55 protein-coding genes, 1 tRNA gene and 1 pseudogene (2 of these 57 running past the window's edge) are annotated in these 57,233 nt (G+C 52.2%); 28 read left to right on the plus strand and 29 right to left on the minus strand.

Annotated features, from left to right (window positions below):
* Window positions 1-224 carry the 3' portion of an accessory factor UbiK family protein gene (locus tag ACHZCJ_RS14405; protein ID WP_321327211.1) on the plus strand. The gene continues 136 nt to the left of window position 1, outside the view, so only the last 224 of its 360 coding nucleotides appear in the window; its start codon lies off the left edge, out of view; its stop codon occupies window positions 222-224.
* Window positions 225-364: 140 nt separating this feature from the next.
* Complete coding sequence (locus tag ACHZCJ_RS14410) at window positions 365-871, plus strand: YbjN domain-containing protein (protein ID WP_321327213.1); 507 nt, start codon at window positions 365-367, stop codon at window positions 869-871.
* A 72-nt stretch (window positions 872-943) separates the two neighbouring features.
* Here the strand turns inward: ACHZCJ_RS14410 and ACHZCJ_RS14415 are convergent, their stop codons facing one another.
* Window positions 944-1,456 carry a MarR family winged helix-turn-helix transcriptional regulator gene (locus tag ACHZCJ_RS14415; RefSeq protein WP_159645601.1) on the minus strand — a complete coding sequence of 171 codons (513 nt, stop codon included), beginning with the start codon at window positions 1,454-1,456 and terminating at the stop codon, window positions 944-946.
* A 101-nt stretch (window positions 1,457-1,557) separates the two neighbouring features.
* Here ACHZCJ_RS14415 and ACHZCJ_RS14420 point away from each other — a divergent pair, with 101 nt between their 5' ends.
* The 7 genes and pseudogenes from ACHZCJ_RS14420 (at window position 1,558) to ACHZCJ_RS14450 (ending at window position 10,023) form a co-directional block, all read left to right on the plus strand.
* The gene (locus ACHZCJ_RS14420; RefSeq protein WP_321327215.1) at window positions 1,558-2,661 is read left to right on the plus strand and encodes a branched-chain amino acid aminotransferase; all 1,104 of its coding nucleotides are present in this window, start codon (window positions 1,558-1,560) and stop codon (window positions 2,659-2,661) included.
* Window positions 2,662-2,746: 85 nt separating this feature from the next.
* A tRNA-Gln gene (locus tag ACHZCJ_RS14425) sits at window positions 2,747-2,821 on the plus strand.
* A gap of 682 nt (window positions 2,822-3,503) precedes the next feature.
* A complete protein-coding gene (locus ACHZCJ_RS14430; protein WP_100093760.1) occupies window positions 3,504-4,259 on the plus strand; it encodes a helix-turn-helix transcriptional regulator in 756 nt (251 codons plus the stop codon).
* A complete protein-coding gene (locus ACHZCJ_RS14435) occupies window positions 4,260-6,506 on the plus strand; it encodes an AAA family ATPase (protein ID WP_100093761.1) in 2,247 nt (748 codons plus the stop codon). It begins immediately after the preceding gene.
* A gap of 147 nt (window positions 6,507-6,653) precedes the next feature.
* Window positions 6,654-7,283: pseudogene (locus ACHZCJ_RS14440) on the plus strand (type IIL restriction-modification enzyme MmeI); the annotation flags it as partial.
* Between the two features lie 257 nt (window positions 7,284-7,540).
* Window positions 7,541-8,116 (plus strand): hypothetical protein, encoded by a 576-nt coding sequence (locus ACHZCJ_RS14445; RefSeq protein WP_123906289.1) that lies wholly within the window; start codon window positions 7,541-7,543, stop codon window positions 8,114-8,116.
* A gap of 962 nt (window positions 8,117-9,078) precedes the next feature.
* Window positions 9,079-10,023, plus strand: coding sequence for a LysR family transcriptional regulator (locus ACHZCJ_RS14450; protein ID WP_159645595.1), 945 nt, complete (start codon window positions 9,079-9,081; stop codon window positions 10,021-10,023).
* Between the two features lie 21 nt (window positions 10,024-10,044).
* On the opposite strand, the gene ACHZCJ_RS14455 is transcribed toward ACHZCJ_RS14450, so the two are convergent.
* Window positions 10,045-10,416 carry a DUF983 domain-containing protein gene (locus ACHZCJ_RS14455; protein WP_159645592.1) on the minus strand — a complete coding sequence of 124 codons (372 nt, stop codon included), beginning with the start codon at window positions 10,414-10,416 and terminating at the stop codon, window positions 10,045-10,047.
* A 344-nt stretch (window positions 10,417-10,760) separates the two neighbouring features.
* Between ACHZCJ_RS14455 and ACHZCJ_RS14460 the strand changes: the two genes are divergently transcribed.
* Complete coding sequence (locus tag ACHZCJ_RS14460; protein ID WP_201295655.1) at window positions 10,761-11,690, plus strand: DMT family transporter; 930 nt, start codon at window positions 10,761-10,763, stop codon at window positions 11,688-11,690.
* A gap of 620 nt (window positions 11,691-12,310) precedes the next feature.
* On the opposite strand, the gene ACHZCJ_RS14465 is transcribed toward ACHZCJ_RS14460, so the two are convergent.
* The 11 genes from ACHZCJ_RS14465 to ACHZCJ_RS14515 all read right to left on the minus strand — a co-directional run bounded on the left by ACHZCJ_RS14465 (window position 12,311) and on the right by ACHZCJ_RS14515 (window position 25,744).
* Entirely contained in the window at window positions 12,311-13,678 is a 1,368-nt protein-coding gene (locus ACHZCJ_RS14465) for an APC family permease (RefSeq protein ID WP_100093766.1), read from the minus strand.
* Window positions 13,675-14,022 carry a hypothetical protein gene (locus ACHZCJ_RS14470; RefSeq protein ID WP_100093767.1) on the minus strand — a complete coding sequence of 116 codons (348 nt, stop codon included), beginning with the start codon at window positions 14,020-14,022 and terminating at the stop codon, window positions 13,675-13,677. The genes ACHZCJ_RS14465 and ACHZCJ_RS14470 overlap by 4 nt, the downstream gene beginning before the upstream one ends.
* Complete coding sequence (locus tag ACHZCJ_RS14475; RefSeq protein ID WP_100093768.1) at window positions 14,019-14,480, minus strand: hypothetical protein; 462 nt, start codon at window positions 14,478-14,480, stop codon at window positions 14,019-14,021. Before ACHZCJ_RS14475 ends, ACHZCJ_RS14470 begins: the two co-directional genes overlap by 4 nt.
* 82 nt (window positions 14,481-14,562) lie before the next feature.
* The gene (locus ACHZCJ_RS14480) at window positions 14,563-17,691 is read right to left on the minus strand and encodes an efflux RND transporter permease subunit (RefSeq protein WP_100093769.1); all 3,129 of its coding nucleotides are present in this window, start codon (window positions 17,689-17,691) and stop codon (window positions 14,563-14,565) included.
* Window positions 17,688-19,178 carry an efflux RND transporter periplasmic adaptor subunit gene (locus tag ACHZCJ_RS14485; RefSeq protein WP_100093770.1) on the minus strand — a complete coding sequence of 497 codons (1,491 nt, stop codon included), beginning with the start codon at window positions 19,176-19,178 and terminating at the stop codon, window positions 17,688-17,690. Before ACHZCJ_RS14485 ends, ACHZCJ_RS14480 begins: the two co-directional genes overlap by 4 nt.
* Complete coding sequence (locus ACHZCJ_RS14490) at window positions 19,175-20,452, minus strand: TolC family protein (RefSeq protein WP_100093771.1); 1,278 nt, start codon at window positions 20,450-20,452, stop codon at window positions 19,175-19,177. The genes ACHZCJ_RS14485 and ACHZCJ_RS14490 overlap by 4 nt, the downstream gene beginning before the upstream one ends.
* A 771-nt stretch (window positions 20,453-21,223) precedes the next feature.
* On the minus strand, window positions 21,224-21,913 hold the full coding sequence (locus ACHZCJ_RS14495) for a DsbA family protein (protein ID WP_100093773.1): 690 nt from the start codon (window positions 21,911-21,913) through the stop codon (window positions 21,224-21,226).
* A gap of 169 nt (window positions 21,914-22,082) precedes the next feature.
* Window positions 22,083-22,448, minus strand: a complete 366-nt coding sequence (locus ACHZCJ_RS14500; protein ID WP_394700133.1) for a hypothetical protein — start codon at window positions 22,446-22,448, stop codon at window positions 22,083-22,085.
* Between the two features lie 286 nt (window positions 22,449-22,734).
* On the minus strand, window positions 22,735-22,992 hold the full coding sequence (locus ACHZCJ_RS14505; protein ID WP_100093775.1) for a DUF5676 family membrane protein: 258 nt from the start codon (window positions 22,990-22,992) through the stop codon (window positions 22,735-22,737).
* Window positions 22,993-23,097: 105 nt separating this feature from the next.
* Window positions 23,098-25,464, minus strand: a complete 2,367-nt coding sequence (locus ACHZCJ_RS14510; protein WP_100095515.1) for a heavy metal translocating P-type ATPase — start codon at window positions 25,462-25,464, stop codon at window positions 23,098-23,100.
* The gene (locus tag ACHZCJ_RS14515) at window positions 25,457-25,744 is read right to left on the minus strand and encodes a hypothetical protein (RefSeq protein ID WP_100093776.1); all 288 of its coding nucleotides are present in this window, start codon (window positions 25,742-25,744) and stop codon (window positions 25,457-25,459) included. Before ACHZCJ_RS14515 ends, ACHZCJ_RS14510 begins: the two co-directional genes overlap by 8 nt.
* A 128-nt stretch (window positions 25,745-25,872) precedes the next feature.
* Between ACHZCJ_RS14515 and ACHZCJ_RS14520 the strand changes: the two genes are divergently transcribed.
* Window positions 25,873-26,145, plus strand: coding sequence for a metal-sensitive transcriptional regulator (locus ACHZCJ_RS14520; protein ID WP_100093777.1), 273 nt, complete (start codon window positions 25,873-25,875; stop codon window positions 26,143-26,145).
* Window positions 26,146-26,191: 46 nt separating this feature from the next.
* Here the strand turns inward: ACHZCJ_RS14520 and ACHZCJ_RS14525 are convergent, their stop codons facing one another.
* From ACHZCJ_RS14525 to ACHZCJ_RS14535, 3 genes are read right to left on the minus strand one after another with little or no spacing between them, the layout of a single operon-like run.
* The gene (locus tag ACHZCJ_RS14525) at window positions 26,192-26,533 is read right to left on the minus strand and encodes a hypothetical protein (protein ID WP_201295654.1); all 342 of its coding nucleotides are present in this window, start codon (window positions 26,531-26,533) and stop codon (window positions 26,192-26,194) included.
* A gap of 25 nt (window positions 26,534-26,558) precedes the next feature.
* A complete protein-coding gene (locus ACHZCJ_RS14530; RefSeq protein WP_100093778.1) occupies window positions 26,559-27,026 on the minus strand; it encodes a DUF411 domain-containing protein in 468 nt (155 codons plus the stop codon).
* A 55-nt stretch (window positions 27,027-27,081) separates the two neighbouring features.
* Window positions 27,082-27,879 (minus strand): DUF2231 domain-containing protein, encoded by a 798-nt coding sequence (locus ACHZCJ_RS14535; RefSeq protein WP_236553976.1) that lies wholly within the window; start codon window positions 27,877-27,879, stop codon window positions 27,082-27,084.
* 128 nt (window positions 27,880-28,007) lie between these two features.
* On the opposite strand from ACHZCJ_RS14535, the gene ACHZCJ_RS14540 reads away from it, so the two are divergent.
* Genes ACHZCJ_RS14540 through ACHZCJ_RS14575 form a run of 8 tightly spaced genes read left to right on the plus strand, consistent with a single transcriptional unit; the run spans window position 28,008 to window position 34,210 of the window.
* The gene (locus ACHZCJ_RS14540; RefSeq protein WP_100093779.1) at window positions 28,008-28,304 is read left to right on the plus strand and encodes a hypothetical protein; all 297 of its coding nucleotides are present in this window, start codon (window positions 28,008-28,010) and stop codon (window positions 28,302-28,304) included.
* A gap of 13 nt (window positions 28,305-28,317) precedes the next feature.
* On the plus strand, window positions 28,318-28,755 hold the full coding sequence (locus tag ACHZCJ_RS14545) for a periplasmic heavy metal sensor (protein WP_100093780.1): 438 nt from the start codon (window positions 28,318-28,320) through the stop codon (window positions 28,753-28,755).
* Window positions 28,756-29,334 (plus strand): RNA polymerase sigma factor, encoded by a 579-nt coding sequence (locus ACHZCJ_RS14550; RefSeq protein WP_236553974.1) that lies wholly within the window; start codon window positions 28,756-28,758, stop codon window positions 29,332-29,334.
* A 52-nt stretch (window positions 29,335-29,386) separates the two neighbouring features.
* Entirely contained in the window at window positions 29,387-31,210 is a 1,824-nt protein-coding gene (locus ACHZCJ_RS14555) for a copper resistance system multicopper oxidase (RefSeq protein WP_100093781.1), read from the plus strand.
* Window positions 31,207-32,364: a copper resistance protein B gene (locus ACHZCJ_RS14560; protein ID WP_100093782.1), complete on the plus strand. Its 1,158-nt coding sequence runs from the start codon at window positions 31,207-31,209 to the stop codon at window positions 32,362-32,364. Before ACHZCJ_RS14555 ends, ACHZCJ_RS14560 begins: the two co-directional genes overlap by 4 nt.
* Window positions 32,365-32,384: 20 nt before the next feature.
* Entirely contained in the window at window positions 32,385-32,858 is a 474-nt protein-coding gene (locus ACHZCJ_RS14565; protein WP_100093783.1) for a nuclear transport factor 2 family protein, read from the plus strand.
* A 47-nt stretch (window positions 32,859-32,905) separates the two neighbouring features.
* The gene (locus tag ACHZCJ_RS14570; RefSeq protein WP_159645589.1) at window positions 32,906-33,634 is read left to right on the plus strand and encodes a PepSY domain-containing protein; all 729 of its coding nucleotides are present in this window, start codon (window positions 32,906-32,908) and stop codon (window positions 33,632-33,634) included.
* 51 nt (window positions 33,635-33,685) lie between these two features.
* The gene (locus ACHZCJ_RS14575) at window positions 33,686-34,210 is read left to right on the plus strand and encodes a DUF305 domain-containing protein (protein ID WP_100093785.1); all 525 of its coding nucleotides are present in this window, start codon (window positions 33,686-33,688) and stop codon (window positions 34,208-34,210) included.
* Window positions 34,211-34,519: 309 nt separating this feature from the next.
* Here the strand turns inward: ACHZCJ_RS14575 and ACHZCJ_RS14580 are convergent, their stop codons facing one another.
* Window positions 34,520-34,918, minus strand: coding sequence for a helix-turn-helix domain-containing protein (locus ACHZCJ_RS14580; RefSeq protein WP_100093786.1), 399 nt, complete (start codon window positions 34,916-34,918; stop codon window positions 34,520-34,522).
* A 103-nt stretch (window positions 34,919-35,021) separates the two neighbouring features.
* On the opposite strand from ACHZCJ_RS14580, the gene ACHZCJ_RS14585 reads away from it, so the two are divergent.
* The 4 genes from ACHZCJ_RS14585 to ACHZCJ_RS14600 are packed head-to-tail and all read left to right on the plus strand — an operon-like array spanning window position 35,022 to window position 37,337.
* The gene (locus ACHZCJ_RS14585; RefSeq protein WP_100093787.1) at window positions 35,022-35,381 is read left to right on the plus strand and encodes a mercuric transporter MerT family protein; all 360 of its coding nucleotides are present in this window, start codon (window positions 35,022-35,024) and stop codon (window positions 35,379-35,381) included.
* A 10-nt stretch (window positions 35,382-35,391) separates the two neighbouring features.
* On the plus strand, window positions 35,392-35,745 hold the full coding sequence (locus tag ACHZCJ_RS14590; RefSeq protein ID WP_100093788.1) for a cation transporter: 354 nt from the start codon (window positions 35,392-35,394) through the stop codon (window positions 35,743-35,745).
* Window positions 35,745-35,963, plus strand: coding sequence for a GDCCVxC domain-containing (seleno)protein (locus ACHZCJ_RS14595; protein ID WP_100093789.1), 219 nt, complete (start codon window positions 35,745-35,747; stop codon window positions 35,961-35,963). Before ACHZCJ_RS14590 ends, ACHZCJ_RS14595 begins: the two co-directional genes overlap by 1 nt.
* 15 nt (window positions 35,964-35,978) lie before the next feature.
* Entirely contained in the window at window positions 35,979-37,337 is a 1,359-nt protein-coding gene (locus ACHZCJ_RS14600; protein WP_100093790.1) for an NAD(P)/FAD-dependent oxidoreductase, read from the plus strand.
* A gap of 246 nt (window positions 37,338-37,583) precedes the next feature.
* Here the strand turns inward: ACHZCJ_RS14600 and ACHZCJ_RS14605 are convergent, their stop codons facing one another.
* From ACHZCJ_RS14605 to ACHZCJ_RS14660, 12 genes are all read right to left on the minus strand, one after another.
* The gene (locus ACHZCJ_RS14605) at window positions 37,584-38,132 is read right to left on the minus strand and encodes a manganese efflux pump MntP family protein (RefSeq protein WP_100093791.1); all 549 of its coding nucleotides are present in this window, start codon (window positions 38,130-38,132) and stop codon (window positions 37,584-37,586) included.
* A gap of 21 nt (window positions 38,133-38,153) precedes the next feature.
* On the minus strand, window positions 38,154-39,113 hold the full coding sequence (gene dmeF / locus ACHZCJ_RS14610) for a CDF family Co(II)/Ni(II) efflux transporter DmeF (protein WP_159645586.1): 960 nt from the start codon (window positions 39,111-39,113) through the stop codon (window positions 38,154-38,156).
* Window positions 39,110-39,385 carry a metal/formaldehyde-sensitive transcriptional repressor gene (locus ACHZCJ_RS14615; RefSeq protein WP_159645583.1) on the minus strand — a complete coding sequence of 92 codons (276 nt, stop codon included), beginning with the start codon at window positions 39,383-39,385 and terminating at the stop codon, window positions 39,110-39,112. Before ACHZCJ_RS14615 ends, dmeF begins: the two co-directional genes overlap by 4 nt.
* Before the next feature lie 120 nt (window positions 39,386-39,505).
* Entirely contained in the window at window positions 39,506-40,174 is a 669-nt protein-coding gene (locus tag ACHZCJ_RS14620) for a phosphatase PAP2 family protein (protein ID WP_100093794.1), read from the minus strand.
* A gap of 126 nt (window positions 40,175-40,300) precedes the next feature.
* A complete protein-coding gene (locus tag ACHZCJ_RS14625; protein ID WP_321327240.1) occupies window positions 40,301-42,292 on the minus strand; it encodes a heavy metal translocating P-type ATPase in 1,992 nt (663 codons plus the stop codon).
* Complete coding sequence (locus tag ACHZCJ_RS14630; RefSeq protein ID WP_100093796.1) at window positions 42,289-42,627, minus strand: DUF190 domain-containing protein; 339 nt, start codon at window positions 42,625-42,627, stop codon at window positions 42,289-42,291. The genes ACHZCJ_RS14625 and ACHZCJ_RS14630 overlap by 4 nt, the downstream gene beginning before the upstream one ends.
* A gap of 13 nt (window positions 42,628-42,640) precedes the next feature.
* Entirely contained in the window at window positions 42,641-45,910 is a 3,270-nt protein-coding gene (locus ACHZCJ_RS14635; protein ID WP_100093797.1) for an efflux RND transporter permease subunit, read from the minus strand.
* 28 nt (window positions 45,911-45,938) lie between these two features.
* Complete coding sequence (locus ACHZCJ_RS14640) at window positions 45,939-47,090, minus strand: efflux RND transporter periplasmic adaptor subunit (protein ID WP_100093798.1); 1,152 nt, start codon at window positions 47,088-47,090, stop codon at window positions 45,939-45,941.
* A 211-nt stretch (window positions 47,091-47,301) separates the two neighbouring features.
* Window positions 47,302-48,531 carry a TolC family protein gene (locus tag ACHZCJ_RS14645; protein WP_236553972.1) on the minus strand — a complete coding sequence of 410 codons (1,230 nt, stop codon included), beginning with the start codon at window positions 48,529-48,531 and terminating at the stop codon, window positions 47,302-47,304.
* Window positions 48,532-48,596: 65 nt separating this feature from the next.
* A complete protein-coding gene (locus tag ACHZCJ_RS14650; protein ID WP_159645580.1) occupies window positions 48,597-48,962 on the minus strand; it encodes a hypothetical protein in 366 nt (121 codons plus the stop codon).
* 140 nt (window positions 48,963-49,102) lie between these two features.
* Window positions 49,103-51,019, minus strand: a complete 1,917-nt coding sequence (locus ACHZCJ_RS14655; protein ID WP_236553971.1) for a cytochrome c/FTR1 family iron permease — start codon at window positions 51,017-51,019, stop codon at window positions 49,103-49,105.
* Window positions 51,020-51,035: 16 nt separating this feature from the next.
* Complete coding sequence (locus ACHZCJ_RS14660) at window positions 51,036-51,671, minus strand: cation transporter (protein WP_100093802.1); 636 nt, start codon at window positions 51,669-51,671, stop codon at window positions 51,036-51,038.
* An 82-nt stretch (window positions 51,672-51,753) separates the two neighbouring features.
* Here ACHZCJ_RS14660 and ACHZCJ_RS14665 point away from each other — a divergent pair, with 82 nt between their 5' ends.
* From ACHZCJ_RS14665 to ACHZCJ_RS14685, 5 genes are all read left to right on the plus strand, one after another.
* Window positions 51,754-52,209, plus strand: coding sequence for a helix-turn-helix domain-containing protein (locus ACHZCJ_RS14665; RefSeq protein ID WP_100093803.1), 456 nt, complete (start codon window positions 51,754-51,756; stop codon window positions 52,207-52,209).
* 55 nt (window positions 52,210-52,264) lie between these two features.
* Entirely contained in the window at window positions 52,265-52,657 is a 393-nt protein-coding gene (locus ACHZCJ_RS14670; protein WP_100093804.1) for a helix-turn-helix domain-containing protein, read from the plus strand.
* Window positions 52,658-52,996: 339 nt separating this feature from the next.
* Window positions 52,997-54,004 (plus strand): hypothetical protein, encoded by a 1,008-nt coding sequence (locus ACHZCJ_RS14675; protein ID WP_123906290.1) that lies wholly within the window; start codon window positions 52,997-52,999, stop codon window positions 54,002-54,004.
* A 139-nt stretch (window positions 54,005-54,143) separates the two neighbouring features.
* A complete protein-coding gene (locus ACHZCJ_RS14680) occupies window positions 54,144-54,647 on the plus strand; it encodes a hypothetical protein (protein WP_100093806.1) in 504 nt (167 codons plus the stop codon).
* On the plus strand, window positions 54,644-57,233 hold the 5' portion of the coding sequence (locus ACHZCJ_RS14685; RefSeq protein WP_100093807.1) for a relaxase/mobilization nuclease domain-containing protein. It continues 29 nt past the right edge of the window; only the first 2,590 of its 2,619 coding nucleotides appear in the window; it begins with the start codon at window positions 54,644-54,646; the stop codon falls past the right edge of the window. The genes ACHZCJ_RS14680 and ACHZCJ_RS14685 overlap by 4 nt, the downstream gene beginning before the upstream one ends.

Consider the following 57,233-nt stretch of genomic DNA (forward strand, 5'->3'; position numbering starts at 1 on the left):
TCGTCTCGCGCGAGGAATTCGAGGCAGTAAAGGAAATGGCGGCAAAGGCGCGCGCTGAAGCCGACGCGTTGAAGAAGCGCCTCGATGCGCTGGAAAAGGGGGCCTCTGGCCCTGCCAAGAAACCGGCGGCTAAACGCGTAACTACCCGCAAGCCTGCCACCAGAAAAGCGGCAGCGCCAAAAGCGGCCGCCAGCAAGACTGCGGCACCCAAGACCGACAGTTGAGCCCGGCCTGATCCGCTTTCGAAGGCGGTTCATTATCCACAGCGTTCCCACAATCAATGTGAAGGCGAGCCTCCGCTTGCCTTGCCCTGATCCCGCGAGTGGGCCACTAGACTTTTATCTGAAAAGGATCTGGAACCGCGATGCTAGACGACCAATGGGAAGAGCTTGATCAAGATGAAGCGCCACCCGTGGACATGCTGGCGGCCTTTTTCGAGGCCCGCGGCTGGGCGGTGGACCATGTCGGCGATGACGAACTGTCCGTCGAGATAAAGGGCAACTGGACGAGCTACCAGATGCGCGCGATCTGGCGAAACGAAGATCATGTCCTGCAAATTCTGCTGCTACCGGAAATCCGGGTGCCGCAAGAAAAAACAACCGTCATTTACGAAACGCTCGGGCTGATCAACGAACAGCTCTGGCTCGGCCATTTCGATCTCTGGTCGAACAATAATGTTCTGCTGTTCCGCCACGCGACCTTGCTGGGTGGTAGCGGCATGCTGGGGCTCGATCAGGCTCAGACGATTGTCGATCTGGCGATTGAGGAGTGGGAACGCTTCTATCCTGTCTTCCAGTTCGTCCTGTGGAGCGACAAAAGCCCCAGAGATGCAATCGAGCATGCGATGGTCGATACGATTGGCGAAGCCTGAGAACGGCTCGGATCAGGCGTATCCGAAAGCTGTGCGGGGGATGGTCGCCAGGCTGACCCGTCCGGTCACTGGTCAGCCATTGTCTCTGCGCAGATCGAACACCATCTTGCGGTCGGTCTCGGGTATCAGGCCTTCCAGAACATGCCAGAATCCGGTTACCGATTCCTGACCGGCGGAAACATAGGCGGACGACAGCTTCTCGCGCAATTGCCGAAACAATTCCGCCTCCAGTGCTGCCCCCTTATCGGTAAGGCGCAGCAATTTCTGCCGCCGGTCAATGATGCCGGGCGAGGTAAGAATAAAGCCCCGGTCCTGCAATTCCTTCAGCACCCGGCCGAGCGACTGTTTGGTGATCGCGAGCAGTTTCAGCAGCTCGCCCACGGTCAGTTCGGGCTGCCGCGCGATGAAATATAGCGCCCGGTGGTGGGCTCGGCCGAGACCCTGTTTTTCCAGCTCCTGATCGATCGCGTTTGTCAGTCTTGTATAGCCGAAATACAACAGCTCGACACCGCGTCGGACCTCGTCTTCGCGCAGGAAAAGCGGCGAAGCTCCGGGGGATGTGCTGGGGCGAGATACGTCAGTCATGTTGACGTATCTTGACAGGCTGATTAGGGGATTGCAAGGCAATTGAAACCTGCTTCCAATTCCTCCAATGGCAGCATGAACAACAGCGAAGGCGGCAGTAAATGGCAGATAAAAACAGCCTCGAATTCAAACTCGAGCCCAGCGCGACTCCGCTGCACGCCAGCGAGCGGACGAAGCTTCTGGAGAACCCGGGTTTCGGGACTTTGTTCACCGATCATATGGCGATGATCCGCTATAGCGAAACCGATGGCTGGCATGATGCGCGGATTACCAAGCGCGAGCCGATCCTGATGGACCCCGCCTCCTCGGTGCTGCATTATGCCCAGGAAATATTCGAGGGCATGAAGGCCTATCGCCTCGCCGATGGCGCGACGGCGCTGTTCCGCCCCGAGGAAAACGCCCGGCGCTTTCAGGCGTCGGCCCGGCGGATGGCGATGCCCGAACTGCCGGAAAAGCTGTTCCTCGATTCGGTCGAGGCGCTGGTCGATATTGACCGCGAATGGTTCCCCTCGGTTGAAGGTGGCTCGATGTATCTGCGCCCGTTCATGTTCGCCAGCGAAGTGTTTCTCGGCGTGCGCCCGGCGAAGGAATATCTCTATCTGGTGATCGCGTCACCGGCGGGTGGCTATTTCAAAAGCGGCGCGTCGGCGATCAGCATCTGGGTTTCCGAACAATATAGCCGCGCCGCACCGGGCGGCACCGGGGCGGCCAAGTGCGGCGGCAATTACGCCGCCAGCCTGGTCGCTCAGGCCGAAGCGATCGAGAAACAGTGCGACCAGGTGGTGTTCCTCGATGCAGCCGAGCATAAATGGGTGGAAGAGTTGGGCGGCATGAATCTATTCTTCGTCATGGACGACGGTACGCTGGTCACGCCGCCGCTGGGCGGAACGATTCTACCGGGCATCACCCGGGAATCGATCATCACCCTTGCCCGTGAAGAAGGGCTGACGGTGGTCGAAGAGCCTTATTCCATTGACCAATGGGAAGCCGACGCAGCCAGCGGCAAGCTGGTCGAAACCTTTGCCTGCGGTACCGCAGCGGTCGTCACGGCGGTCGGCACCGTCAAGTCCGCCGAAGGGGAATTCAGCATCGGCAGCGGCGGTCCGGGGCAGCTGACCGAAAAATTGCGCCGGCGGCTTGTCGATATCCAGCGCGGCGTCGCCCCCGACCAGCATGGCTGGGTAAAAAGATTGTTTGACGCATAGTTGTAACTGCCTCTTGCCCCCTGCGGGCAAACTGGATAATAGGCCCGTTCACCAGCGTGGCCCGACAGCAAGGGGCCGGCAATATTGGGGTGTCGCCAAGTGGTAAGGCAGCGGCTTTTGATGCCGCCATGCGCAGGTTCGAATCCTGCCACCCCAACCAACTTTTGTTTAACAGCTAAGCGCCTGAAAAACCTTTGGTTTCTCTGCGAGTCAAAACCCCGTGGCACCCTGCCGTGGCACCCTCTCGTGGCTCTGATTTTGCACCATGACTCGCGCGCCGTTTCGAATCAAGTCGGCAACCGCGATTTTGCGTTTTTCCACTGATTTATCCACATAATTTATGGGACATACTGCAAAGGCCTAGTCGTGCTCCGCAAGGTGGCGAATGGAGCCCTTCGCAGGTTCGGACCGTGATAAGGAAATTTGAAAAATAATTTACTGGTCAATAGCCGGCCAAGCGCTGAGAGTAGAACAGCTCACCATGGATTTGGTTTGGATGATGTCTAATTTGGATATCAAATAAGTTTCGAGTTTTTCATATTATAATCATATAATTCAGCTCGGTTATAGGTTGGGAAAAGATCAAAATTTGGCAGTCGGTGGAATGACTGTTCGAGATTGCGCGATTAATCAACAATTGCCGTTAGAGTGAAGTTGCTGCCACCTGATAAAACCCATCATGTTTCGACCGTCAGAACGCATGTCGTTCAGGAGGTCACAAACACATGGTGGTCACCGATCAAGCCGTTGCCGGTTACATGCCGGTCTTTGCCGATGGTATGCCGACTATACACCCAAATAGCTTGCTATTGCGCTTTTAGACGAACTAAAAGGAAATGTGCATGAAACAAGTTACACCAAATGGTCATCTTATTAAAGAGTTGCGCTCCAACTTGGAGAAGAACTCGACACAAAAAGAACTGTCATACGCAATTTGCATCAGTGAGCGGAAGTTGCGTCAAATTGAAAATGAAAACGCACCGATATCAGTAAAAACGCTCGATCGATTGGCGAAAGAGCTGGGTGTAAGGCGCGAACAGATTTCGATGAGCCAACCCGTTACAAACATTCTACCAGCTTCCGAGCACAATATATTTGAGGCCGTCCTTAACGACTTTCGTAAAGAGAAGCTTGTCCCTCGTTTCGATTACGACCTTGCAACCGTGACAATGGATGAGGGTTTGCTAATCAAGTCGGCGAACCAATCCAACGACTTCGTCTGTGAAATCATGGTTCCACTCACCGATATGACGGCTCAATACGCCGAGGATTTGATTGCGGCCCTCACTTCATTGACTTGGAGTGAGCGCAGCATCTTGGATACGATAACGTCCACAGAGGAAATCATCCTGCGTCGCCGTGTAAAGCAGCTCATGGTGCTATTGCGTGGCAACGATATCTGGATTTATCACACGACCCTTTTCCGCAGATTGCCAGAGCGCCACACCCTTCCGCCGGAAAACGAGCCAAGTGAGTTATCGTCGCGGTTCATTGTTGCACTCGCGGCCCCAGGAGAATACGGCGAGACTAGCATCGAGGTGCAAGTCGATCACGGCCAGCCTTTCATCATTCCGGCGTTAGACGGGAAGGTAAGTTAGATGCTAAAATCCATCAAAAAAATCACGAAGCTCGGTATTTTTGATAGCTTCATCGCTGCGAACGATCTTCCCGATTTTGCGCGTTACAATTGTATTTACGGCGACAATGCTTCGGGGAAAACTACGCTGACACGGCTACTGGGAGCCCTGAATCAAGCCCACCACCCCGATTATCCGGAACTAACATACGAGATCAAGGTCGAGACGGGAAAACTTAATCAAGGGACTGCATACAACCGCAAGATCCGCGTCTTCAATGCCGATTTCATTGAAGCAAACATCGGTCAGTTTAAAGGCCCACTCCGGCCCATTCTGATAGTAGGAGAGGAAAACAAGGTTCTGGCGGAGGAAGCCTTAGCTGAACAAGCGATATTTGATGCGCGCCAACTGAAAATCAAGGAATTCAAAGAAACTATCCAAAGGGATGAAGTTTCCAAAGGAAAACTATTTTCCGAGGTCGCAAAAACAATTAGTGAGGCCACGAGCGGAACAGCATTGCGGAACTATCGTAAGCAAAATTCAGAAAAGGCATTTGATAAAATTACAGAGCCAATAACGCTGTCAAAGAGAGAGCTGGAGCTTCATCGCACGAGCGTCCGTCAAGAACAACAGGACTTGATCAAACCCTTTAGGCAACCAGTGGTTGCATTACTCTCTGATAATAGTGCCCGGCCTTTATCGGAATGGGTAGAGATTGCCGTCGAGCAGACACGATCCCTTACGATGCGCTCCGCGCAAGGCAGCGCTCTTGCGCGTTTGAGTGAACAGCCCGCTATCGCTAAATGGGTGGAAGAAGGCTTGTCTATCCACCGCGAGCATGCGTCGACTTCGTGCGAGTTCTGCTCACAGCAGCTTCCACCGGATCGTTTAAGCCAGCTTGCAAAGCATTTCGGAGTCGAGGACCAGCGACTAAAAGCCGATGTAATGGCGATACGTGCTCTTACCGGACATATTCTGCGCGCCATCGATGACATGAACCCCCCGCCAAAACCGGCGTTTTATTCGGAACTTCGCGATCAAGTAGATAGTGCCGCTGCAATGTTTGAGGCTGCTGCAAACGAAGCTCGCGCACAGCTTATTCAATTGACGAACATTTTGGTTGAGAAGCTAGATCGTCGCGCTGTCTCTTACGAGGTCGATATTTGTATAGATTGCTCGAAATTATTCACCGCGATCGATGCGTTATGCTCCCTTGTTGACCAAAACAACGCCAAGACCAACGCCTTCGCCGAAACCTTGGCTGCGGCACGTGAGCGCATCGAAGCACATTATATCTCAAGCATAAAAGTGCCAGTGAAGGATCTGCAAGACAAGATCGATATCGTGACAAATGAGATCACGAAGCTAGTCGATGGTTCAATAGGCTTTGCCGATCCCCGAAGTCTGAGCGACCTCAAAGACTCATTCGAAGAAAAGCGCGCTAAGGTTTCTAGTTCTCACGCAGCAAGCGCCGAGCTGACCAGCAATGTCCGCACATTCTTGGGCCGCAGTGACCTTAAGTTCGAGTCCGATGTTGAAGGTTACCGGGTCGAGCGCAGCGGCAAGCCCGCTAAACGATTGAGCGAGGGAGAAAAAACTGCAATCGCGTTCGTGTATTTTCTTGTGCAACTCGGCGATCAGGATTTCAACTTGAGCGAAGGCGTCGTGGTAATAGACGATCCAATTTCCAGTCTGGACGCATCGGCCATCTATCAGGCATTTTCGTTCCTGAAAAACGGCGTAAAGAATGCCAAACAAGTATTCATTCTCACTCATAACTTTGAGTTTCTTCGGCTACTGCTGAATTGGCACAATCAAAACAAAAAGGCTGCTCGGCACTATATGATCCGTTGCAACGATAACACCGACGCCCGCAACGCGATTATCATCCCGCTCGACCCTCTGCTTCGCGACTATTCTACTGAGTATCACTACTTATTTAAGCAGTTATACAGCTACACGTGCGATGGCACTATCGCTAATGCATACCATCTGCCCAATATCGCTCGCAAAGTGCTAGAGACGTTTCTCGAATTCTACACACCCTCCTCAAAAAGCTCGTATCGGAAGCTTGAGGGGGTGCATTTTGATGAACACAAAAAAACAGCAATTTACAAGTTTGTGAACGACCAGTCCCACCCAACCGGGAAAAGCTTCGACCCTTCTCTTGTAGCGGAAACCAAAAAGAATATTAGCTTTTTGTTAGAGATGATAGATACGTTGGCGCCCGTTCACTATCAGGGACTCAAGGCCCTGTGCACAACTTGATATCCTCAAATTCGCACGATGACATTTTGCATTCGCCCGAAATAAAACTGTTGTTTTCGATAATCACGACCCAGCAACGTATGAATAATTGAATGCTCTAGCCGTTCTTTCTTGCCAGCCGTTGCCGTTCCAAGTTAGCGCTGCAATATGAATGCAGTTGAAATCGAACAAGCCATATCGGAATTGGCCGAACAGCCCTTTGATGCTGCTGAATTTTCCTATCAATTTCTGGCTGCGTTCGGGAATAAAGCCACCACGATCAAGCAGCTGAAAAGCGGTAACAGCGACCAGAGCAATATGGATGGCGCGGTCTTACAGCGCAATCATATCCATATTGCAACTTGCGACACAGGCACGGTCGACGGCACGCTGAAAGCCCTGCGGGAAAGCCCGAAGACGCAATCTGCCAAGGCCAAATTCATTCTCGCCACAGATGGCGAGACTTTGCATGCCGAGGACTTGACCGGTGGCGAAACCGTGGACTGCGACTATGTTGATTTCCCGAACCATTTCGGCTTTTTCCTGCCGCTCGCGGGTATCACTACGGTCAAGCAGATCCGCGAAAGTTCCTTCGACATTTGAGCGACCAGCCGGCTCAATCGGCTGTATTTGACGCTGCTACAAGACAATCCAAATTGGGCCACCGCCGAGCGGCGCGTCAATATGAATCATTTCATGGCGCGGCTGATCTTCTGCTTTTTTGCCGAGGATATCCAAAAGGCGGCATTCGTGGATTTGGCAATGGCCGAGATGGTCTATCCATCGGCTAGTCGACATCCGTTAACTTGGATTCGATGTTGGCCCAGAGAATGCGGGGCAACTAGCATTTTTGGCTCGAGGCGAGGGTAGGGGGTTAGGGCCTGCTATCGGGTCAGACGTAAGATGCGGGGCAGCACAGCATCGGGATAGGTAATTCAGAAGAGAGTAATTCTTTCAGAACAGCAGAAAATTTGAATCATGAAGTTGAAAGGAAAAATTCCAGCTTCGTGGTTCGAAACCACTCAGCGCGGCAAAGCCGCAAAGGAAAGAATCTTATGAACTATACCATTCCAGTTAACCCATCCGACTACCAATGCGGTGTAAATGATATCTTGCTCGCAGTTGAAAACGAATTCTGTGCCTCCATTGCTACGCCATGCCCGGGGTTGAATACACTGGTTATGGGAGGCAGCAGACTGACCAAAGAAGCGGAATTCGACATTGCCGAATACTCTTTTGAACAGGACTGGAACATAATCTATGTCGCTATAGATAAGTCAAAATACAATTCCAAGCATCGGCTGGACGACATGAAAATCAGCTTTTTCGACGCAAGCGGATGGGGCGAAGCCACAGTGTATGATGACTGCAGAATTTGGAAAGAAGGAGCCTTGGCCCGTCTCGTGCTTCAAACTAGCGAACCGCTTGAGATGAATGTAAGAATAAACGGAGATGTCGAAATACGCGATGGCGAATGTTCCTACCACGAGCACGGGTTCGACCTCGCCCGCAAGGATCTAGGAAAGCGAACGACGCGGAAGCAGTTGTCGGTCCCGGTCATCGGCACGATCGGAGATGCCAATGTAATTTTTGATATACAGACCTTGCCTAAAGCCTGGGTCACCGATTGATCGGTTAAAACCGAAGCGGCAATCACAATAGTTCGCAAGACGCGAACACCTACAAATCAATACCCGAGTAATGAAAGGGTTATTGAATTAGGGGGTAGAGGGGAAAAGCGGAGGCCGAGCCCGGCCCCGTGGCTTCGCCATAACTGGGAGACAATTAAGAAACTGTAAAGAGCATGCAAGATAATTGCTGACAAGCTGCTCAGCAGCCACTGGGGGACGCAGAAAAAGGTCTGCGTCCCCCAGAGCGCCTGAGAGGCGCCTTTGTCCGCTTACGGCGGACGTGCCCGAAGTTCTATATATCGGGATTTTCCACTCTCCTCTTCATAATCATTTATTGGCTTAGGCATCGTGATCGACTGCAAGTCGTTTATAAATTTTACTATTTTCATTTTTCAGGACTCCATATGCCGACGCATGCGGCTATATTCTTTTTTCCCTTCAACCCGGGAATTTCAAATTTCCCGTTCTTCAATCAGTTCTTTTTGAAACTGCCGCTATCGCGCCGCAGAAAAGCGGACCTCAGTGAATGGTGCTCTTGGTGTCGGCATGGTATACTGACCGATTGTTGCCATTAATTCCCGGACGCGTTGAGTTCAGGCGATGGTAGCTTCTAGGAACGAGCGTCGACCTTGGGAATGACGTCATTTGGGCGCATTTCGCTCCGTCTGTAGTTGGGCCGATTGCGGACTGTCCGGTTCTGGATAGCCAGCCCAACTAGCGGACATTAAACGCGGAGCGATTGTAATGTCAGCTTCCGCCGCAATCCCGGCCACTCCTGAGGTGTTTGCGTCCGCTCGAAAGTGGACGCGATCTTCGTGCGTTCAAAGTGAGAAAAGTCCAAGACCCGCTACGATTTCATCCTTAGTCTGCTCGCTGATCTCCCGGCCCCGCTAGCCCAAACTTGATTGTTGACTTAATATCATCAAACGTAAACATGCTATTGTATGGATTCCATTGGAGAAATGTCGGTTTTCGCTGAGGTCGTGCTAACAGGAAGCTTCGTTGGCGCAGCGCGGCGGTTTGGACTTACCGCTTCTGGTGTAAGCAGAAAGATTAGCCGATTTGAGGAACGGCTTGGTGTCCGATTGTTTAACCGGACAACGAGAGCCTTGTCTCTAACTGAGGCCGGTGAGGCATTGTTCGAGCGCTGTGAGGGGATACTCCAATCTATCGATGACGCTGAGAGCGCAGTCCGCGACTTAAGTGGCAATCCAAGAGGAATATTGCGGGTCGCTGCATCCGATGCATTCTCAATGCACGTTATTGTCCCGTTCTTGAAAACCTTTTCTCAAAACTTTCCAGACCTTTCCATTACCCTGATGCAGGCTGATGGTGGGATTAATTTACTCGGCGAACGAATTGATGTCGCTATTCTTTTTGCGAAGCCTGACGAAAATTCATTCATTATCCGCAAGCTTATCGATGATCCTTGGGTCGTCTGCGCGTCTCCTGACTACCTAGAGCAACATGGCACGCCAGCTTTGCCCAGCGAGCTGTCTGAGCATCGCTGCCTAACCATACACGCAAGAGGCACCACAAATGACCAATGGAAATTTGGAACTGATGGCAAAATTGAGACGATATTTATCGAGAGCAATTTTTCAGGAATAGGCCTCACAGTTAAGAAAGCGGCATTGCAAGGAATGGGCGTCGCGCGTTTGGCGCATTTCCTGGTTAGCGATGATTTAGCCGCAGGACGGCTCAAGCCGCTGCTCATGAACAATGTCATTCAGGACGACCGTGCTATATTTGCTGTCTATCCAAACCGCCAACATTTACCTTCGAAATCACGGGTTTTTATCGATGGATTGTCGAACTATATCGAAAAAACATTGATTGTGCCTGCTCCCACAATGAAAACCGATGATACTAAATTGTGTCCGCAACCCGATAGCGCGACAAAATAAGCTTGTCGTAAAACCCGTCCGTCAGCTTGCTACAGATCCTTCACCCGAATTATGTTCAATCTGTAAATTCAGCAATATTGCCTTAACTGGTGGAAGAAGAAGTAAGCAAACTATGACCCCTGTTAAAATACCGATTATGAATGCGATTGCTTTGGCGATCCAGCTATCGAATGACAGGATTGCAACAAGGATTAACGGTGTGATCACAATCATTGTAAAGAAACCAACGAAAAAAGCTGGGCCGTCGGCGGTATCGGCAACTGTTAAATCTAATCCGCAGTTTGGGCAGCTATCGTAGAATTTTAGATAGGATCTGAATAAGCTTCCTTTTTCACATGCCCCGCACTTGAGCCTAATTCCTGATTTGATAAGCTCGCTAGTCTCATGTTGCATGCTTGTATCCTTATGAAATAACATATTTGCTGACGCCCCGTCATCGATCTGAGCATATTTGTAGGTCGCGGGATATCTCCAGCCGGTGGTAATATAGAGATGGAATTGGCCTGCACCTATATTGCAAGCAGCATGACATTAGTGACAAATAGTCATTAATATCCTGTCCAATAGCTTATGCCGCTACACTGGCCATCGAGCCCATAACTGGATAACAGATGAATCATTAGTGGGCATAGACTGTGATTGGATCAGGAAGCTTAGCCATCGAGAAACAGGCGGAAATCGGCCAATTGGCAATCGTCGATCCTGTCATCAAATCGAAATATTAAATTGGGCAAACTGTGACCATCAAAAACGTAAGCGATCATAATGAAAACTTGTTTGGTAGCATTTGGATGGTCGTTGGCATGGCCATTTTTGCGATAGAGGATGCATTTGTCAAAGCGGCGGCTGTTACACTACCGGTCGGTCAGATTCTCATCATGTTTGGCTTAGGCGGGGCGTTCATATTTGCCTGTGTGATCAAGCTCAACGATGATCCTCTCTTTGTCCGGGAAGTCGTTTCACGCTCTATGCTCGTCCGCGTTTTCTTTGAGGTCGTCGGGCGATTGTTCTACGTGCTAGCCATTGCTTTGATCCCACTGTCGGCCGCTACCGTGATCCTTCAGGCAACGCCGCTTGTTGTCGTGGCAGGGGCGGCATTGATCTTTGGTGAAAAGGTAGGATGGCGAAGATGGACGGCAATCATCCTTGGATTGATCGGGATCGTGATTATCGTCCAGCCAGGGACCGATAGCTTTTCCATGCTTTCAATTTTGGCTGTCGTGGGAATGATAGGGTTCGCGGGTCGCGATTTGGCTAGCCGCGCCGCGCCGGCATCGCTGAGCACGTGGATTCTCGGATTATACGGGTTTTTGTCGATCATTCTTGCCGGGGTTTTGGTGTCCGTTTGGCAAGCGACTTTATATGTCCAGCCTAACTTCGAAATGTCTCTCTATATATTGGGGGCAGTCCTCGCGGGCGTTTGTGCTTATTCGTGTCTGATGAAAGCAATGCGAACGGGTGAGGTCTCAGCCGTTACCCCGTTCAGATATACGCGGCTCCTTTTTGGTATTGCCCTTGGCATTGCGCTCTTTGGTGAACAGTTAAGCCATTCAATGATGGTTGGATCAGCATTGATTGTGATTTCGGGTCTGTTCATTCTCTGGCGAGGAAAACACGCTAAAAAATATGAAATTGATATCAACGGGCAACGAATTTCAGACCAATAACAAAAGGTGCCTAGGCCCGTTAGTATTTGGCGCAAACAGTCACCTTCGACCGATAAAGGAGCATCTGCCTTCACGCATTGTGGCTCTTAAAACAGACAGTCCGCTTTCCACCCAGAAGCGGACATCTCCATTATAGAAAAAACCCCGACGACCGGGGAGGTCGACGGGGCGTTGGAACGGCGGGTCGCGAATGTCGTTCCATCGTTGATACTAGCGCGCAGGCATCTGGTTGAATTGTATAAAATGGACTCGCGGGTCACCACCCAGTTATTGCCATTATGGTGCGACTGCATCGACTTCAGGCAATGACAGCTTCCAGGAACCAGCGTCAGCCTTCGGAATGACGACAATTGGGCGCGAAGCGGACATAAAGCCGGGCAGCTGCGAATGTCTCCAAAAAGGGGCGTTTGCCGACCAGCCGCTTTTATGTTCCATCCAATCAATTCTAATGACCGAAACTGGTGCGGAAGCTGACATTGCAATCGCTCTGCGTTTTTGTCCGCTAGTCGGACCAGCTGCACAGAACCGGACCGTCGGCAATCGGCCCAATCGCAGACGATCTGAAATGCGCCCAAGAACAGACCATTACTCAAAAATTGATTTTGACCAAAAGCCGACATTCAATTGCCATGCCCTCCATGCGTGTTGGCGTCGGTTAAACTTCGCTTGTTTGACAAATAATATTTCTCGAACCCGACGATGATAACGATGCCGACAAATGCGATGACTATAATCCACGGATCACTGTTGGCTTTCATCATCAGGAAAGCGCCGAGCACAACGACATCGAAAAATATCGCGCTCAGCAATACCCATCCTTGGGCTCCTACATCCTTACGTAAATATCTGAACACACCCCAGTGGATGACGATGTCCATCACCAGATAGAAAATCGCGCCAAGCGATGCGATACGGCCCAGATCAAAAAATGCGGCCAGCAAGCCTGCTGCTATGACGGTATAAACCAATGTATGCGTCTGAATGCCGCCAGGCATGCCAAAGTGACGGTGCGGAATAAGCTCCATATCGGTCAGCATCGCAAGCATGCGGGAGACCGCAAACACACTGGCAAGAAGTCCCGATGCCGTTGCAATAATGGCAATGGCAACGGTAAACCAAACACCATAGTCACCAAAGGCCGGGCGGGCCGCTTCAGCGAGCGCATAGTCCTTCGCCGCGGCAATTTCATCAATGCCAAGCGTCGAGCCGACCGCAAAGGCCACCGCCATATAGACGAGCAGACAGATCGCCAGCGAGATCATGATCGCACGACCTACGTTCTTTTCAGGATGGACAACTTCTCCGCCGCTGTTGGTAATTGTCGTAAAGCCCTTGAACGCAAGAATGGCGAGGGCAATCCCGGCGATAAATCCGGTCGGAGAGGCCGCGCTTTCTGGCGCACTTTGCGCAGATTCAAAGGTGAAACCAGCGGCCCAAAGTATCGCGAGAGAGAATATCAATATGCCGCCGATTTTGAGTATTGCAGTGACCGATGAAATCGACCCGATAATCTTGTTGCTTGCGATATTGACGAGAAAGGCAAAAATGATCAGGCCGATAGCGAGTATCGGCACCAAGATGGAATCGCGGCCAACGTCGAAGAGTTGCAATGTGTAAGTCCCGAACGTCCGGGCAACGAGGCTTTCATTGATGATCATCGAGAAGGCCATCATTAGCGCAGCGGCTCCCGTCACTGTCGCGGGTCCATAGGCCTTTTGCAGGATCATGGCGATGCCGCCAGCGGAAGGATATTTATTGGACACCTTGATATAGGTATAAGCGCTAAATCCGCTGATCACGGCGGCAATAAGGAAAGCCAGCGGGAATAATGGGCCGGATAATTCCGCAACCTGCCCGGTCAGAGCAAATATCCCCGCACCGATCATAACACCGGTGCCCATTGCCACTGTTCCCGCCAATGTCAGGCTGCCCGCTTTGTAGGACGAGGTTTTTTTACCGGTTTTCACAGCGCTCCCGTGGTCGTTCATCGCCATTCACTTCTAAATCGCGCTGCCCGGTCCGCAAAGCGGTTCATATGCGATACCGCTTCCGTTGTCAGAGGATGTTGTGTCGCATCCTCCCTGGGTGAAATAAGTTCTGCCAATGCACGAACTTTTTCATGGGTTTTATCTGGGCTTTCCGAAAGCAGAGCCAACACGATATTCTCCAGTGCAATAACGCGAACTCTAAGCTGGACGAGTTCGGCGTTACCTATGTGCGGATATTCCGATGTCCGGTTATCCTCTTCGGTTTGTGCGCCACCTTCATTGTCCCAGCGGGAAAGCGCACGATAAGGGTCCCGATATAGCTCGGCGTCTTTTTTATCAGTCATGGATCTTTCCTGTCTACTTGGGGCTGCCTTCTCGCGAACCAGAGTGTGATCGAAGGTATAACGATCCACATCACAATAGGGATCAGGCCGACATCTACAAACGGTATGACCGGCATAAGGTCGCTATAGCGCCAACCCCAATCCCAGTCGCGCGGCACCTTCGTCGCGAATATTTCGATGACTAGCGTGATTGTCAGACCCGTTCCCAAATAGACCCCCAACATCCAGATCTTTGGATCGAACATCCAGTATCTATTTCGTTTGAGCAAAGAGACGAGCGAATAGGCGACGAGCAGGATCCCGGCATCGCCGAAACTTGCTTGCGTGCAGCCCAATGTCCTCTCCCAATAGGTTGCCTGTCCGACATCAAAAAAGGGCATCTGCAGAAACTCCCAGATGAAGGAGGTCATAAAGCCGAAAATCGCGACGTGCACTTCAGGTTGCTTGTCAAAGTTCATGATACGACAACTCCGGTTTTGAATAGCGAAACAGGACCCGCTGCGGTCGGGAAACTGTGCAATGTAGGAAGTTGGGTCAAAATCATTTCAGCTTTTCCGCCTCGCGTCTGCGAAGCAGATAATATGCTGCGGGCACAACAAATAGCGAAAGCAAAGGCGCGCTCAGCATGCCGCCGACCATCGGAGCGGCAATCCGGCGCATCACTTCCGACCCGGCGCCTTCGCCGATGAGGATCGGGAAAAGGCCTGCCAAGATCACCGCTACGGTCATCGCCTTTGGCCGTATTCGCAGCAATGCGCCTTCACGCACTGCCTGTTTCACCTGCTCTGCGTCCGGCTTTTCGCCGCGCGCTTCCAGTGCCTGTTTCAGATAGATCAGCATCACCACGCCAAACTCTGCTGACACGCCGGCAAGCGCGATAAAACCAACCGCAGTTGCAATCGACTGGTTGAGGCCCATCGCATAGAGCAGCCATAATCCGCCGGTGAATGCGAATGGCAATGTTGCCATGATCAGCAACGCTTCATCAAAACGGCGGAAGGTCAGATAGAGCAGAAAGAAGATGATCGCCAAAGTGGCGGGCACGACCACCATCAGCCGATTGGTTGCGCGTTGCAGATACTCGAACTGCCCGGTATAAGCCACGCTAACACCCGGTGGCAGATCAACCTCCTTGCCAATGGCCGCTTGCAAATCTGCAACCACCGACACCAGATCGCGTCCCCTGGTATCGACGTATATCCAGGTTGATGGCCGCCCATTTTCACTGCGCAGCATCGGCGGACCGGAACTGATGTCAATGTCGGCGACCGTGCCCAAGGTAATCTGCTGCAAGGATGGCGTGAGAACCGGAAGATTTCGCAGGTTTTCCAGGCTATCACGTATCTCCCGCGGATAGCGGACGCTTATCGGATAGCGGGCGAGCCCTTCGACGGTTTCGCCAACATTCTTGCCCCCGATTGCGCTCGATACGACAGACTGGACATCGGAAATATTGAGTCCGTAACGGGCGGCAGCCGCGCGGTCGATATCAATGTCGATATAGCTTCCGCCGGTCAGTCTTTCCGCCAGGGCCGAACTGACACCTTCAACCTTTTTGGCAGCAGCCTCGATTTTCTGGGCGACCTTGTCAATTGCATCGAGATTATCACCCGACACCTTGATCCCGATCGGGCTTTTAATTCCCGTCGAGAGCATTTCGATACGGTTGCGGATCGGCGGAATCCAGAAATTGGCCAGTCCGGGAACCCTGACCGCTTTGTCGAGCTCCTCAATCAGCTTGTCCGACGTCATGCCCGCGCGCCATTCTTCCTTCGGCTTGAAATGGATGGTCGTCTCGAACATGGTTAGCGGAGCAGGATCAGTTGCTGTATCGGCGCGCCCAGCCTTACCGAACACTGTTTCCACTTCAGGCACCGATTTTATCAATCGGTTGGTCTGTTGAAGCAGTTCTGAGGCTTTCGCCGGAGATAGCCCCGGCAGGGCATTGGGCATGTAAAGCAAATCGCCTTCATCCATTTGCGGCATGAACTCGCCGCCAAGCTGGCTGATCGGCCAAGCGCTGGTAGCAAAGATGAGCAGCGCGATCACGAGCAGTTTTTTCGGGCTTTTGAGCGACCAGTCGAGTGCTGGCCTATAGATTTTCATGAGGAAGCGACTGATCGGATTTTTCTCTTCGGACGGTATTTTTCCGCGAATGAAATAGCCCATCAAAACCGGTATCAAGGTGATCGAGAGAATGGCAGCCCCCGCCATCGCGTAGGTTTTTGTGAATGCCAGTGGGGAGAATAGCCGTCCTTCTTGCCCTTCCAGGGTAAAGATCGGCAGGAATGAAAAGGTGATGATGAGCAGGCTGAGGAAAAGCGCCGGGCCAACTTCAACCGCTGCATCGACGATCAGCTGCCATCGCTTTTCGCCCGGCATTTCGGCGTCCGGGTTGTCATTCTGCCATTTTTCAAGATGCTTGTGCGCATTCTCAATCATGACAATGGCGGCATCGACCATCGCGCCAATGGCAATGGCAATTCCGCCAAGCGACATGATATTAGCGTTAATCCCCTGAAAGCGCATGACCAGAAATGCGATCAATATACCAAGCGGTAGGGTTAGAATAGCCACGAGCGCAGAGCGCGCGTGCCAAAGGAACAATGCGCACACAATTGCAACGACGATAAATTCTTCGAGCAATTTCGTGGTGAGATTATCGACCGCCTTGTCGATCAGTTCGGAACGGTCATAGGTCGTCACAACCTCGACTCCGGGCGGCAGGCTCTGCTTGAGCGTCGCAAGCTTCGCTTTCACCCCGGCAATAGTCTCGCGGGCGTTTTTACCGGAGCGCAAGATGATGACGCCGCCAGCCACTTCGCCTTCACCGTTCAGTTCTGCTATCCCGCGTCTGATTTCGGGGCCTATTTGAATCCGCGCAATATCACCCAAGGTGACGGGAATACCGCCGCGCGCGGTTTTTAAGGGAATGGCCCGGAAATCATTTAGATTTTCCAGATAGCCGTTGGCCCTCACGATATATTCGCGTTCGGCCAGTTCCACGATCGAACCGCCGACTTCCTGATTTGCGTTCTGGATCGCCTTGATCACGCTGTCTTGGTCAATCCCCAGAGACACCATCCGGTCAGGATCAAGCACAACCTGATATTGTTTCACCATACCGCCAATGGACGCGACTTCCGCAACGCCGGGAATGGTCTGCAATTCATAGCGGAGGAACCAGTCCTGCAACGAGCGAAGCTGGGACAGGTCATTGCGCCCGGTTCGGTCGACAAGGGCATATTCATAGATCCAGCCGACACCGGTTGCGTCTGGCCCCAGCGTCGGGACAACGCCGGTCGGCAGATCGGCTTGAACCTGATTGAGATATTCCAGAACCCGCGAACGTGCCCAATAGAGATCGGTGCTGTCATCAAACAGCACATAGACATAGCTGTCTCCATTGAATGAATAGCCGCGCACCGCGCGTGACCCCGGAACCGACAGCATTGTGGTTGTGATGGGATAGGTAACCTGATTTTCGACGATCTGCGGAGCCTGTCCGGGATAGGGGGTGCGAATAATGACCTGCACATCGGAAAGGTCCGGCAGGGCATCGACCGGCATGGTTCTGACGGCCCAGATACCCGACGCCAGCAATGCCGCCATTATGAGCAGGACAAATATGCGCGCATTTACGCTGAGCCGTATGACCTTTTCGATCATTGGTTGGCCTCTGCGCGGCTAATGCTGGTGATGGTTGATCCGGTTTCCATTTGCATGAAGCGGAAGGTCACGCGGTCGCCTTTTTTAAAGCCGCGCAACAAACCCGGTTTGGCGAGTTTGAAGTCCATCGTCATGGCTGGCCATTTGAGGGCAGGCACGGGTTCGTGCGACAAGGTGACCGCGCCGCTTGTGATCGCTTCAATTCTGCCGGATGTTTGATAGCCGGACATTTTCTTGGGCGCGCTTTTCTGCTCACCCTCAATCGGACGCACTTTGATCCCTGAAAGGCTCGCTTCTGAATCGACCAGAAACTGGCCAGAAACAATTACTTTTTCACCTGGTAATAGGCCGGCCAATATTTCCGTCTGTCCGCCGCCTTCGCGGCCTATTTTGACCTCTGCCGGGCGATAGCGACCCTTGCCATTCGCTAGCATTACCAAGTTGCGCGTTCCGGTTGCGATAATCGCTTCGGTGGGGACCAGAATAGCAGGACTGCCCGTGTCACCCATATCTACGGTAGCGAACATGCCGGGACGAAGTCGTCCGCCTTTATTGGCTAGTTCGATCCGTCCGGTGAGCGTTCTGCTGCCGCTTTCGACGGAAGGCAAAATCGCAATGACTTTGCCCGCAAACTCCATATCGGGGAAGCTTTGCAGTTCAGCAACGGCGCGCTGCCCTACCCGTATTTCCGAGGCCCTTGCTTCGGGAATGGCAACATTCAGCCATACGGTATTCAGTCCGTTAATCTGTGCCAGCGGCTGGCCTTCAGCCAAGGTCATACCTTCTCTTACGCTCAGGCTTTCGATCACCCCGCCGATGGGCGCGGACACCGTGTAAACGCTTTGCTGCCTTCCACTTCGCTCTACCCGGCGGATCAGATCGTCTGGCATGCCCAGCAGCCGCATCCGTTCCTTTGCCGCTGTGGCAAAGTGGTCATTGCCGCTTCGTGCTAGCGCAAGATATTCTGCCTGTGCGCCGCCCCAGTCGGGCACCAATATGTCAGCCAAGGGAGCTCCAGCGGGCACAATGTCGCTGGGAGCACGGCGATAGGTGCGCTGGACAAATCCGCCCGACCTGGCCTGAACAATGGCGATATCGCGTTCGTTAAACTCGATTGTTCCCGTTACACGGAGCTTGGACTCAATTTTTCCAACCAACGCCTCAGCGGTGCGGATACCCAGATTTTGCGCAATATCCGGAGAAATGGTGATCCCCGGCTCGCTGGCATTCCCATCACTGGCTTCGCCAGCATATTTGGGAACAAGCTGCATATCCATGAACGGAGACTTGCCCGGTGCGTCAAATTTTTGCTGGGGAAACATCGGATCATAATAATAGAGGATATCCCCGTCGCCCTGCGTAGTCGCGGTTTTACTGCTATCGCCCGCCCCGCCAGTGCCGAGCCAATATCCGCCACCGCCCGCGGCCAGAACCGTAGCAAGAACAAGCACGCGCCATTTATTGTCTTGGATGGATGTCAGCGTCATGGCTGGTTCCTCTCATAAGTATATTTGATGCGAACTGTGTCGCGAACCAACGTGGCTTCCCGGTCGAGCAGATCGATTTCCGCCTCTGCGAAGGTCACGGCTGCATTGAGCGCCGTGTCCAGATCAACGCGGCCGGCGCCGTAGCTAACCCGTTCCAGTTCAGCCTGTTTTTTGGCCAAGGGTAAAAGTGTGTTTTTGGACCGTTCCCAGTTTTCCCGGTAAGACCGGTTTGCAGCGAGATCGCTGGAGAGCTCTGCGTGCAATTGCCTTTCCAGATCATTGGCTTCCAGCCGGGCTGCGCTGGCTTCCAAAATTCGCGCGTCGATGATCGGGTTTTGCCGCTTTTTTGCAAATAACGGTAGATCGATCGTTACACCAACCGAGACATATTCGCCATATTCCGGCCGGCGATGCACATAAGAGGCATTCACACTGAAGTCGGGTCGCTTGTTCGCCCGCGCCAGTTCCACGTCGGCGTCGGCCCGTTCGACTTTCGCATCCTGAATGTCCAGAATGGGTAGCTCCTTGATCGTGCTGACAAGAGCATCCCGGTCAATGGTGAATTCAGGGAGCGTCCCTTCGGTTTCGGGGCTTTCGACGCCGGTCCACCGAGCGAGCATTGCCCGTGCCTTTTCAATATCAGCGGCACGCAGCGAGCGCCGGTCAGCTAGTTTCGCGATCAGCCGTTCCGGCTCGAACGCTTGAGCTGGACGTGTGGTCCCTGATTCAAGGCGCGCGCCAACCGTTGCCGACACTTCATTGAGGCTTTGCTGCAAAACTTCCAGTATTTGGAGCCGCCGCTGGGCGTAATAGAGATCGATCCAGGAAAGCGCAGAATAAAGCTGCACATCCTGAACCAAAGTTTCCTTATTGGCTCTAGCCACTGTTATGTCCGCCATCGCCTGACCTGCCCGGGCGCGTCTTTTTGCGCCATTGGGAATATCCTGGCTGATACCGATCCTTTGCCTGGGAAATCCGTCACGACCCGGCCGCGGAGAAATCTCGAATGGGCCAGCAATTCTCCGATCCATTATGTCGACGCTGAGTTTCGGATCTGGAAGTTGATCGGCCGCAATCGCGGCGCTCTGCGCCGCTTCAACAACGAGCGACCGGGCCTCTATTGCTGGCGTCGCTGTCTCTGCCAGTTCGACCGCTTCTGCGAACGTGAGTGGTTCGGCTTGAAGGGAAAAGACGGGGACATATAGCGCTAAGGCCGGCAATGCCAACAATGGGCGCCGGGATCTTGCCTGGCGGGTTTTCGGTCGATATTTCATTATGCTTGCTCACTAAAATAGTAGGGCGAACATGCCGTCATCGGTGGCGGCAATTTTTAACCTTGGAGGTTAGATGTTCGAAAGTTTGCGGGCTTGCTTCTCGCCGGTATGCCAGAGCAATTTCACAGAAATCGGACAGAGATCGCAAGAATATCGTCACCCTAAAAAAGGCGGTATTCGCGATCTGCGTTCAAGCAATAATGGGAGGCTTTATCTCGGGAATGCTATGCATGCCAGTTGGGTTTCCAAACAGACGGCGCGTGTGGGACATAGCTTTAACGGCGATTGTTTCGGCGAAAGCTGGGCTAGCTAGAAAAGTCGTAGTTGTCTGAGAACATTGCAGCATCGCCGCGCAATCTGACCCACAACAATCCTTGGATTCATTGCCGTTTGTGGACGTTTCATTCATACCCGGTTCGCTGCAATGGGACATTTCCACACTACCAGCATCGCTTTTCGCTAGGGATAGGCAGGACATCGGACTGGCGATTCCCTGTCCAGCTAAGGCAAGTCCAAGAAGAACGAATAGAAAGAGCTGTTTAAACACGAACCGAGTGTCCGGTGTTTTCCGATCCCCGTCAACCCAATCTTTGACCGAGATGATGGCGGTGAGGCAAGTCTTTGCGCCACTGTCCCACGGTAATGTGAATTGCCCACTTTCGCGATACTGAAGCCACATTGACAATGCCCTTTCTAGGCGAATAACCGGAATAACCTATTACCTTACAGAACCTTGTTGTTCGCGGACCTACGCCAACCTCGTGCGGTTCATCAGCACAGGCTCGCTGCATCCACACCTTGACTGGCCAACATTTCGTTCACATTTGCTGCAATCACACCGTAACTGACATTTCCGAACAGCTTCTGGCGGCCTTCGTTGATCACATATGTTGGACTGCCCTCGATCCCGTGTAGCTGAGCAAGGTCATAATCCTTTGTGAGCTTTGCAATGGCTTCACCGGTTTTGAATTTATTCAATATATTGTCAAAATCGACATGCAAGAGCCCTGCTATTTCTCGTTGCACATCCCAATCCGAGACATCCTCTGCTCTTGTAAAAAAGGCAGAGCGCAGTTCCCGCGCGGCGAGGATGGATGGTCGTTCAGCAACAGGGGCTTTGGATATGAAGCCCTCTTGCTCGATCAATTCCACCGCCTTGATGAACAGATGTGGGCTCGCCGATGAGCGCGGCCGTGTCTTTGCCCAGGTATCGCTGTGAATCGGCAAATTCTCGAATTTCCCGGCGATGCCTTGGACATGGTTCGCATAACCATCAAAACCGCCCCGGTCTGTCCATTGAGACGCGATTTTTGTCCATGTATCCGGGAATACAGAGCAGAAATGGATGTTGATAGTTATCCGATCACCAAACTCTGCTGTAAGCCGATCAAAATTGCTCTGGGAGGCATAGGCCCATACGCAAAGTATATCTGAAAAATGGTCAATTTGAGCGGTTGGCATTGCGACTGTCTTTCTGAAAGGCTGATAACCACCAGCCGCTATTACCAATGTGCAACGGGAAGCTCGGCGGCAAACTATTCAATGCGGGAATAGTGCATAGAAAGTGGGAAGAACCCGGCTTGTTCACTAGCTTGGCTTCTTCCCGCTTAATTGACCGCGGTCCTTTGCGCTATTTTTTTGGCGGCATCATCAGTTCCTGCTGCATCATCAGGCTTTCCATCATCTCATGCATCATACCCATATGCTGCTTCATTTTCTCCATATGTGCTGGGTCCATCTTCATCATGCCACCCTCGGCGATCTTGGCCTTCATTTTTTCTTTATGTGCCGGGTCCATCGCCATTGGCTTCTTTCCCTGTGCCATCATACCGCCTTCGGCCATCTTGGCCTTCATAGACGCCATATGGGCTTTCATCATGGCCATGTTTTCGGTCATGAGCTTTTCTCGCTCTGCAGGCGTCTTGGCGTTCTGGGCTCGCTCCATCATCTGTTGATGCGCGGAATGATCGCCCATCGGCATGGCATGACTCTGCATGGCGGGCTTCGGTTCCGGGGGCGCTGCGTAGGCCGCACAGCCGGTCAGCATGGTGAAAACAGCGACGGTGGCAAGGTAGGGAGTTCTCATGTATAATTTCCTTTTTGTGTAGTTGCCCTCATGGAGGACGAAATCGGCGGCGCGACATTATATTTTCACCAGTAAATACTGGGGTCAGAGGAATTATTCGCTCGAACTTCTGCTCGTCAATCAGCGCGTTTGATCATGTATTATGGTTTGGATTACAGGCGACATCTCGCATGATTGGCACCTCGATCCGTCGTCGCTAAGCAAGCAAGCGATTATAGGTAGCGGTAATCGCCCAGACGAATAGCCCGGAGAAAACACTCCACGTGACAAGCCCGACAAAAAAGCCTGTCCAATGCAATGACCAGCCCATACCCTCAAAATTCGAGTGGACCATATGACCGCTCATTTGCATCATACCGCCAGGGGCCAAGATGACAAAAAGACTGCATAATATCCACGCAACTCCGAAGATAATTGCAGTGGCTAAACCAAGCTTAATGGCATCGAACTTCATTTCGCTCTCCTGATTGAAAACCAGCCGCCCCGAAAATCGGAGACATCTTGCAACCAGTTACCAACTGACAATAACAGGCCATCCCTTCTACGCTCATAGGTAATATTACTGAGCCAGCGCTTTGCGGCGCAAGCGCAAGGCGTTAGCGATTACCGAAACAGACGATAGGCTCATCGCCGCCGCCGCGATCATCGGGCTGAGTAAGATGCCGAACCACGGATAGAGAATGCCTGCCGCAACCGGCACACCAAGCCCGTTATAGATAAACGCAAAGAACAAGTTCTGTCGGATATTACCCATTGTTAGCTGACTGAGGTGGCGTGCCTTGGCTATGCCACCCAAATCACCCTTGACCAGCGTGATACCCGCGCTTTCCATCGCCACATCGGTGCCAGTGCCCATCGCAATTCCCACATCGGCCTTGGCGAGAGCGGGAGCGTCATTGATGCCGTCTCCTGCCATTGCGACTATTTTACCCGCCGCTTGAAGCTCGCTGATGACCCGGTGTTTGTCTTCGGGTGACACATTGGCGTGGATTTCATCGATCCCTATCATCTTGCCAACGGCTTGCGCGGTGGCTTCGGCATCTCCGGTTAACATGACCACGCGGATATTGGCTTTGTGCAGCGCTTTGATCGCTTCTGCCGTGGTCGGTTTGATCGGATCGGCGACACCGATAAGACCCGCCGGTTTGCCATCGACGGCCACAAACATAACGGTTTGCCCTTGTGATCGGCCGTCCTGCGCCTTGGCAATCAGGTCCGCGCTCTCGGCACCGAGCCGGTCCATCATTTTTTCATTGCCGATGGCGACGCGCTTACCGCGTGCGCTGGCTTCAACCCCTTCGCCGGTCACCGACTGAAAATCGGTTGCCGCATCAAACGAAAGCCCCTTTTCCTTTGCGCCGGTTACAATTGCGGCTGCCAGCGGATGTTCACTCGCCATTTCGATTGCGGCCACAAGCGCAAGCATTTCGTCGCTGTCAAAACCCTTTTCCGGTTCGACCGAAACCAGTTTAGGCTTGCCCTCGGTGAGCGTGCCGGTTTTATCGACCACGATTGTGTCAATCTTCTCGAGAGTTTCGAGCGCCTCGGCATTTTTGATCAAAATACCGTTTTGCGCGCCCTTGCCGGTGCCAACCATGATCGACATCGGCGTGGCAAGGCCAAGCGCACAAGGACAAGCGATGATAAGGACCGCGACCGCGTTGACTAAGCCATAGGCCAGCGCCGGTTCTGGCCCCCAAATGGACCATATAATGAAAGTGGCAATAGCGATCAGAACCACCGCGGGCACAAACAGGCCAGCAACCGTATCAGCCAGTTTCTGGATAGGAGCACGGCTGCGCTGTGCTTCGGCGACCATCTGGACGATCTTGGCGAGAAGCGTATCCTTACCAACGCGTTCGGCGGTCATGATAAAGCTGCCAGTCTGGTTGACCGTGCCGCCGGTGACAACATCACCTTCAGCTTTCGCAACCGGTATTGGTTCCCCCGTAATCATTGATTGATCAATCGTGCTGGACCCCTTGGCAATGGTGCCATCAACGGGAACTTTATCGCCCGGACGGACGCGCAAGCTGTCGCCGCTCTGCACCAGGTCGAGAGATATTTCCTCTTCCGAGCCATCCGCGCCAACGCGCAGCGCAACTGGCGGTGCCAGTTCAAGCAACGCGCGCAACGCACTTGATGTCTGTCCGCGCGCTTTCAGTTCCAACACTTGCCCCAATAACACCAGGGTCGTGATGACAGCCGCTGCTTCGTAATAGACAGCCACGCCCCCATCATGGCCGCGGAATGCTGCCGGGAAAATGCTAGGAAACAGCGTCGCAACCAGACTGAAGCCATAGGCAACTGCCACGCCTAGACCAATCAGCGTGAACATATTGAGGTTCATGGTTTTAAGCGAATTCACGCCGCGCACAAAGAACGGCCACGCGCCCCACAGAACTACTGGCGATGCCAGCAAAAGCTGCAACCATTGCGATACTCCCGGCTCAAATAAACCTTCAAACGGCCTGCCCGGAATAAGGTCGCCCATCGCGTAAATAAAAAGCGGGATGGAAAACAACGCACTGACCCAGAAGCGCTTGCGCATATCGAGATATTCGGGATCGGGGCCAGTATCGAGACTAAAGGTCTCGGGTTCAAGTGCCATCCCACAGATCGGACAGGAACCCGGTCCTTCTTGCCTAATTTCTGGATGCATCGGGCAGGTGTAGATCGTGCCCGCTGGAACATTTTCTGATACTTCGCGGTGCTTTCCAGTGAGGTAATGCGCTGGGTCGGCGATAAATTTGGTTTTGCATCCGGCTGAACAGAAATGATAATCCCGAGCCGCATGATGCGCATGATGCTCGCTCTTGCTCGGATCAACATCCATACCGCATACGGGGTCTTTTACAGTCCCTACAGCAGTCTCTTTGTCTTTGCAGCAGCACGATTTGGCGGTCTCACTATCATTCTCAGACATGATCAGCACCTGCAACCTTGCGGCCTATCCACGCGCGCAGCGGGATAACCAACAATGCAATATACCATCCATAGAGAAAGCTACCGACCGCGCCTGCAAGAAAACCTTGCAAAGTCAGCCACTCAAATCCGGGCAGCAACGGCGCCCAAGACTCATGCATATGCATTGACTGCGGCGCTAAAAGACCAAAGCCAATGCAGATGAGGTAGCTGAAAAGCAAAAACAGGCTCAGGGTCCAGCCCCATATGAGGATTTGTTTGCGGTTTGAAACATGCGTCATTTCTAGCTCCTCTTGATCATTAACAAAATATACTATAGGGGGGTATAGTAGTAAGGCGGCGAAGTGTCAAGGTTGATGCCGCCGCTTCTTTAGATTGATCACGCTCCAAAATTTGGCATAAGGGCATCATGACAGACAAATTCACCAAAGAAATCGTGCGCATGCGAAAGATCGAGGGTCAGGCGCGCGGAATAGCTAAAATGATGGAAGATGATCGCTATTGTATCGATATCCTCCAGCAATTCTCCGCGATGGAAGCCGCCCTGCGCTCTACCAAAATGAAAATTCTGGAAATCCATACCAATCATTGCGTCGAGGAAGCTTTGACCTCGGGCAGCAAAGCTGACCAGAAAGAGAAAGTTGCGGAATTGGTGAACCTGTTCGGCAAGATGGGGAAATAGTCTGGCCGAAGAATCGTAAAGCGGAGCTCCGAGCCAGACTATTCTCTTATTCAGGCGCGTCTTTTTTGGGCTCCATCATGCTATGATCCATCTTCGAATGGTCCATCTTCGGATCCATAGCTGGTTGCGCTTTGTCACTCGCATCCGGGGCTGACATTTTAGAGTGATCCATTTTGCTGTGGTCCATCTTCGAGTGATCCATCATCTGGCAGGACATTTTGCCATCGGCACCCTTCATCATCATGCCCGGCATTTTCATACCGTCTTTCATCATTTCGCATTTCTGCATCGCAGGCGCGCCGGCTTTCGGTGCCGTATGGTCATGAGCCAATACCGCCCCGCCAGACGTCAGAGCCATGGCTCCCAAAAATAGTGTAAGCTTTTTCATGATATTTCCTTTCTTGGTTTAAATTTCAATTGTAACTAGCGAAAACGCGTTGGCCGCTGTCGCCAAACGCTATAACTTGATAAGGCTGGGTTTGGTTTTGATATTCCATTCCAGGCGAGCCGACCGGCATTCCAGCGACGGCAAGGCCCTTCACTCCAGTAGGTTTTTCCCGCAGTAATTTGGCAATAGCATCGGCGGGCACATGCCCTTCGATAACATATCCCTCAACAATCATGGTATGACAGGATCGCAACGTTTCCGGCACTGCGTTCGCGTCTTTGACAGCGCTCATATTTAGGCTGTTCCGTGTTTCCACATCCTGTTTCATATTCGTTTCAATATGCTCGGCCCATTTTTCGCAGCAGCCGCAGCCCGGGTCGCGGAACATCACAAGCGGGGCAGCTTGAGCGGCGCTGGTGCAGGCAGCGAGCAAGCCAAAGAGCACCGATGCCAAAAGCGGGTTTTTCTTCAGTTTGCGGATGTGATTGAACATCTATCTTTCCTTCGGGTAATAACGAGCCATCTGCTCGATTTGGAGCTTGGCGTGTTTAGAAATTCATATGATTCATGCCGCCATGCATGAATGTGCCGCCCAGAAACGCTTGAATCAGCACGCCGATCGTCAATAGGCCCAGCAAGACGGCGAACAGTATTTCTTCGCTGCGATTGTGGTGAAAACGGCGTAGCCCGGCCCATGCCAACAGCACCGATCCGATTGCGACGGTCATTCCTAGATAGCGATGCGTGGTGAGGATCAGGTTGCGGTCATAAAGATAGAAACCACCAGCAAACCAGCCAAAAAACGCTGCGGCTACTGCGCCCAGGGCACCAATGACGAGCATAATTCGCGCTGCCGAACGCCAGTCAGGCTTACCGCGCGCAACACCAAACGCTTCGGCTGCAAACGCGGCAACAATCATGGCAATTGGAAAATGGATGACAACCGTATGAAGTTTGCCCAGCCAGATGAACAGGCGCTCACCAAAGCTCTTATTACTATTATCTGCCGCTTCGCTATGATCCATCATGCCTCCATGGCCGTCACCCATACCTTCTAAGTGGTTGCCTTCCGGCGCCACGGGGGCTGATCCATCGGGTATCATCGGCATCGTGCCATCATCCATCATATCCTGCATATCGGCGTTCTGCGCAGCTTCACCGGCTCCGTTAGCTTTTTCATGATGGTCTGCGCCAGTTCCCGGACCAGCGCCCATCTCGGTCGGATCGCCGTGCGCAAGAGCAGGAACGCTGAGCGAACTGAGACCAATTGCAATGCACATCATAAATTTGCGAAACTTCTTAATTGGCATCTCAGCCCTTCCTGTAAAAAATTTGAGGTCGCGCATTGCCGTGTCCTTGATGACCGCTAACCAATAATACGCAGCGATAATGGCCACCCCTCAAAAATAATTTCGAGGGCAAAGCTGTCCAGCATGCGTATAAAGAACAGAAACGACGAAATGGGATAATATCAATGCCGCTATCTGACACTAAACTTGATGCGATGCTTGCAAGCTTGCGGGCCGATCAATCAACCGAGGCGCTGGCAAGCGATGATGGTTTCCACAATGATGTCTGGCTCCGTGTCGGCGAAATGAATAGCAGCCGGCTTTCGCGCCAGAAAAGTCTACTGGCGGCGCTGATGTTCGTGACCGCGCTGGGCGCTGGGTTTGGAACGGCCGATCAGCCTGCGCTGGCGATGAACCAAACCAGCCCTTTGATTGGCGGTGCGGATTACTCGCCCGCCAACCTTCTTCACGTTTCACAGTGACGGTGATGAGCATATGAAATTCGGACCAATACAAATTATCCTTCTCGTCCTGCTGGCGCTTGGCGCAGGCTGGATCGGTTCCCTCGGTGCCAAACACTGGAGCCAAAGCGACGACCAAAATGTTGGGGTCCACAGCTTCGTTCACGAAGAGCTTGATCTTGATAAGGCACAAGAGAAGCAGCTTGCAGAGCTGGAAAGTGATTTCGGGATCAGGCGGCAGGCACTGGACCTCGCGCTGCGATCGGCCAATGCCGATCTTGCCGCTGCCATCGAAGAAGAACATCAATACGGCCCCAAGGTTTCTACCGCGATTGAAGCGGTGCATGTTCAAATGGGATTGTTACAAAAAGTCACTGTCGAACATCTCTTCAAGATGCGCGCTTTGTTAAATCCCGACCAGCAAAGGGCGTTTGACGAGCGGGTATCAAACTCGCTGACCGCAGGGTATTAAGTGCAAAAGTCGCAGTCTGACGCGCAAGTTCCGGAAAATGCGCTCATCGCAGAGGCTGCAAAAGGTAGCAAAACTGCATTCAACCGTGTGATGAACCAGCAAGCGCCCCGGCTGCAAAATATCGCCCTGAGAATGATGGGCAACAGTTCAGATGCCGAAGATGCCGTTCAGGAGGCGCTGGCAGCTGCTTGGTTCAAGCTCGCCAGCTTTGATTTGTCGCGACCCATTTCTCCGTGGCTCACCCGGATTACAGTCAATAAATGCCGCGATCTTTTGCGTAAACGTCGGATCAGGCAGTTTTTTGAATTTCACAGCGACAATGAAGCTGGCATGATAGTAGCTGACGATGCACCTGACCCAAGTGCAGAATTGCAGGCGCGTCAGGCGCTTGAAGTCATGCAAAAAGAGATCACTCGCTTGCCAGCGACATTGCGTGAGCCGTTTGTTCTGGTCACTTTTGGCGAGAATAGCCAAGCCGAGGCGGCGCATATTCTCGGAATATCTGAGAAAGCCGTCGAAACGCGAATTTACCGTGCCCGCAATCGCCTGCGAGAAATTTCTGAAAAATTTGAGGGGTGAAGGAGTCTCCTCCGTATTGAGAAGCATATCGGTTTAGTAATCAGGATCACATATGCTTTCTCTTCCCCGTCGCCGCTTCCTTTCATCTGCTCTGCTTGCTGGCGGCGCGGTCGGATTTTCCTCTTCCATGCCTGCTTGGGCACGCGGAGCAATGGCAGGTTCGGTGCGTAAGGGCATTGACGAAGTTTCAGGCTCAAGCATTGATCTTGCCATCGGACGCGGTCAATTTTCAACGGGCGGACGCAGCGGTCATGCAATCGCGGTGAACGGCACCGTGCCGGGGCCGCTGGTAAGGTTACGCGAGGGGCAGGATGTCCGACTGAATGTTACCAACAACCTCGATGAGGATAGCTCAATTCACTGGCACGGCATATTGCTTCCCTTCCAGTTTGATGGTGTTCCGGGCGTGTCCTTTCCCGGTATCAAGCCCGGCGAGACCTTCACAGCGCCCTTCAAGGTGCGCCAGAGCGGCACCTATTGGTGGCACAGCCATTCGGGGCTGCAGGAACAGATGGGGCATTATGGCCCAATCATCGTCGATCCTGCAGGGTCAGACCCGGTAGCTTTTGATCGCGAATATATCATCCTTCTCAGCGAATTTACGCCGATGCACCCACATGTCATCATGAAGAAGCTGAAACATGCTGATGGCTATTTTGACTATCAGAAAACCACTGCCACTGATGATCGCAAATTGAGCGGCAAAGAACGCCGAATGTGGGGCAAAATGCGGATGTCACCCACCGACATACTTGATGTGTCGGCGGCAACTTATACTTATCTTATCAACGGGCACGGCCCTGCCGATAATCTAGAACTGCTTTTCAACCCTGGAGAAAGGGTGCGGCTTAGGATTATCAATGGCAGCGCAATGACCTTCTTTAATCTGCGGATCCCAGGCCTGCCGATGACGGTGGTGCAGGCCGATGGCCAAAATGTCATGCCAGTAGAAACCGATGAATTACAGATCGGGGTTGCAGAAACCTATGACGTCGTTGTCCAGCCAACCGCGGACAAGGCCTTCACCTTCGTAGCAGAATCTATGGACCGCTCGGGCATGGGCGTTGCTACCTTGGTTCCCCGTGCAGGAATGCGCGCCGAAGTCCCGGCCCTGCGCGATCCGCCAATACTGACGATGGCTGACATGGGGATGGCGGGCATGGATCATGGAGCATCGGGTGGTGCGCCAGCAAGCGGCATGGACCATTCGCAAATGGATCACAGCAAGATGAGCGCTGATGAGATGGCCAAGATGGATATGCCCGGGATGGATATGAGCGGCGGTGATGGCATGGCCGGTGTGGACATGAGCGGTATGAAAATGCGCGACACGTCGATGCTGCCGTCCGATGTAAAAGTCGGTCCTGGCCTAGACATGGTTTCAATGAATGCGGCGGACCGCATGGGCGATCCCGGAATCGGACTCGACAAAGTCGATCACCGTGTCCTCAATTACAAGCAGCTCGCGGCTCTGATCCCGAGCACGGACCACCGCAAGGCCTCGCGCAACATGGAAATCCATCTAACCGGCAGCATGGAACGCTATATGTGGTCGTTCGACGGCCAGAAATTCTCAGCCGTCTCCGATGAACCAATCCGCTTCGCCTATAATGAGCGCGTTCGGGTGAAACTCGTCAACGACACGATGATGGCGCACCCGATCCATCTGCACGGACATTTCTTTGAACTGGTCAATGGTCAAAAGAACCAACCGCTCAAGCATACCGTGATTGTTCAACCGGGCGGCAGCGCCAGTTTTGACCTGACCGCCGATGAACCGGGCGACTGGGCGTTTCACTGTCATTTGCTTTATCACATGCACGCAGGGATGTTCCAGATTGTCACGGTTGCCTCACAATCGGGAGCGGACGCATGAAATCGCTGATAATCATTCTCGCGGTCGGTGTATCCGCACCTGCAATGGCGCAACATCAAGGCCATGACATGAGCATGCCAGGGATGACAATGCCCGCGCCAAAAGCAAAGCCCGAACCAAAGCCAACGCTAAAACCCAAGCCTGCGTCTGTTGCGCCGAAGCCCGCGCTTGCCAAACCACAAGCCAAGGCTGCGCCAAAAGCCAAGCCTGCAAAAATTCAGCCCGGCCCTCCCAACACGGTCCCCACCGAAGCGCCAATGGTGATGGACCATGGTAGCATGGATCATAGTCAAATGGACGAGCAGCCAGCGATGGCGGATATGGATCATTCGACAATGGATCATGGCCAGATGGATCATGAAGCTATGGATATGCCAGGTAATGACATGGCCGATATGACGGCGCCCATGGCTGACGAAACACCTCCTCCCGAAGCTGGTAGAGGGCCTGCGCGTGCTGCCGATGCGATATGGGGAGCTGACGCTATGAGCGGCTCCAGGAAGCAGCTGGCGGCGGAAAATGGCGGCATGAAAACGCTTTGGGTGATGGCTGATCGCGCTGAATATCGTGTGCGAGATGGCAAGAACGGCTACTTGTGGGACGGTCAGGGCTATTATGGCGGCGATATCGACAAATTCTGGTTCAAGAGCGAAGGCGAAGGCAATTTCGGCGAAAAGATAGAAAGCGCAGAGGTGCAGGCGCTATGGAGCCATGCCATTGCACCATTTTTCGATTTGCAAGCGGGCGTGAGGCAGGATTTTGCGCCGCGCGACCGGACCTATGCAGTTATTGGAATACAGGGTCTTGCGCCTTACCTGTTCGAAATCGATGGGGCAGCATTTTTGTCTGACCGGGGCGATTTGACTGCGCGCTTCGAGGCTGAATATGACCAGCGCATAACGCAGCGACTGATCCTGCAACCCCGCGCAGAACTCAATCTTGCGGCGCAGGATGTTCCTGAATTGGGGATTGGCGCGGGGATCGATGCTGCTGAACTGGGAATACGCTTACGATATGAATTTGCCCGCGAGTTTGCGCCCTATATCGGCATCGAACAGGAATGGAAAGTTGGGCAAAGCGCCAGATACGCGCGGGCGGGCGGAGAAGATCCCAGCGTCACCAATTATGTTATCGGGATTAGATTCTGGTTCTAATATTTTTAGGGGGGGGGAGTATGGAATATATTGGTTTGGCGCTAATTTTGACGCTTTCTACAATTTCTTATCAAGCTGTGGCGCACGATAAAGACGCAGAATCTGCATCTATGATGGGGACACCTGAAAGCACGCTCGAAGCATATCGAAGCGGCATAGAAAGTCTCGATGATACCAATATGCCCCGCCTATTCACGGATGACGCGCTGGTATTTGAAAATGGAAAAGCGGAGGGCAGCTTTAGCAATTATCTTGCCCATCATCTCAGTCCTGAACTCAAAGAGTTTGAGAGCTTTACATTCAACAATGAGACTATCGATATATCTGTCATAGGTGAAACAGCAATCGCCTGGGAAACCTATACATATACGATAGTGCTAAAGGATGGCCGGATTATCGAAAGGCAAGGCGTTGCCACTGCGGTTCTCGTGAAACGAGACGAAAGCTGGAAAATTGCTCAATATCACTCATCTTCCCGCACGCCCAAGAAATAGCATGGCAAGACAGCAATAAAACCGATGCCTTTTTGGGAGGAGATAGCGTGACACAAAAGACCCATATACGGGCGAGTAAAATTCATAAATGGCTCGCGCTCTTTATCGGTGCACAGTTGCTGCTCTGGTTTGCAAGCGGCGTTATTATGAGCGTTGTGCCAATCGAGACGGTCCGCAGCGAACATCTTGTCGCGCGAGAGCCTGAACAACTCAATAGCCTTGTTGGGCTAGTGACACCTGAAAATTTGGGTCGCGAAATATCGGGGAACGTGGTTTCCTTGCGATACCGTAGTGTCTTAGGCAGGCCTGTTGCTGAACTTGAAAATGGGCGAGGCGAGACATTCCTTTACGATGCCAAAACGGGCATCAAACGTAGCCAAATAACGTCAAAAGAAGCCGGGTTAATAACGTCTCGCGCTTGGATAACCGGTCGCCCCAATATTGCGGCCGTCGAAAAGGTTGTGACCGGCTCCACAGAATATCGAGGCGCGCTTCCTGCTTGGCGAGTTGATACCGAGGATGACGTTTCTGTCTATATTCCGCTATCGACTGGCGAGATTGCAGCGGTGCGTAGCACAACTTGGCGTGTTTATGATTTCTTCTGGGGTCTGCATATCATGGACTGGAAAAACCATGAGAATTTCAACAGCTGGTGGCTCGTCATTTTTGCATTGGGCGGCCTGACTATGGCTCTTTCTGGATTGTTACTCATCATTAAGCGATGGCCGTTTCGGCGAAGTCGTAAGGGCCGGAACCTTCACACTACTCACGCGTAGTCTGGCCGTATTAAAAACACTTGCGCCTGATAAAAATAGGGAGAGGAAAACATGGGTAAATACACACGTTTCATCGTCATGATACTGACTTCAACGCTTGCGATGTTCGGGCTGATGTATCTCAACACCTATGCATTCGACCACGTATATTTTAGTGAGACACGCACATGGATGGCAATCTACATGGGCGCTGCGATGGCGATTATCATGTTGTTATTTATGCTTGGCATGTATGATGATAAGCGCAAGAATGCGATGATATTGGGCGGCGCAGTTCTCATATTTGCCGGCTCCTTGTTTCTTGTCCGATCGCAGGATACGGTTTCCGATCAGGCGTGGCAAAAGGCGATGATACCTCATCATAGCATTGCCATACTGACAAGTGAGCGCGCCAATATTGAAGATAAAAGAGTGCGCGAGCTAGCCGATGGAATTATCAGAGCCCAACGGAGAGAAATCAAAGAAATGGAATGGTTGATCAACGATATCAATCAAAATGGCAAGGCAACGACAGATGCAGAAGCCTCGGCGCGCGCCGTCCCAAAATTTGAAGGCGAGCTAAATCCCGCCGACTAACGCTAATGCTCACATCATTACAAACGTCCGAGTAGTTATCTATAAAGCCATTTTTTTCTGATGCCCGTCTGTTAGTTCTGATGTTGGATCAATATTGAGAGTTGAGCTGCTGTAGTTGCGAAGATTGAAACTATATGGTTGGAGATGCTAACCGTAGACTAGCAAGCGGTGCCTGCTTCCACTCAACTGAACATTGGAAGCCGCCATATCGCCAACGGCCCAATAGCAGTCGGTCCGATACGCGCCCATTTGAAGACATTAGCGTCTGGGCTGCCATAACCCGATAGCGGGCCTAAGGCCGAGCCATATTCAGTGAAACATTGCATCAACGATGGCGCAGTCCGGGACTTCTCCGCCATCGCATTTCTGCGCCATGTCCGACAATGTTTGCTCCAAACGTTTCAGGTCGGATATTTTCTGTTGAATAGTGGTAATGTGATTGTTGGTTACGGCCAGCACTTCGCCGCACGTATATTCGTTGGAATCGACCAGGCCGAGCAGGCCTCTCAGCTCTGCAATTGAAAAACCGAGTTCCCGTGCGCGCAGAATGAAGCGTAACCGCGCCTGATCATCGGACGAATAGACCCGGTGACCACTGCTCGTGCGATCTACGGCGCGTAACAGCTCGATATTCTCGTAATACCTTATCGTTTCGATGTTACATCCGGCGATTTTCGCCAGTTTTCCGCGCTTGACAGATGGTTGCATAAAAAGTCCTTGTTCCTGTAGTTACTACAGAGAGTATAGTCGTCTCCATCGAAGATCAATCGCAATGAAAGAGTATATTTTGCCAGGGACTATCCAGACAGAAATGCCTGCTCCATCACCGGACAAACGCAGTTGGTGGGCTGTTGGCGGCATCTCCGGGGCTATATTGGCATCGTCCTGCTGCATCGCACCACTCGTCCTTGTAACACTTGGAGTTAGCGGAGCGTGGATCGGAAATCTAACTGCGCTCGAACCCTATAAGTGGTATTTTGTGTCAGTGACCCTCGGGTTTCTGGCTGCGGGTTTTTGGCATGTCTATTTTCGGACAAAACCTGCCTGTGAAGAAGGCTCATATTGTGCCCGACCACAATCCACCATCGTCACGAAAACCGCTCTCTGGGTGGGAACATTGCTCATCGCTCTATCCATCACAATCGATTGGTGGGCACCGTATTTTTATTAGGAGAAAGATTATGAAACCTGCTTACATCATTTTTACAGTCGTTGTCGCTCTTGGAGCAGGCGGACTGGGAGCGGTGGCATTGTTGCCGACGTCCGGTGCTCAAGCCGTTGCAGAAGCGGCATCTCAGAATGCCCCAAAAACTGAAACATTCGATATCGAAAAAATGACCTGCGCCGCCTGTCCGATTACAGTCAAGAAGGCGATGGGCAAGGTCAGCGGCGTGTCTTCTGTCGATGTCGATTTTCAGGCAAAAACCGCAACAGTGACCTTTGATCCCAAACTGGCAAATGCATCCGCAATTGCTTCTGCATCGACCAACGCCGGTTATCCAGCCAGCATAGTGGCTGATGGAGCGGATCGCTGATGCAGCCTCAATCCAGATTGACCTGCCCTGATTGCGGGCATCAGGAAACCGAGACCATGCCGACCGATGCCTGTCAGTTCTTCTATGACTGCAAGGGGTGCAAGATTGTTTTGCGACCCAATGCGGGCGATTGCTGTGTCTACTGCTCCTTTGGCACCGTTCCGTGTCCGCCCATTCAGGAGGCTCAGGCATCTGGCGCAATCGCGTCCTGTTGCTGAGATTGAGGGATTCAAATGGAAACACAAAAATTCGATCTTGTTGTTCTGGGCGTCGGCATGGCGGCCGTCACCGCGGCTAACAAATGTGCGTCAGCTGGCTGGTCAGTCGCAGTCGTGGACGAGCTACCCTATGGCGGCACATGTGCCCTTAGAGGATGCGACCCCAAAAAGATGTTGAGGCGCGGCGCCGAAATATTCGACGCTGCTTCCTTGATGAAGGGCAAGGGCATAGAGCCCGGCAGCCTGGCTATCAACTGGTCGGACCTGATGGCGTTCAAGCGGACATTCACGGAAAAAATGCCGCCAAAAATAGAATCTGGACTCGATGTGAACGGTGTCACCACGTTGCACGGCAGCGCAAAATTTATCGGCAAAAATAAAATCGAGATTAGCGGTAATACGCTGCTGGAAGCGAAGAAGGTGCTGATTGCTACAGGTGCAAAGCCCCGAAAAATTGATTTGCCTGGGGCGCAGTATCTCATTGATAGCACAGAGTTTCTGGAACTGGAGAGCCTCCCGAAAAAGATCTTGTTTGTCGGTGGCGGGTTCATCTCCTTCGAGTTCGCTCATATCGCGGCGCGCGCGGGCAGCGACATTCAGATCATTGATCGCGGCGAGCGTGCGCTCAAGGGATTTGATCCCGATCTTGTCGATAAATTGCTGGAGCGAAGCAAAGAGGCAGGAATCGAGGTGGTTCAGAAGACCAGTCTCGTCTCCATCGCCCAAGAAGGTAGCGGCTATTCGGCTACCCTTGATGTCGACGGCAACACGCAAAAATATTCGGTTGATCTGATCGTGCATGGCGCGGGGCGCGTTCCTGCGATCGACTATCTCGATCTGGACAAGGCGGGCGTCGATTCCAGCGCCCACGGCGTCAAAGTGAATGAATTTCTGCAAAGCATCTCCAATCCGTCAATTTATGCAGCGGGTGATGCGGCGGACACCAAAGGTGCACCGCTCACGCCGGTGGCCGTGTTTGAAGGCAAGGTGGCTGCGTCAAATATGCTGAAAGGCAATCATGCCAAACCGGACTATAAAGGCGTTCCCACAGTGGTATTTACGATACCCGAACTGGCGCGCGTGGGCATGCTGGAAGAAGAAGCAAAAGCGGCCGGTTACAAGCTGCGCATCGCGACAAACGATACAAGCGGCTGGTATTCCAATCTTCGGGTGGGGGAGACCTGCGCTGCAACCAAAGTCATCATCGACGATGAAACCGACAAGATATTGGGCGCGCATTTGCTGGGGCCGGAATATGCCGAAATCATCAATTTCTTCAGTCTGGCGATGCGGCTTGATTTGACCACCAGCGACCTGAAAAAAATGGTGAGCGCCTATCCATCGGTTGGTTCCGATATTGGCTCGATGTTGTGAGGTAAACTGCTATAACTTTGAAGATCGAAATTAAATCGTTGGAGGTCGTTAAAGTGAACAAACCGATGACCTCTGCTTTCGCACAACCGAACATTGGAAGCCGCCAGTCTGAAATGCGTCCAGTTGTTGTCGTTCCCGCGATCTGTTCTCGATACTGAAAGCTGAATTTCAGCGTATCAAACTTGCAGTCGCAGCCAAGATACACTGAAAATATAATCTCAGATCAATTGGCTTTATCCAAGGTAGCTAGTGTTCGACGAAGATTTTGATTCCCAGGCCAATGAGAATGACGCCTCCTGCGACTTCGGCATGTCTCCCGATGCGCGAGCTTGCCATTCCGCCGATCATCACGCCCAAGCTGGAAAGCAAAGCTGTAACTGTCCCAATAATAACACAGGCCAGTAAAACCGGAAGGCCAAGAGCAGGCAGCATGATGCCGGCAGCAAAGGCGTCTATGCTCGTTGCTATCGCAGCCGTTCCCAGCGCCCAGCCTGAGAGACTGGACACCGCATCTCTTTCGTTCCTGCCCAGCGCTTCCCAAAGCATTTTTAACCCTAAACCGCTGAGCAGAATGAGAGCAATCCAGTGATCATAAGCGCTGATCTCCGAAACAAAAGCTATTCCAAGGGCCCATCCCAGAAATGGCATGATGCCCTGCGCTACGCCAAATGCCATTCCCGTTCGAGTGGCGTGAAACATGGAATTATGTCCTGCAGCCCCTTGAGCAACCGCCACCGCAAAGGCGTCCATCGCCAAGCCCACAGCAAGAGCTACAATGAGAAACAGGTTTTCCATTTAATGCGCTTTCCCAGCCGTCTAAGCTGGATTCACTTCCACGGTGATATGAGAAAGCCCCACGGTTTCGGCCAGTCTCTCGCGATAAACAGCGGGGGCTGTATCACTTTCCGTAATGACTGCTACAATAGCGGCATGGTGTCCTGGACCCAGTTGCCAGACATGCAGGTCGGAGATTTTGTCTCCAGCTTCCTCGATGATCGAGCGGATTTTTGCTGAGACTGGGTCGCCCGCTTTTCTGTAATCCAGCATCGTTGAGCCGGTATCGCGCATCAAACCCCATGACCAGCGCGCAATGACAAGCGAACCGACGATACCCATGAGCGGGTCAAGCCATATCCATCCGTAGATGCTGCCGGCTATCAGCGCAATTATTGCCAATACCGATGTTAGAGCATCAGCCAGCACATGGAGATAAGCAGCGCGCAGATTTTGGTCCCGGCCATGGTGTTCAGCATGATGGTCGTGATCGTGGCTATGATCGTGATGATGGCTGTCCCCATGATGATGATCATGATCGTCGCGGAGAAACCAAGCACTGACCAGATTCACAATTAGGCCAATGATGGCCACGAAGATTGCCTGGGGGAAGCTGATCGGGATCGGATTTGCCAGTCTGACGACACTTTCCCATCCTATCAGTAGCGCAACCAACGCCAGAACAATTGCGCTGGCGAAAGCTGCAAGGTCCCCCACCTTGCCGGTGCCGAATGTGAAGCGGGGGTTCTTGGCATTGCGGCGTGCATATAGATAGGCGAGCGCAGCGATCAGCATCGCAGCGGCGTGCGTGGACATATGCCAGCCATCGGCGACCAGCGCCATCGAACCGTAAATTGTCCCGGCTGCAATCTCGACAACCATCATCACGCTGGTCAGGGCAATAACGAACCAGGTCCGGCGTTCGTTCCGTTCGTGATTTTGGCCTAAAAATACGTGATCATGTTCGTGTCCGGCTTGAGTTGCAGCTTCGGAGGTTATCATTTCAAATATGTCCGGATAACCTGGATCAGATCTGTCGCGCCTTGAGCGCGCGCTTCATCAGTGTCCGTTTCAGGATTGGAGACATGTTCGCGGACATGATCCTCAATCAATTCCACGGTAAGCCCATTTACGGCTCCTCGAACCGAGGCGACAAGATTGAGTATCTCACCGCAAGGAGCCTTGTTTTCCAAAGCCCGCTCAATGGCTTCTAGTTGCCCTTTAAGGCGGCTGACGCGCGCCAGAAGCTTTTTATCATCCGATGTATGTGACATAGCATAGGGGGCTACCCTATATTCTGAATTTTGTAAAGGACCTGTTGAATCGCAATAGATTATGTCCCCCGTCAGCGATTGATTGAGTGTTCATCGCGTTGGCTTGGCGTGGCAGTGGTTTTAGATGTATTGCGCATCTGTTCTACTATTTTTCAATAGCCACAAACAGCACCAACTGAGCCCAAAAATCCAACCGCCCAGCACATCGCTTGGCCAATGGACGCCCAAGGCAATCCTCGACGTGCCGATCAAGACAGCCAATAATAGCGCACCACAAATCAGGGAAAAACGTGCATATCGGCCTGGCACGAGTTTAAATAGCGCCAGTGCGGTAAGGATATAGGCGATAGTCGAGTTCGCGGCATGGCCGCTTGGAAAACTCGCTGAATTGGGAACAGAAAGATATTCTACAATCGCAGGTCGCGGCCTGCCGAAAAAATCTTTTAATAAGGATACTGCCCAAAATCCACTGAGAGACAAAGCGGGCAACAAGAATGCATTGAAATAGGCTTTTTTGGCGATCAGAAAGAATGATACGGCAAATATGACCAGAAGCAGGAAGGTTGAATCTCCCAAAAAGGTGATATTGCGGACAAATTGGAGCAGCCAGTCCGGGCCCATCAGTATATCCGAATTTCTCGGCGATCGAAAAGCAAGCAAAAGGGTTCTATCTATTGCATCTAAATGACCTTTCGCCACCTTCGACCAGAATACCAAGAAAATTCCGGCTAGAATGAATGATGGTATCAATTCGAAACCGCGCTGAAATATCTTTAGACGAACGCTCATATCTTCACTCGTTTTTTGCGTTTTGGGTCAACCCTGCTTGATTGCATTAAACTCGGCTCAAATCTGATATTCAACAGGCTCTCGCTCTTCCATCCATGAGCACGACCGGCATGATGGCCGCACCGATTAACTTTCCTTATATCCCAGCAGCCGCAAGGCATTTATGACCACGACAAGCGTCGATCCTTCATGCATCACGACAGCGGGGCCGATCCCCAGGCCGAAGAGTGTTGCCGGGATCAATACGGCCACCACGCCGAGACTGATCCAAAGATTTTGACGGATAATGCTACTTGTCGATCTGCTGAGACCAACGGCAAAAGGCAATGTTGCCAGATCATCTGCCATTAACGCGATATCTGCCGTTTCAAGCGCGACATCGGAACCGGCGGCTCCCATGGCTATTCCAACAGTCGCATTTGCCATCGCGGGGGCATCGTTCACACCATCACCAACCATCGCCACTCCGCCCTGATCGCTCAGTTGAGCAATTTTCTCGACCTTGTCATCCGGCATTAGGTCACCAAAGGCTTCGTCAAGACCTACTTCCAGGGCGATCGCGTCGGCGACTTTCTGATTGTCGCCAGAAATCATCATCATCCGTGAGATTCCAATAGACCGGAGCTTGTTTATCACTTCGGACGCTGCAGCGCGGGGCGTATCCATGAGGCCGAGAACGCCAATAAATTTGCCGCCACGCCTGACAATCATGGTGGTGCGACCGCGTGAAGACATTTCGGTGACTTTTTGGGCGACATCTTGAGGAAGCGAATCCTGATCATCGTCGAGAAACAGCCCCGCTTTTCCTATCAAGACCTTTTCGCCATTGATTTTGGCAGTAACGCCTTTGCCCGTTATGCTCTGAAAATTTGTAGCGATCAGATCCGATGATCCGAGGCGTTTTTCTGCAGCACGCACAATAGCTTGCGCCAGAGGGTGATCACTATGCACTTCGACAGCGGCAGAAATAGCGATGAGTTCGTCTGCTCCAATTTCTCCGAAAGGCACCGTTTCGACTAACTCCGGTTCGCCAATCGTAAGGGTCCCGGTTTTGTCAAAAGCGATCGAATCAAGCTTACCCAGCATCTCGAGAGGCGCGCCGCCCTTTATGAGAACGCCGCCCCGCGCTGCACGGGCAATCCCGCTTAAAACAGCGCTGGGTGTTGCAATAGCCAGCGCACAGGGGCTGGCGGCAACGAGGACTGCCATCGCCCTGTAAATGCTATCGGAGACTGGCTCGTCTATCACCAACCAAGAAAATCCAGTTGCGATTGCAAGCAGAATGACAACCGGCACAAAAATCCGCTCAAACTTATTGGTGAAGCTCTGCGTTGGCGATTGACGCGTCTCCGCATCGTTCACCATTTCGACAACCCGGGCCAATGTGGTTTCCGACGCCAATCGGGTGACTTGCACTTCGAGGCTACCGCTTCCGTTTATGGATCCGGCGAAAACCCTATGTTCGGATTTGACTTTATCGGCTGCTTTGGCCGCCGCTGCAGCATTGTCGACCGGACGCTTGTCGACCGGGACGCTCTCACCGGTTATGGGAGCCTGGTTGACGCTGCTCGCCCCTTTGACAACAAAACCGTCTGCTGGAAGTCGCTCGTTGGAGCGGATGATTACAATATCGCCGATTACCAACTCGGCCACGGGCAATCGCAATTCCTCTCCATCCCTGCGGACCACCGCCTCCTCGGGAGCAAGGTCAGACAGTGCGGATATGGCATCGCGCGCGCGGGCCATTGCATAATTTTCAAGTGCATGGCCGATGCTGAACAGGAATAATAGAAATGCTCCCTCTGCCCATGCCCCGAGCCACGCCGCCCCGCCGGCGGCAACGATCATGAGAAAATCTATTTCAAATTTTCGATTTCTGATTTTTTCGAAGGCTTCCAATATCGTAAAATAGCCGCCGAAAAAATAGGCCGCTACCAAAAACCAGAACCCAATATTCGCCGGCAGAAGATTGATTTTTGGTCCCAGCCATCCGGCAAGAAGGGTTGCACCGCAAAGGCCTGCAAATACCATTTCTGCACGGCCACCAAGCAGCCTGTCGATTAGCCCTCCGTGCGAGTGATCCGAATTTTCCGAATGCTTGCTGTGCTCATCGGTCATTTCTGTTCTGCCGCTCGCGTGAGAACATCAACCTTTTCGAGGCTGACTAGCCCGATCCCCCGCAGATCGTCTAGCTGAGTGTAGAAATCTTCCAGTCGTGCCCGGGCATCGATTATTTCGATCACCACCGGTGGATTATCGCCAATTCCGAACGCGTGATGTTCATGAACAATGGAAGACGAGGAGAACCCCAATATTCCTTTCAGGACGGTGCCTCCGCGAAGGCCATAAGATCTGGCCCGATCAATAATGGTGGTAACAACTGTCTCGTCCCCATGCATTGCGGCTTCATCGGTATAAATCCGCATGAGTGATATTTGTTGCGGCTTTTGCATTATGCACTCCTTCTCATTCTGGCTTTGGACGGAAACGTTGCAGGATTGGAAATTTGTCCAAAGAGGGCGTGAATCGCTTGATATGCGGCCTCAAATCGGGAAATTCGCGCTCAAGCATCAACCGTGTCACGGCGGGCAACACGAAAAGCGTCAAAATCGTTGCGGTGATCAAACCGCCGATAACCACGATCGCCAACGGCTTTTGCACCTCAGCGCCTGTGCCAGTCGCGATTGCCATCGGAACGAAGCCCAATGACGGCACGATGGCTGTCATCAGAATGGACCTGTAGCGTTCGACTGCGCCAGAGTAGATGGCCTCAACCAATTCCACGCCAGATTCAAGACGCCCCTGAATGGCGGTCATCATCACAAGTCCATTGAGCACCGCCACGCCGGCCAGAACAATAAAGCCCACAGCAACCGAGATAGAGAATGGCAGACCCGTTGCTGCTAGCGAGAATATCCCGCCTGCAATTCCCAGAGGGACTGTGACAAATACTGCGGCAGCCATACGGAAGTTACCGAGAGCCATGACCAGCAGACCAAAGATCAACAGCGCTATGACAGGAACAACAAGATTGATTCTTGCCTGAGCGGCCTGCAGGCTTTCAAATTGCCCGCCCCATTCGAGGATGACTCCTGATGGTAGAGCGACATCGCGCTCAATTTGGGACTTCGCTTCGTTCACAAAGGAGCCAACATCGCGGCCTCGAACATTGAGCTGCACAACAACGCGCCGCTGTCCGTTTTCCCGGCTGATCTGATTGAGGCCTTCGGTTTCTTTCAGGGTAGCCAAGGATCGGAGTGGAACCGACGACCTTTTCCCGAAACCATTTTCCGGCAAAATAACTGGTAGCGCTCCGATAGCGTCGATATCGTTACGCACTTCGCCAGGTAGCCTCACAACAATATCAAACCTGCGGTCGCCCTGAAATACCAGCCCGCTTTCGGCGCCGCCCAATGCGGCGCTGACGGTTGCGGCCACTTCATCAACGGTGAGACCATGGGCTGCAATTGCCGAATTATCGAATTGCACGTCCAATGTCGGAAAGCCCTCGGTTTGCTCGACGCGGACATCCGCAGAACCTTCAATACCCGAAAAAACGGTCGCAAGCTGATTGGCAGTGGCCGACAGCTGCTCGAGGTCGTCGCCAAATACCTTGACGGCAACATCACCCCGCACACCTGCAATCAACTCATTGAAACGCATTTCAATGGGCTGACTGAACTCGTAATTCTGGCCGATGAGATTGGCTAGTTTCGCTTCCATCTGTTCCACCAGCTCTGTCTTTGAAAGCGACGGGTCGGGCCATTCATCTTTCGGACGCAAAATGATAAATGCATCGGAAATATTGACCGGCATGGGATCGCTGGCCACTTCAGCTGTTCCGGTTTTTGAATACATGAAGCGGACCTGTGGAAATTTGGAAATCTCCCGCTCGATCTGTTTTTGCATTGAAACAGATTGATCCAGCGAAGTGGACGGTATTCGGATCGATTGAAGGGACAGATCCTGTTCGTCGAGTTGCGGCATGAACTCGCTACCGAGAAAGCCGAACATACCGATCGACAGTCCAAATACGGCAAGGCCTGCCAAGGTTGCCCGTCCGGGCCATTTCAGTGCTTTTCGTAATGCCGGTTCGTATTTGCTTTTGCTCCAGCTCACCATCCGAACCTCTTTTTCAGAAACACGGCCGCTTATCAGCAGAGCCAATAATGCCGGGACCAAGGTCAGTGAGAGAATAAACGCCGATATGAGCGCAAGCATTACGGTGATGGCCATCGGCGAGAAGGTCTTTCCTTCAACACCCTGGAAGGTGAGCAATGGCACGAAAACCAGCAAAATTATCGCCTGGCCAAATAGCGAAGGCCTGATCATTTCTCTTGTTGATGCGATCACTTCTTCCAGTCGTTCGCCTAGAGATAGAAGTCGCCCTTCTTCATGTTGCCGGCCTGCCATCCGGCGCAGGAAATTTTCCACGATGATAACACTGCCGTCAACGATCAAGCCGAAATCAAGAGCGCCCAAGCTCATGAGATTTCCCGAAACGCCAAATCGATTCATGCCGATTGCCATCATCACAAAGGAAACGGGAATGACGAGCGCGGTAATCAGCGCTGCCCTGAAATTGCCAAGGAGCAGGAATAGCGCGACGATAACCAACAAAGCTCCCTCGGTCAGGTTTTTTTCAACCGTGCTGATAGTCGCATTGACCAGTTTCGAACGGTCCAGAACGACTTCTAATTTTATGTTGGGAGGCATTGTCTTGACGATTTCTGCAAGCCTTTCACCGGTTGCAGCGGCAACCGCACGGCTGTTTTCACCAAGCAGCATCAATGCGGTTCCGACAACGACTTCTTCGCCATTCTCGGTTGCCGCGCCGGTTCGCAAATCGCCGCCATTGCTGACGGATGCAACGTCACGGACGCGAACAGGAATGCCTTCGCGTGTCGCGATGATCGAATTTTCAATTTCTTCCAGCGATTTGAGTCGTGCGTCTGCCCGCACCAGAAATGCCTCTCCGCCGCGTTCAACGAAGTTTGCGCCAACAGAAAGATTGACCCTTCCAAGCGCTTCGGAAAGATCGTCAAAACCGATACCGTAGGAAGAAAGCCGAGCCGCCGAGGGGGTAACGACAAATTGTTTGGCGTAACCACCAATCGAGTCAACACCAGCGATGCCCTTGACGTTGCGCAATTGCGGTCCGATTACCCAGTCTTGAAGCGTGCGTAGATACGCCGCCTTTGAGACTTCATCGTTCAAGCGTTCACCTTCGGGAGTCAGGTATGAACCATCAGATTGCCAGCCAGAACCGCCCGCAGCTTTTCCTTTTTCAAATGGCTCGTAGCTGACCGTCCACATCAAAACCTCGCCAAGCCCTGTGGATACCGGTCCCATTGCCGGTTCGGCAGTGGCCGGCAGGCTATTGCGAACAGTGGTCAGTCTTTCGGCCACCTGTTGACGAGCAAAGTAGACGTCGGCGCTATCGTCGAATATCGCCGTAACCTGCGAAAAGCCGTTCCGGGAGATGGATCGGGTCGTCTGCAGTCCCGGAATGCCCGCCAGCGATGTTTCAACCGGATAAGTCACCAAGCGTTCAATATCGAGCGGTGAGAGAGTAGGGTCGACAGTGTTGATCTGGACCTGATTATTGGTGATGTCAGGGACAGCATCAATTGGCAGATTAACCAGATTAAAGACTCCGAGTGCCGCGACTGCAGCAAGAAACAATACGGTAAGATACCGATTGCGGACGGACATTTCGACGAGACGTGCAATCATAGCCGTTGCTCCAATGGGAATGTATTAATCAATGTTCTGCTTCGCCGCGGCCAAGTTCAGATTTCAGGAGAAAGGCGTTTTTACCGGCGATTTGTTCGCCGGACTTGAGACCGTCGACAATCTCGATTCTACCGCCGCTCTTCGCTCCGGTCGTAACGGACCGTGCACGGAAACCAGATTTGGTCTTTACAAACACGACGTTGCGTCCTTCGACGGATTGGACAGCCTCTGCGGGAACAATCAATGCCGTAGACTGATCGCTTGTCGCCTGCTGAAGTATCCGCACCCGCACATATTCTCCGGGGACGAGTCTGGCGCCTGAAGCAGGGGCAAGCACGACAATGGCCGCTCTGTTTTCCGGATCGGCAGCTGGCGTAACCGCCAATACCCGAGCGGAGATTTCACCCTCGGGCGTTTCGACCGTGGCCGCTGCTCCAGTGCTGATCTTGCGCGCATCTTCCGCAGGAACTGCCGCCTCAATTTGAATAAGGTTCGGATTGGCGATACGGAAAAGCTCATCCTGTGCGGTGACATAGGAGCCGAGAATTGCCGGGCTTGACGTTATTCGGCCGCCAATCGGTGAGCGCACAGCAATAAATCGTCCGCTGACACCTGACGCAGTGGCCGCCTGGCTTGCCCGTCTTGCTTCTGCGGCAGCCTGTTGATTTTCTGCTCTCGCCGTTTCAAGATCTGCCCGTGCGGTGATTTTCTCATCGAAGAGGCGCTGCTCACGGTTCAGCTGCGACCGGGCAAGCGCGGCCCGAGAAGCTGCCGATGTAACTTCGGAACTAATTGCGGCGGCTTCGCGGCTCTCTATGGTAGCTACTGTCTCGCCGCGCCGAACCGCATCTCCCAACCTCTTTTTGATGTTCGTGACCCTGCCTTCAGCGCCTGCACTCAATATGGCCTGCCCTTGGGGAGACGGTGCAACACTACCCTGCGCAATAATCTCGGCATCAAGCGAACTTGGAGCCACATCGAATATTCCGATTTCAGAGGCGCGCAGCTGTTCTTCTGTCATTTCGACAACGCCCTCTTCTTCGGAATGATTTTCTTCTGTGGTGTTGGCAGCGCCCTGATTTTCCGCGCTACCGCCGGTTGAGCCATTGAAAATTACTCCCAGCACAACCGCAAACGCGATGGCCAGGCCAGCGATTATGATCCATTTTCTGTTGTTCATTTTATATATCCCTGCTCGAATTTTGTGACCGTCCCGCAGTCAAACTCTGGTTTTGTGGAGGCCCGCTGTCACCGGAAAAACTGGTTTCTGTAGTGACGCAATCTGGCACCGCTATTGCGATCGACGTCAGCATGAACAGGCCGGTTAGAACAGTCAGCATGGTGAAGATGCCAGCCAATATTATGACGTGATCTACTTCCAGTTTTCTCATCTATCTGGCCGCCAATCTCAGCAGTGTAATCACCGCCTCCGCTCTCGCTACCTTGGCTTCCAACAGGCCGAGTTCAGCCGTGTCTCTTGCTGCTGCAGCGTCCAGGACATCCAACAGGGTAAATTTTCCGTATTGATATCCCAGTTGGGCCAGCCTTGATGCTTCTTCAGCTTGGGGCAGTGTCTGGCTTTCCAGAGTTTCCACCCGGCTTTGCGTTGCTTCCAGTTGATTGCTGGCAATATTATATTCCCGGTTGATCGCTACCAACCGCAAAGCGCGACGCGCCTCAGCTCCGCGAACGCTCGCTTCTGCCGCTTGAATGCTGCCCTGGTTGCGATTTCCAAACGGTATGGCAATCGAAGCACCCACGATGAACGCAGTATCCCCGCTTTCTTCAAAACGTCTGGCGCCGCCGCTTAACGTTAGATCCGGAACAGCATTTGCGCGTTCGCGCGTGACAATGGCACTGGCAGCGTCCCGGTTCGCTTCTGCGGCTTTGATCTGTAGGGATTGGGACAGGTCGGCCTCAAATTCTACGTCACCGCCGCTGAGCCAGACCGGCTCAACTTCCTGAGGTGGTGTTTGCGAGCCCCAAAGCGATGCAAGTAGCAATCTGGCGGAATATTCCTCTGCCCTTGCGGCTTCCAGTGCTGCTTCCGCTTCGCCAAGCGCAGCGTCAGCGCGCAATGCTCTAAGCGGCGGGTCACGGCCAGTTTCAACGAGGATTCTAGCAATTCTTGACAGCTCCCGGTTGCGACCGACGACGCGCGTTGCAAAGTCAAGGCGGCTCTGAGCAGCAACTGCTTCTGTATATGCCAAACGCACGGAGCTGGCCAATTCGGCCTGAGAGATAGCAGCTTCTACCTCTGCCAGGCTTGTCTGCGCTCGCGCCGCACGTGTTCTGGCTCCGCGTTTACCGCCGAGCTCCAATCTTTGCCCAACAGAAACTGTATATTCGGTTGAACGCAGGCCTTTGAAAACGCCGCTCCCGGCGACGTTTTCAACCTCTACCGAGACCTCGGGATTTGGTCCGAGGCTCGCTTGTTTTTGGTTTCCGCGCGCGATATCAATCTCTGCTTGGGAAATTTGCACGGCAGGCGATTCAGCTCCAGCGCGCACTAAGGCCTCGTTTAAACTAACACTCTGATCCTCGGCCAGAGCGGCAGTGGCAGGGCTCGCGGCAAATATCATTGCCGCACAGAGGCGCAGGCGCGCCATTTTCTTCAACATTTCTGAGAAATCCTCGCTTAACTAATTGAAATAACGCCATGAGTCTGGCGCAAGTCAGAATTAGTTCAGACGCGAGGTGGTCGTTTTAAACGGGATGAATGCGCAGACAGCGCAAATTGATCGGCATTGCTGCTGAAGCTGGAACTTACCAGATTCACTGAACCGTCGAAGCCCAGCAACCGTTCTGTGGTAACGCTGCCGTTATGGCAATGACCATGCGGACAGATTCCATGTTTACCGGCGTCATTATCCGAAGGGGCTTCATCCGAGTGTCCGGCGTCGGAAATCAACATCAGTTCGGCGTTTTGTGGTTCGCTGGCGCATTCAGCTGCTTCGGCTACCGTCATGCTCGACATAATCAGAACGAGCAAAACCGCCATCAGGCGAAAGAGCCCTGACGTTTTTTCATTTATGCCGCTGCGTTCATTCATGGTTCCGCCCAATACATTATCTCGTTAGTTCATCAAGTGCTTTTGAACAACATTTCCAATATTTCATGCAGTTAGATATGTAATATCATCAAATTTTGTGGTCTTTGATCGGTTTAAGAATTAGTAAAAATCACGAAGAATTAAGTCTTCCTAGCATTATACCAATAGCCGATAGCGATGACTCCCATTGCCACAATCTGGGCCAAAATAGACTGAACCGCAGGGAAAATTCCCAACATCGAAATCTGCAGAAAATCAGGAAGCGGAGTCACGCTTATGAAACCGGCTTCCTGTAACGCAGCAATTCCTTTTCCGGTGAGAACCACTGTCAGCACGACCATCAATGCTGAGCTGTAAGCGAAAAACTTACCTATCGGCAATTTCCGGCTGTAGCTTAGCATTGCCCAGGCAATGGCCATAAGCAAAAAGATCGCGGCTCCAGAGCCAACCAGAATGATCATACCATTGTCCGCAGTCCAGAGCGCCGCAAAAAACAGTATTGTCTCAAAGACCTCACGGTAAACGACAATGAATGCTAGCCCAAAGAGAAACCATGCAGATCCCCGCGACAATACTTTGCTCATTGTTTCGCGGATATAGCGTTGCCACTCATCGGCGCGGGACTTGCCGTGCATCCACAAGCCCACAAAAAGCAGGATTACCGCTGCAAATAGCGAACCAAAGCCTTCGGTCAGTTCACGGCTAGCGCCGCTGATACCTATGAGATAGGTGGCAGCGAACCATGTGATGCCGCCTGCGAGAAGCGCCGTTATCCAGCCCCCATGCACATACAACATGACTTCGGGACGTTCGGCTTTGCGCAGAAACGCAATCATGGCAACCACGATCAGTAATGCCTCCAGCCCTTCGCGCAGCAATATCGTGAAGGCTCCTACGAAAGCCGATGCCTGGCTGGCTTGATCGGCGTCCAACGCGGACTCTGCTTCCGAAAAAAGCCGATCAAGCGCGTCGATCCGGCTCTCCACCTCTGCTACAGGAAGATCGTCACCGATAGCAGCGCGGACACGGGCCATCGAGCGTTCAATGGCTTTTAGCAAAGAGGGATCGCGAGAGGCCAGCGCAGGTTCCAGAGGTTCAAAGCCGTCAAGATACGCAGATAATGCTAGAGTTTCTGCCTCGTCTTTTCTGCCTGCTTGATAAGCAGCAAAACTTTCTTTTAGTTTGGTCCGCGATAGTGCCAGAGAACCGCTTGAGGTAGCCCCAATGGCATCCGGGTGGTTCCGCAGGAATGCCATCACCGCATCTGCTTTTTCTGGTCCAATCTGCTTTCCAAGATTGGCAGGAGTCATGCTTGCCAGAGCTGCGAGATCAGGAAACAGAGCGCGAATAGACGCGTCATTTTCCCAAAGCTCTTCTCCCTTGGATGCCTCAGCAAATGCAAAGCCGCCCACATAGGCGGCCATGTCCCAAAGATCCTGAGCAGGCAAATCGGCAAAACTCTGCATTGCTGTCCCGTCAAGCCCCTGACCTATAACCTGATAAAGTGCGAACAGGCTGCGTTCTCTTGCTCGAGCGCCATCGGTAAAAGCAATAGGAGCGGGGTCGAGCTGCTCTGCATTCGGCCCTTGGCCGTTACCAGACATGCCGTGGCAACTGGCACAATTTTGAGCATATAGCCGTTTGCCATTTTGTATGTTTGGTGCAATTTTGGGTGCAAGTGGAACAGGATAACTGCGTAGCAACTCCGTTGCCAGCAGGCGTGCCTGCCGCGCGACTTTATCCGGAGACGTTTTATTATCAATGGCCGCATTAAGCTCGTCACCTTTTGCAACCAGGTCGGCTCGACCCGGCTTTGGTGGCAGCTTTGCCAAACCGTCGACGACAGCTCCCGAAAACTCCTCCATTTCGGAATATTCAGCGTCGTTTGTCACCTTGCCTTTATCTACTGCGCCGGGATAATCGACCGCAATATAATCCAGCAATCGCCACAGCGTTTCAACCTCGGCAATTTTTACCTGCGCATAAGCCGGAATAGAAATGGCGGCCAGCATCAAGAGCGATATCAGAATGAATGATATTCTAGCAAAATGACGCATTAGGTTCGCAATTCTCTCAGGCATTTTGAAGCTGCATTTCGGCAACCGCGTTTTGTATGATTTGGTATGCTGAGTGAATGAAAAGCATCGCAATAACGGCAGCCACGGCGATATCGGGCCAGGCTTTTCCGGTCCACGCCACGAGACCGGCAGCACCTATTACAGCGACGTTTGCGATCGCGTCATTGCGGCTGAACAGCCATATGGCTTGAACATTTGCATCACCATCACGAAACTGTGACAGAACGTAAGCCGACGCTATATTTATCCCGAGCGCGACAAAACCAATTACCCCCATAATACCGGCTTCTGGCATTCCCGGACTCATAGCCCGCCAGATGGCAAACCCGATCACGCCTATACCTAGCAGTCCGAGAAAAATGCCTTGGACGAGCGCCACACGCGAACGCGCAAGCGCTGTCCACCCAAGTGCGAAAAGCCCGATCAGCGTGATTGAGCCATCACCCAGAAAATCGAGCGCGTCTGCCTTGAGTGCCTGACTATCAGCAACAAATCCGCCAATAATCTCGCATAGCCCAAACCCGATGTTGAGGATCACAACAATCCACAAAGCACGCCGGTATGCTGGATCATCCTGAGCCCTTACGGCATCACCAGCGCAGGCGCAGCCATCTTCATCATTCTTACTCATAGGGTTGCTCTACAACCTCTAGTGACTGTAGAAGCAAGCAGTTTTTGCAAATGCAAGTCATTAGGAGGTTATTTTGGCAAAGATGATGATTGGCGAACTTGGAAATCGCACAGGCACCAAAGTGAATACCATTCGGTATTACGAAGATATCGGGATATTGCCCCCACCTGTGCGGACAGATTCAGGGCGACGCACCTATGCTGAATGCGACGTAAAAAGACTATCTTTTATAAGGCATAGCCGCAGCTTCGGCTTTTCCCTTGCTGAAATTAGGTCGCTTCTAAGTCTATCAGATAGTCCAGAACAGGATTGCACTCTGGCATCGACCATCGCAAAATCGCATCTTGAACGAATTGATATGAAGATAAGCCAGCTTGAAGGATTGCGGCATTCGCTCTTGGCGTTTGCGATATCTTGTTCCGGTGGGCGAGCGGAGAATTGCGAAATCATTGGTGCACTCTGCGAAGTTTCACTTCCCCAGCGGACCCCCGGTTCCACAGGCATCGGCGCAGCAATTATCAGGCCTGATTTTTCATAGACAAAATTTGATTCGCCGACACTTATGCACCCTGTAGTAACTATAGGATCAAACGATGAAAATTGGAGCACTGGCAAAGGCGACAAAGACAAAAGTTGAAACCGTCCGCAACTATGAGAAATTCGGCCTGTTACCGCCCCCAGCACGAACGACTTCAAACTACCGGGATTACGGAAGCGACCATCTCGCCAGGCTTCCGTTCATCCGCCGTGCCCGAAATCTCGGCTTTACCCTGAAGGCACTGCGCGAATTGCTGGAATTATCGGACAATCAAGATCAATCCTGTGAAGCAGTTGATGATATTGCGAGCAGGCACCTTGCCGAGATTGATCAGAAAATTGACGACCTGACCACGCTACGTTCTGAGCTGGATCGCTTGATTGGTGCTTGTCAGCATGGAACAGTAGGGGAATGCAAAATCATTGAGACGCTGGCACCGAGAATTTAAAGATGGCAGAAAGGATCTGGCGCATCGCGAGTTCTGTCAACGAATTCCAGTATTTGCAAATATTCCCGTGACCGCTTTCGGCCCCGCCGGAGCTACATGTGAATGACCTAAACGAGGGCGCGAAGTAGCCATCCTATCGCACTACTGATCCCCCAGGAGGCCACCCGCTTCCAATAAATATCGACCATAAATTGCGAAACATAGTCCTTTGTCCACGGTGCGGAATCTATCTTGCGACTAGCCAAGCAAAATTATCCGAAAAAATTATTCACCAGAACCTTTGGGTGTTTTTTTACCACGTCCTATAACCTTTAGATAACTATGTAATCGAGGTATATTATGGACAAAAACTATCCGGATGAGAACGCCAAAGGCCAAGTCTCACCGCCCGCTACTAAGAGGAAACCCCTATCAAAAGCTGCAAAAGAACGTCGCCGTATTAAAAAGCTGCAGCGCCAATATCCGACGGGTAAATTCTCTCAAATTGGTTCTGACCCTGAACCAGGTTTTCCAAATTTGCCACCGGAAGCCAATGCCTACATTCTCAACGAACTACGCAGGACACTCCGGTCCGGAAGAACGGCCTACGGAAAAAACATGGCAAAGTCCGTCATGAAAGTTTTCGGCCGCTTGCCCAGCGATGAACCTGCTGAACTTGAAAACTGGATCAATTGGCTTTGCCGGAACCGGGAAGAATTGATCAGCGGCAAATATTCTCCCAGTAAACTGAATGATGCATCGCAAGATCCTGAAGCGAGCAGAGCAGTCCTGGATGAAGGAAGCTCACTAAAGTCGGAATTTTCCGATATGCACAACCAACGTTCGGATCTCGGCAAAGCTCCAGAGAATTTGGCAATAACTGATGAGGCTCCACCCCCCAAGGGTCAAAATAGCTTGCCCGATCAGGACCATGATCAAATGAAAAACAATTTGACCGAGGGGGAAGAGGTCAAGCGTTTTGAAGACGTTCCAACGCCGACCGCAACTCAGGATCGCGGGGCAGCAACTTTGGACAAGGTGTCTAAAGAACCATCATACCAACCTGCGAATTATGCGCCCAGCGATTCTGCCGTTCAACCGCATATCGAATATGTGGAGCATGCTACCAACGGGTCAGTCGCTAAAATGCCGGACAAATTCGACTTTTATTTCAAGAAGGATGGTGCTGGCAAAGCAAACAAATTCTTTGGAAGCATCCGGTTTAACGAGAGCCTAGAACAAGTCCTCGAGAACGCTGGTGCTCTTGCGTCAGACAAAGCGGCCGTAGATGAGGTTTTAAACCGAGGCCCGACAGAGCGGGCTTATCTGATTAAAGCGATGCGCGAACTACAGGTCCCTTTACCATGAGAAACCATGTCCAAAAGGGGCCTAAACTTAAGCAGGATGAATGTGGGATTCCCACATTTTATTGCCATCGTGTCGCTACGCTTCGTGACGGCATGCAGGTTTTCAGTTCGTTACTAGATTTTAGCGGAGGAGAAATCTGATGTCAGGCGGTTCCAAGCCGAAGCGGAAAGACCTTCGCACTTCGCGGCCCCGTATCGTTGTCCATTTTGGAAGCAAAGAAGAGGTCGAGTTCGTTAAAAAGTCAGCGCAGGGTGCCTCAACCTCTGAATATTGCCGCGAGCGCATCTTATTGTCAAACGGCTTCCGAGATCCCGTATACGACATAACGTCGAGGTTGTTGGTTACAGTAAATCTCGTTCAGAATGATCTATTCACAATTTGCGACGTTATCCGGGCCCTTACTTCGTTGCGTAAAGCTATCCCGAAGCAATCCGATGGTAGGCCAATCCAAACCCCTGAGATGTCCCGTCTGATCCAGCAAGCGAGCGATGCAATCGCCACAATGATTGAGAGAAACAGCGAGCGAATGGAGATAGATCACGATCTGGTCAAAATTTCTCGGGAGATCGTCAATTTACTGACCGACCGCGAGATCAACAATCGTTCTTCTGCGATCACTGACTGGCGTAAGCCGACGCCATGATCATCAAAATCTGGCAATATCGCGATCAAATAAAAGATCTTGTAGGCGGAGCGGCAAAACAAGCGCGCAGCTTTGATATCGCGATAGGCTGCTCCTCATACATAATCGGGCTCGCTGCCTCGGGCGAGCACCATCATGCTTTTGTGACCGCAGAACGAGTTGGTGAATATGCAATAATGGACCCGGAAGGTGAGGGGTCGCATCGTATAGTAGAGCGATACGCCGACAATCTGTCTTCAAATAAGGTCCAAGATCATGTCAGAGATATGGCCGTATATGCAGCTGGCGCAGGTCTCGACCGCCTTTGGCACATGACATGGAGCCATCGCAAAGGCGAAGCGGTCGACAGCGCATCAATGAGGCGTCAGCGAGCAACGATCTGCCGTATAATGGGAATCGAAGAATGTCCGTCAGTAGGCGCATTTCACGGTGATACCCCAAACTCCCACGGTCATCATCTCTCTGTTTCTATCAATGCCGCAACTGGCGGCAATGTAAGTTTTGGATACGGCTGGTGGAAAGAAGCCGCACAAATCGCGATCGCTGTTTGTGAATATCAAGAGGGCCTCGGGCCCGAACCGAACAGGAGATATGTGGCAGACGAAACCGGCGTCTATCATACCTTCTCAGACATAAAAATTGCAGACGCGCGCGGTTCAATAATCAAAAATGCTGATGGGAAGGTTGACCATCAGCTCATTCATAGCATCCAGAGCCAGCATGAAATTATCTTTGATAACAACAAAGCGGGACCAAAAGACCTCGCCGGTGAAGAATGGCCTATGTCAAGAGTTGCGCACATTCTTGCAGCACCCCGGATACAAAATGCGAAAGACTGGCCTGATCTCCACAGTAGGCTGGCGCGAGTAGGACTTCGCTATGTTAAAGTTGGTAACACAGCTGTTCTTGAAACCGTGCCGCAAAATGGAAAGCAGAAATCTTTAAAAATTGCAGCAGGAAAGGCTTACTCGAACGCAGCGTTAGGCAAGCTGCAGGCCAAGTTCGGCACACCCTATGTTCCGCCTTGTCCAAGCCTAAAAATCAGGCCGTTCGTAATGCCGCGCTTCGACAAGCCAACCACCGATGCGAAAAAGGAAAACTCGGCGGCAAGATGGGACCTTTCCCAGGAAGCAAAAAAACTCACCTCTCACATGCAAACCGATAATCTTCATCGACAGGAAGATTATCGTGATGGCAAAAAGGGCGCAAATTACAATTATCTAGCAAGCAGGCAACGTCAAATGGCTGAAGAGGAGCTATCCGTTGCCAAGCAATTTGCTGTAGCCATCGGAGCGAGACGAGCCCGCCGCAAGCGATCGCCGGACACGGGCAAGCTGCTGCCAAAACCTACAATATCCACACAATTTTTGGCAATTATATGGAGCAGGTTCAAGCCAGATAATGGAAAGGTCAAAGCTGATATCAAGGGCAAGTTGGCAAAGCGATACCAGATTAAGAAGCGGCTTGGCCGGATTGAATATTACGAAGGTATGCGGCTGATGTTCGTAGAGACTCAAAACATGATCGCCATCAGATCAACTGCGCGGCGAGCGCAGATTGATGCGCTTCGTCTTGCCGCAGCGAAACTTTCATCGGTTCGAATTTTTGGCAAACCTGCTGCAATTGCCAACACTGTATTTTTGGCCGCTGAACTTGGGCTGCAGCTCGAAGACCAGCAAAAGTCTTCCGGTGAAAAACACTGCGACAAGATTGAAAGGGAACGTCATCGCGGGATTCTAGAACGACACCGAATTTGGCTCGATTTGGTTCCAAAACTCAGGATTTATCGGGATAAAGAGCGAGCAGCCAAACAAAAGCGGCGCAAGCAAGCTGAGTTGTTCACAGATTCCAAAATTGAGACTTTAGGAATGCGCAATCAGATCGCGCGGGAGGCGGCACGAAACAAACAATTGAACGATCCATTGCCAGGAAGGGCCAGCCGAATATTAGACAATATGGATCGAAACACCTTGCTTCTGGCCTCTTCGCGGGGAACACGCGGCGGCTATCGCTATCTCGATGATCCTGCACTGTTTAATGCTTTTTCAAAAACTCCTGAGGCGTTGCTTTTATCGGAAACACAAATGCGGCTCGAAGCAATCGAGCATATACAAATGGAGCAACGAAAATGGTTTTGCGCCGCTATGCATTCAGATCGGATCATTGTTAAGGAGGGCAAGGTTGAAATTTCCAAACCAGAGGATCACTGGGTTATGGCGTTTTACGAGCAACAAAAAGATGATCCGACGTTCAACCGCTTAATAGCAGTATCTTACCTGCGGCCAGACCGCTTTAAGTTTGATACTGATATACCGCCGGAAATTGTTACATGGCGCTCCGCGCGCGCTACCAATAAACAACAAATGGCCGATTATATTGCCGATGAACTGCATCTGCGGGCAAGAACCGATAAGCGCGATCCTAAGAGCGGAGCCGAAGAATGCAGGCGGATATTTAATCTCATACCGTATGAAGCGCAGGCCTTGCGCGATACGCCGGGACATTTTCTCAGCCAGTATAAAAACTGGTCCTTTCGTAAACCTGACGAGAGTGAAGCTCAGTGGGAGCGTAGACGTAAACTAATTA

Origin of the sequence: uncultured Parasphingorhabdus sp., from assembly GCF_963677535.2 — a bacterium.
GTDB lineage: Bacteria > Pseudomonadota > Alphaproteobacteria > Sphingomonadales > Sphingomonadaceae > Parasphingorhabdus.

Bases quoted from the DNA above. Each gene is read 5' to 3' on its own strand.
- ACHZCJ_RS14410 (WP_321327213.1), top strand. From the start codon at position 365: ATGCTAGACGACCAATGGGAAGAGCTTGATCAAGATGAAGCGCCACCC.
- ACHZCJ_RS14415 (WP_159645601.1), bottom strand. From the start codon at position 1,456: ATGACTGACGTATCTCGCCCCAGCACATCCCCCGGAGCTTCGCCGCTT.
- ACHZCJ_RS14420 (WP_321327215.1), top strand. From the start codon at position 1,558: ATGGCAGATAAAAACAGCCTCGAATTCAAACTCGAGCCCAGCGCGACT.
- ACHZCJ_RS14430 (WP_100093760.1), top strand. From the start codon at position 3,504: ATGAAACAAGTTACACCAAATGGTCATCTTATTAAAGAGTTGCGCTCC.
- ACHZCJ_RS14435 (WP_100093761.1), top strand. From the start codon at position 4,260: ATGCTAAAATCCATCAAAAAAATCACGAAGCTCGGTATTTTTGATAGC.
- ACHZCJ_RS14445 (WP_123906289.1), top strand. From the start codon at position 7,541: ATGAACTATACCATTCCAGTTAACCCATCCGACTACCAATGCGGTGTA.
- ACHZCJ_RS14450 (WP_159645595.1), top strand. From the start codon at position 9,079: ATGTCGGTTTTCGCTGAGGTCGTGCTAACAGGAAGCTTCGTTGGCGCA.
- ACHZCJ_RS14455 (WP_159645592.1), bottom strand. From the start codon at position 10,416: ATGCAACATGAGACTAGCGAGCTTATCAAATCAGGAATTAGGCTCAAG.
- ACHZCJ_RS14465 (WP_100093766.1), bottom strand. From the start codon at position 13,678: ATGAACGACCACGGGAGCGCTGTGAAAACCGGTAAAAAAACCTCGTCC.
- ACHZCJ_RS14470 (WP_100093767.1), bottom strand. From the start codon at position 14,022: ATGACTGATAAAAAAGACGCCGAGCTATATCGGGACCCTTATCGTGCG.
- ACHZCJ_RS14475 (WP_100093768.1), bottom strand. From the start codon at position 14,480: ATGAACTTTGACAAGCAACCTGAAGTGCACGTCGCGATTTTCGGCTTT.
- ACHZCJ_RS14480 (WP_100093769.1), bottom strand. From the start codon at position 17,691: ATGATCGAAAAGGTCATACGGCTCAGCGTAAATGCGCGCATATTTGTC.
- ACHZCJ_RS14485 (WP_100093770.1), bottom strand. From the start codon at position 19,178: ATGACGCTGACATCCATCCAAGACAATAAATGGCGCGTGCTTGTTCTT.
- ACHZCJ_RS14490 (WP_100093771.1), bottom strand. From the start codon at position 20,452: ATGAAATATCGACCGAAAACCCGCCAGGCAAGATCCCGGCGCCCATTG.
- ACHZCJ_RS14495 (WP_100093773.1), bottom strand. From the start codon at position 21,913: ATGCCAACCGCTCAAATTGACCATTTTTCAGATATACTTTGCGTATGG.
- ACHZCJ_RS14500 (WP_394700133.1), bottom strand. From the start codon at position 22,448: ATGCAGAGTCATGCCATGCCGATGGGCGATCATTCCGCGCATCAACAG.
- ACHZCJ_RS14505 (WP_100093775.1), bottom strand. From the start codon at position 22,992: ATGAAGTTCGATGCCATTAAGCTTGGTTTAGCCACTGCAATTATCTTC.
- ACHZCJ_RS14510 (WP_100095515.1), bottom strand. From the start codon at position 25,464: ATGTCTGAGAATGATAGTGAGACCGCCAAATCGTGCTGCTGCAAAGAC.
- ACHZCJ_RS14515 (WP_100093776.1), bottom strand. From the start codon at position 25,744: ATGACGCATGTTTCAAACCGCAAACAAATCCTCATATGGGGCTGGACC.
- ACHZCJ_RS14520 (WP_100093777.1), top strand. From the start codon at position 25,873: ATGACAGACAAATTCACCAAAGAAATCGTGCGCATGCGAAAGATCGAG.
- ACHZCJ_RS14525 (WP_201295654.1), bottom strand. From the start codon at position 26,533: ATGAAAAAGCTTACACTATTTTTGGGAGCCATGGCTCTGACGTCTGGC.
- ACHZCJ_RS14530 (WP_100093778.1), bottom strand. From the start codon at position 27,026: ATGTTCAATCACATCCGCAAACTGAAGAAAAACCCGCTTTTGGCATCG.
- ACHZCJ_RS14535 (WP_236553976.1), bottom strand. From the start codon at position 27,879: ATGCGCGACCTCAAATTTTTTACAGGAAGGGCTGAGATGCCAATTAAG.
- ACHZCJ_RS14540 (WP_100093779.1), top strand. From the start codon at position 28,008: ATGCCGCTATCTGACACTAAACTTGATGCGATGCTTGCAAGCTTGCGG.
- ACHZCJ_RS14545 (WP_100093780.1), top strand. From the start codon at position 28,318: ATGAAATTCGGACCAATACAAATTATCCTTCTCGTCCTGCTGGCGCTT.
- ACHZCJ_RS14555 (WP_100093781.1), top strand. From the start codon at position 29,387: ATGCTTTCTCTTCCCCGTCGCCGCTTCCTTTCATCTGCTCTGCTTGCT.
- ACHZCJ_RS14560 (WP_100093782.1), top strand. From the start codon at position 31,207: ATGAAATCGCTGATAATCATTCTCGCGGTCGGTGTATCCGCACCTGCA.
- ACHZCJ_RS14565 (WP_100093783.1), top strand. From the start codon at position 32,385: ATGGAATATATTGGTTTGGCGCTAATTTTGACGCTTTCTACAATTTCT.
- ACHZCJ_RS14575 (WP_100093785.1), top strand. From the start codon at position 33,686: ATGGGTAAATACACACGTTTCATCGTCATGATACTGACTTCAACGCTT.
- ACHZCJ_RS14580 (WP_100093786.1), bottom strand. From the start codon at position 34,918: ATGCAACCATCTGTCAAGCGCGGAAAACTGGCGAAAATCGCCGGATGT.
- ACHZCJ_RS14585 (WP_100093787.1), top strand. From the start codon at position 35,022: ATGCCTGCTCCATCACCGGACAAACGCAGTTGGTGGGCTGTTGGCGGC.
- ACHZCJ_RS14590 (WP_100093788.1), top strand. From the start codon at position 35,392: ATGAAACCTGCTTACATCATTTTTACAGTCGTTGTCGCTCTTGGAGCA.
- ACHZCJ_RS14595 (WP_100093789.1), top strand. From the start codon at position 35,745: ATGCAGCCTCAATCCAGATTGACCTGCCCTGATTGCGGGCATCAGGAA.
- ACHZCJ_RS14600 (WP_100093790.1), top strand. From the start codon at position 35,979: ATGGAAACACAAAAATTCGATCTTGTTGTTCTGGGCGTCGGCATGGCG.
- ACHZCJ_RS14605 (WP_100093791.1), bottom strand. From the start codon at position 38,132: ATGGAAAACCTGTTTCTCATTGTAGCTCTTGCTGTGGGCTTGGCGATG.
- dmeF (WP_159645586.1), bottom strand. From the start codon at position 39,113: ATGATAACCTCCGAAGCTGCAACTCAAGCCGGACACGAACATGATCAC.
- ACHZCJ_RS14615 (WP_159645583.1), bottom strand. From the start codon at position 39,385: ATGTCACATACATCGGATGATAAAAAGCTTCTGGCGCGCGTCAGCCGC.
- ACHZCJ_RS14620 (WP_100093794.1), bottom strand. From the start codon at position 40,174: ATGAGCGTTCGTCTAAAGATATTTCAGCGCGGTTTCGAATTGATACCA.
- ACHZCJ_RS14625 (WP_321327240.1), bottom strand. From the start codon at position 42,292: ATGACCGATGAGCACAGCAAGCATTCGGAAAATTCGGATCACTCGCAC.
- ACHZCJ_RS14630 (WP_100093796.1), bottom strand. From the start codon at position 42,627: ATGCAAAAGCCGCAACAAATATCACTCATGCGGATTTATACCGATGAA.
- ACHZCJ_RS14635 (WP_100093797.1), bottom strand. From the start codon at position 45,910: ATGATTGCACGTCTCGTCGAAATGTCCGTCCGCAATCGGTATCTTACC.
- ACHZCJ_RS14640 (WP_100093798.1), bottom strand. From the start codon at position 47,090: ATGAACAACAGAAAATGGATCATAATCGCTGGCCTGGCCATCGCGTTT.
- ACHZCJ_RS14645 (WP_236553972.1), bottom strand. From the start codon at position 48,531: ATGTTGAAGAAAATGGCGCGCCTGCGCCTCTGTGCGGCAATGATATTT.
- ACHZCJ_RS14650 (WP_159645580.1), bottom strand. From the start codon at position 48,962: ATGAATGAACGCAGCGGCATAAATGAAAAAACGTCAGGGCTCTTTCGC.
- ACHZCJ_RS14655 (WP_236553971.1), bottom strand. From the start codon at position 51,019: ATGCGTCATTTTGCTAGAATATCATTCATTCTGATATCGCTCTTGATG.
- ACHZCJ_RS14660 (WP_100093802.1), bottom strand. From the start codon at position 51,671: ATGAGTAAGAATGATGAAGATGGCTGCGCCTGCGCTGGTGATGCCGTA.
- ACHZCJ_RS14665 (WP_100093803.1), top strand. From the start codon at position 51,754: ATGATGATTGGCGAACTTGGAAATCGCACAGGCACCAAAGTGAATACC.
- ACHZCJ_RS14670 (WP_100093804.1), top strand. From the start codon at position 52,265: ATGAAAATTGGAGCACTGGCAAAGGCGACAAAGACAAAAGTTGAAACC.
- ACHZCJ_RS14675 (WP_123906290.1), top strand. From the start codon at position 52,997: ATGGACAAAAACTATCCGGATGAGAACGCCAAAGGCCAAGTCTCACCG.
- ACHZCJ_RS14680 (WP_100093806.1), top strand. From the start codon at position 54,144: ATGTCAGGCGGTTCCAAGCCGAAGCGGAAAGACCTTCGCACTTCGCGG.